Source organism: Amycolatopsis suaedae, from assembly GCF_004214935.1.
In the GTDB taxonomy this organism is placed as follows: Bacteria; Actinomycetota; Actinomycetes; order Mycobacteriales; family Pseudonocardiaceae; genus Amycolatopsis; species Amycolatopsis suaedae.
This window is the reverse complement of the sequence record NZ_SFCC01000001.1, coordinates 568,866-625,074: the sequence shown is the minus strand read 5'-3', so window position 1 is coordinate 625,074 and position 56,209 is coordinate 568,866. Positions and strand designations below refer to the sequence as shown.

Below are 56,209 nucleotides of genomic sequence, written 5' to 3'. Positions count from 1 at the left end.
CCCAGCCCCGTCGCCCAGTCGGCGAGGATCTCTTCGAGCAGGTGCTGCCTGACGACGAAGTGGGCGGCGGCACCGGACGGCGGCGCGTCGTCGACCAGTGGCAGCCCGCCGAAATGCCCTCTGGCCCGGCCGCTCTTGAGCATCTGGACCAGCACGTCGACCTGATCGTGCCCACCTGCCGCGGCGAACTGGCCGAACAGCGCCGCCTGCGTTTCGGCCAGCGGCTCGGTCAGCCCACGCAGCCGCAGCAACTGCGTCGTGCGGTCGTTGAGCCCGCGCAACCCGAGGCTGCGCGTCCTGCGCTCGCCCCCTTCGGCCGCCTCCAGCACGAGGACGTCGGCCCCGCCCAGCCGCAACTCGCCTGCCAGCAGCAGCCCGGTCGGGCCGCCGCCCACGATCACCACATCCGTCACCCTGACCTCCTACAGCGTATATTTACACTGTACATATCGAAGAAGGGGAGCGAGATGCCTCGACGAGAGCCGTTGAACCGCGACAAGGTGCTCGACGCCGCCCTCGCGCTGGCCACCGCGGAAGGCCTGGACGGGCTGTCGATGCGCAAGCTCGCCAAGAGTCTCGGCGTCGAGGCGATGGCCCTGTACAACCACGTCGCCAACAAGGCCGACATCCTCGACGGGCTCGCCGACCGGGTGTTCGCCACCATCGACCGGCCCGACCCCGGCCTGCACTGGGCCGAACGGGTCCGGGCGACCGCACTGAGCCTGTACCGCGTCCTGCGGCACCACCCGGTGGTACCGCTGGCGCTGGTCACCGACCAGGCCAACCCCACGACGCTGCGGGCGATGCAGCCAATGGACGACCTCATCGGCGCGCTCTACGAAGCCGGTTTCGACGACGACGGCGTCCGCCAGACACTGGGCGCGCTGCACAGCCTCGTCTTCGGGTCGCTGTTGCTGACCACCGCCGGGTTCGCCCGCGAGCAGAGCAACCGGGCCGAACAGGAGCAGATGGAGCCCTACATCCGCCGGGTCAACCCCGCCACGCTGCCGAACTTCAGCCGGGTCCTGCCCGCGCTGTCGGCCGGCGACCCCGAGCAGGACTTCACCAGGGCACTCGACCTGCTGATCACCGGCCTCCTCGACGCCGCGCCGGCAGGGCGTCAAGGCTCGTGAAGGCCACCTCTATTACGTGTGACGTCAGGGTCCCGGCAAAGTCAGGTGGTCCGGAACGCGTCATTCGCGTTCCGGAAGACGAGACTCGCGTTCCTGAACACGAGACTCGCGGTGAATGGCCCGGTGGCACAGGTGGGTTCACGAGCTGGGACGCCGGGTCCGGATGGTGAGTGTCGTGTTCGGGAACGCGAATGACGTGTTCAGGAACGCGAAACTCGTGCTCCGGCCCGGGGCGGTCGCGCGAACGGTCCGTTCGGCCAGCCGAGGGCAGGCTGGTCTCGCTACCTGGGACCGGTGTGCCGGGCAGTGGGATCAGGTGGGCGGGAACGTGCAACTCGCGGGTCCGGAACGGTCGACTCGCGGGTCGGGAACGGAGGACTCGCGCGAACGGCCCGTTCCCGCGGGCGACCGGCACCACGTGAGAACCCCGATCCACATGGTGAGTTCTGCGCTCACGCACGCGAGTTCTGCATTCCGGCACGCAAGTTCTACATTCCGGTACACGAGTTCCACGCTCGAGACCAGCCACCTCGCCTGCCCGCGACCCGACTTTGCCGGGACCCTGACGTGAGACGTGGTGAAGGTGGCCTTCACGAGCTTCGGCTGAGCCTGGGTCAGCGGGCCGACAGCAGCGCGCGCAGGTGCTCGGGCAGGCGGGTGAACTCCTCGGCGTCGACCCGGTCCCGTAGCGCCGTGGCCAGTTCGGCCAGGCCGGTCGCCCGGGTGGTCGCAGCCGTGGCCTGTTCCACGGCCTGCCGCCGGGCCGACTCCGCCGCGCCCAGGTCGCGGTTGAGCTGGTTGATCGTCGAGTTGATCTCCACCATCGCCCGGCCGTGACCGGCGCGTTCCCGTTCGCCCTCCTCACGCAGCCGCCGCGACTCGGCGCGGGCGTCCGACAGTGCCCGCTCGTGCCTGGCCCGCGTGTCCTCGGTCTGCGCGCGGTGTTCCTCGGCCTGCGCGGTCAGCCGCTCCCGTAGCTCCCGCTCGACCGCCGTCGCGCGGGAGCGGTGCTCCTCGAGCTGCGCCCGCGCGGCCGCCAGCTCGGCGGTGGCCGAGGCCAGCGACCGGTCGAGTTCCGCGGCATGCGCCGCGACCGCCTCCGCGCGCGAGGTCGCCCGTGACAGCTCTTCCTGCAACGTGACCGCCCGGCCCTCCGCGCGCTGCCGGGCAGCGTCGGCCTCGGCGCGGGCACGCCGCTCGGCGTCGCGCTCCTTCTCCGCTTGCGCCCTGGCGGCCAGTGCCTTCTCGGCGACGCGCGTCGCTTCGTCCGCGTCCGCCTTCGCCGTGGCGGCGGCAGCGTCGGCCAGCCCTCGCAGCCGCCGCTGTTCCTCGGCGTCCGCGCGAGCACTGTCCCGGGCAGCCAGCGCGTCGGCCACGGTCGAGTCGAGCTGCCTGCCGACCGCGCTCAGCGACTCGGCCAACACCCGGGCCGGACCGAGCGCGGCATCCACCTGCCTGCCCAGCTCCGCCACCGCGCCGTCGTCGACCGGCTGCCCGTCCTCCCGCAGCGAGTCGACGTCCACCAGTGCCGCCTCGGCCTCCCGGCAGGTCAGGTTCCGGCTCCCCCAGGTCTTGCCGTCCTGACAGAACCGCGCCCGGTTCCCCCGGCCCGACACCGCCGGAAGCGCGGCACCGCATCGCCGGTAGCCACACACCCGCCCTGACTCGTCTTCCTGCACGTCAGGAGCCTATCATCACCAATTAACTATCTCAAATTCGAATTAAACCAGGCGATATCAGAACAGAGTCACGCTGCTGGGTTGTGATAACGTCCCATATCGTGGGTCAGGAACTGAAGCGGGCGTATCCCGTACTGCCGCAATCCGACGAACTGGGTCCGGCCGAACGGCTGGCGATGCTGGACGCGGCGGCCGGCGCCTACGTCGACTCCCAGCGGCCCGCGAACACCCTGCGTGCCTACGCCCAGGACTGGCGGGTCTGGCAGGACTACACCGTCGAAGCCGGAATCCCGCTGCTCGCGGCGACCCCCGGGGCGCTGACCGGGTTCGTCGTCTGGCTCGAACACGCCCAGGGCCGCCGCCCCGCCGCGCCGGCCACCATGGAACGGCGGCTCACCGGAGCCGTCGCCGGTCTGCGTCACCACGGCGTCCACGTCGACCCGGAAGCAACCCGCGCGGCGTGGCGGGCCATCAAGGGCTACCGGCAGCGGCTGGCCAAAGCGGGCGTCGACCGCGGCCGCGGCAAGGCCGCCATGGTCACCCTCGCCGACCTACGGGCGATGTCGGCGGCCTGCCCGGACACACCGGCAGGCCGCCGCGACCGCGCCATGCTGCTGATCGGCTTCCCCATCGCCGCCCGCTGCTCGGACCTGGCCCACCTGCTCGTCGGCGACATCACCGTGGTCGGCGACCGCGGCCTGGAGATCACCGTGCGGCACGGCAAGACCACCGGCGACATGGTCGTCCCCCGCCGCGACAACGCCGAGACCGACCCGGTCTGCGCCTGGCGGGCCTGGCTGGACAGCGCCGCGATCACCGGCGGCGCGGCGTTCCGGCGCGTCGACAGGCACGGCAACGTCTCCGCCGACGGGCTCTCCCCCGCGGGGGTCAACCAGATCCTCGCCCGCGCGGGCCGCCGCGCCGGCCTGCCCTACCCGGTGACCGGCCACTCCCTGCGATCCGGCTTCGCCACCGAGGCCCGCCGCGCCGGTGCCGACGACGTCGCCATCGCCGACCAGGGCCGCTGGGTACGCGGCAGCCGCGCGCTGTACGAGTACATCCGGCGGGTCGACCGCTGGGAGGACAACGCCGCGGGCGCACTCGACCTCTGACGGGCTTCTCCTACGCGCCCTGCCTGCGCACCATCTCGGTGATCCACACCGGCGCGTACGGCGAGGTGCAGTTCGGTGGCGTCGGGTAGTCCTTCAGCACCTGCAGGCGCTCACCGATGTCGAGCGCCCGGTCGCGGTGCTCGGCGTGCTCGATCCCGATGTGTGCCAGGCAGCTGTTCATGGCCCACTGCAGCTGGTCCGGAGCGTCCTTCATCTCGGCTTCGATGACGTCGAGCAGTTCCACCAGATCGAGGCCGTCGGGCTGCTTGGCCACACGGTCGGTGGTCAGTGCCCACCCGGCACTCGCCACCACCGGATCCGGATCGTTCGACCAGGCCAAGCGCACAGGTCGCGCGCCAGCTCCTGCTCGGCCAGCAACGCGGCCACCGTCGTCTCGGTCACCCGCAACACCGTAGCCCGGTCAGCGGCGCACCCGGTAGCACAGATGAAGCACCCGGTCGCCCTGGACCATCACGTGCGGATCCTCCAGCAGGTGCTGCGCGTCGACCGACCCGAAGTAGCGCTTGCCCGAACCGAACACGACCGGTACGACGTCCATGCGCACCTCGTCGACCAGCCCGGCGGCGAGTGCCTGACCACCGACATCGCCCGGGGCGACCTCGACGACGCGGTCACCCGCCAGCTCCCGCGCCTTGGCCACGGCCGCCTCGACGCCGTCGACGAAGTGAAACGGCGCGGCGGGGTCCCAGCCCTCGGGCGCCGGCCGGTGCGTCACCACGACCACGTGGTCGATCCCGCCCGGCGGCTTGCCGTCCCAGCCGTCGGTGATGTCGAAGACGTGGCGGCCGGCGATCGTCGCCCCGATCTGGTCCCAGTACGGCCGGGTGTGGTCGTAGGACGTCCGCGACACCTTCAACGCGCCGCTGTCGTCCAGCGGGACGTCACCGTTGGTCAACCAGTCGAACAACGGCCCGGGCTGGTCGTTCTCGTCCGCGACGAAGCCGTCCACCGACACCGAGCTGTACATGACCACCTTGCCCACGGGGTCCTCCTCCTGCTTCGAGGTGCCCCAAGCTAGCCGGTCATGAGCGGTCGCTCTTGTAAGAAATCAATCGGCGGGCAGCGGCCAGCCCTCCAGCGTGTGGCCGGGATGTTCACGCAGGAATCGCCGCCGGACTTCCAGGTACCGGGTCGGGGTGAGCCCGGTGAACGCCCGGAACTCGTGTCCGAAATGGGCCTGGTCGAAGTAGCCGCCGCCGCCGGCGAGGTCGCTCCAGTCGATCGGCCCGGTGGGGTCGATCCCGAACACGGTGGAGGTGAAGCGGTGAGTGCGGGCCATCCGCTTCGGCGTCACGCCGATGAGTTCCTTGAACCGCTGAGCCAGATGAGTGTTGCTGACCCCGGCGGCCACGCTCAGCTCGCCGATCGCCACCGTCCCGCCGGTCGCCGCGATGACGTTGCTCGTGTGGCGGACCAGGCCCAGGCCTGCGGTCTCGCGCAGCCGTCGCCTCAGCTCTTCTTCGAGCAGCGTCAGCATCGCGTTCGGTCCGTCCGCCGAGGCCAGCCGGTCACGCAGCCTGGCGACGGCGGGCCGGCCCCAGACCTGCTCGATCGTCACCGGCCGGTCACACAGCTCGGCCGCGGGCGCCGGCAGGAACGGCGCCAGCCCCCACGGCTTGACGTGCACGCCGACCGACCGGGTGGGCAGCGGGTAGCCGAACTCGTACGCGCGGGTGGGCATGGTGATCACGCAGCCGTCGGCGTACTCGGCCGCCTCGATCTCGGTGCCCGCGCGGATGCGGAACGGTGCCCCGAGGTTGACGATGAGCAACGCCGACGGCGCCGGCGGCAGCATCAGCCGGGCGTACGGCGGCGTGCCGGCCAGGTAGTAGAGATCGTCGATCAGCCCGTCCAGCGGTGGCCGCGGCACTCTCGACACGTACTCCACGCCCACAGCATCGCCGACGCGCGCCGGGGCGGTCCACCCACGCCGGGGACATCACGCTGGCGTCTTCAGCACCTCGGTCAGCGCCGCGACACTGTGTTCGCCGTGCCCCTCCTGGATCGCGCGCCGCAGCAGGTCGTGCAACGGTGCCAGCCAGGCCCCGTCCACACCGGCTTCCGTGGCGAACTCCCGTTCGGCCTCCATGCCCGCGGCGAAGATGCCGACGCTGGACATCGGCCTGCTGTAGTCGCCGCTGTCGATCTCGCCCGCGAACACCGGAAGCACCGAGGCGATCATCTCCAGCCACTTGACCGTGTACGGCACCAGCGTGCTCGCCTCCAGCCCGCGGGCCTGGACGGCGGCCGCTCCCTGGAAGAACCCAACGAGCGCGGGCAGCAGCGTGCCGCCGACCGCCATCTCGTAGAGCGCCGCCAGGTCCGGTTCGTCGCCGAGGTGGACGGTGTCGCCGCCGAGTGCCCGCAGCGCCGGTTCGACCTCGTCGAAGGCAGCACGATCGCCCCCGTAGTACAGCAACGTGTCCGGTAAGCCGACCGCCGCGGGCACGTTCTTGATCGCGCCGCCGAGGAAACGGATGCCGTGTTCGGCGGCCCAGGCGGCAGTACGCCGGGCCTCGGCGGGAGCGCCGCTGTTCAGGGTGACCAGGATGCGTCCGCCCAGTGCGGCCGCGGCGGGTTCGAGTGTCTTCATGGTGGCGTCGAACGTGGTCAGGCAGGTGATGACCAGTGGGCTCGCGGTGACCGCGTCGACGACCGTGGCCGAGGGGTGGGCGCCCCTGTCGGCCAGCGGTGTGGCACGCGCGGCGGTGCGGTTCCACACCGTGGTCGGGTGGCCCGCGTCGAGGAATGCCCCGGCCAGCGCGGCGCCCATCGAGCCCAGTCCGAGGACGGTGACCGGCATCTGCATGTGTGAACTCCAGTTCCAGTAAGGAAAGGTGATCACATGCTCCGAGGTGACGAACCTAAGTTCAAGTACCTACTATTTTGTCTGGTACCAACAAAAATGTATGTATAGGAGCCTGCCGATGCCGAAGACCCGGACCTTCACCTGCGGGCTCGACGCCGCCATCGCCGTCGTCGGCGGCAAGTGGAAGGGCCTGATCCTGTTCGCCCTGCAGGACGGCCCGCTGCGGTTCGGCGAGTTGCGCCGGGCCGTCCCCGGCATCAGCGAGCGGGTGCTGATCCTGCAGCTGCGCGAGATGGAGACCACCGGGTTGCTCGAGCGCGAGGTCTATCACCAGGTCCCACCCAAGGTGGAGTACTCGCTGACCGAGTTCGGCCGGTCGCTCAACACCGCGATGGCCGTGCTCGGCGAATGGGGCGAGGAGCACCTCGACCGGATCGAGGCCATCCCGTGGGACCGGCTCCGGTGAGCTGGTCGAGAATTGGCCTCACTATGAACGAGAACGACCGCGCCGCCAGGGCCGAACGGAACCTGGCCGAGCATGCCTGCCACCTGCACCGCCACCTCGCCGGCACCACCGTCACCGAGACCGACGACCTGCTGATCGCCGACAGCGGCCTGCACGACGACACGTTCAACATCGTCGCGGCGGCCCGGTTCACCGCTGACACCGCGGCGGACCGCGTCGCGCGGACGGTCGAGAAACTGCGGGCCACCGGCCGCCCGTTCTCCTGGTGGGTCGGCCCCGCCACCGCGCCGGACGACCTCGGCGCCACCCTGACCGCCGCCGGCCTTTCCGTGTCCGAGACCGAGGTCGGCATGTGGCGCGACCTCGGCGAGGTCCCGTCCGTGCCGCCCGTGGACGGGCTGGAGATCCGGCTGGCGACCAGCCCCGAGCAGCTCGCCGACTACGCCATGGTGCTGGCGGCGCTGTGGAACCCGCCCGCCGCCACCGTGCGCCAGTTCTTCGCGAATGCCGCCGAACGCGCGCTCGCGCCCGCCTGCCCGGCCCGTTACCTGGTCGGCTACGTGGACGGCAGGCCCGTCTGCACCGCCGAGGTGTTCCTGCACGCCGGCGTCGCGGGCATCTACAACATCGCCACGCTGGCCAGCGAACGCCGTCGCGGCTACGGCGGCGCCATCACGCTCGCCACCCTGCACACCGCGCGATCGGAGGGCTTCCGGACCGCCGTGCTGCAGGCCTCGGCGGACGGCGAGCCGGTCTACCGCCGGCTCGGGTTCGAGGCCTGCGGTGAGTTCAGCGAGTACGCCATCCGCTCCGAGACGAACTGATCGAGGATCTCGGCCACCGACTCCGGCGACCGGAAGAACCCGCCGTGGCTGCTGTCGACGGTGTGCACGGTGAACGGGTTGGCCGGGGACAGCGCGTCGGCGTCGGCGATGTAGCGGTCCTGCGCGGCCGGCGGCATCGACCGGTCCGCGCCGAGCCGGACGTAGGTGTGCGGCAGGCGGTCGAACACCTCCTTGCTCGCCCGCACGTCCCACGCCGGGTCGGTGTGCCAGAAGTAGTCGTCAGGCTGGGAGGCGTTGACGACCTGGAGGAACTGCTCGTCGGTCAGCTCGTCGCACATCGCCGCGCGCAGGGCGGCCCGCTGCCCGGCGTCAGCGCCGCGCCAGTTCACCCGGACGGCGCCGAGCCGGGCCGGGTCGGCGACCAGCAGCGGGGCCGTCGCGGGCAGCAGTTCGCTGGTCGACCATTCGGGCAGGGCCAGGTAGTCGCCGGGGGCACGGTCGACGGGGCACTGCGCGGCGATGTAGACCAGGCCGTCGAGCAGGTCGGCGGCCGCCGTCGCGGCCGCGGTGACCGGCAGGCCGCCGAAGCTGTGTCCGACCAGCACCACCGGCCCGTGCTCACGCACCCGCCGGATCAGCCCGGTCACGTGCTCGGCGAGGTCGGCCAGCGTGGTCCCGGCCAGCGGGGACGGCTCGGCGGCGAACGTTTCCAGGTCCTGCGTGTAGTAGGCCTCGGTGAAACCGGCCCCACGACCGGGCAGGTCGATCGCGAGTGTGCGGTGGCCACGCAGGGCGAGTTCCTGCTGCAGGGTGGACCAGGTGCGGGCGTTGCCACCGGAACCGTGGACTAGAACGAAGGTGATCACGACCCGATCATGCCGGGCGGGTGTCACCGCTGTGTCAGTCGCCGCTCTTGCCGAACAGCAGCTTCCACGGCAGCACGGCCGACTCGATCTGCACCTTGAGGCTCATCTTCGACACGCCGTCGGCGCGCTCCTCGAACCGGATGGGGGTCTCGGCGATGCGCATGCCCTGCTTGACGGTGCGGTGGTTCATCTCCACCTGGAACGCGTAGCCGTTGCTGCGGATGGAGGACACGTCGATGGCCCGCAGCGTCTTGGCGTGCCACGCCTTGAACCCGGCGGTCGCGTCCTTCACCTTCAGCCGCAGGATGGCGTTGACGTAGAAGTTCGCCCACGCCGACAGCGCCTTGCGGTGCCAGCTCCACTCGCCCGCGAGCGACCCACCGGACACGTAGCGTGACCCCAGTACGACGGCGGCGTCGGTCGTCTTCAGGATCTCCAGCATGGTCGGGATGGCACTGGCCGGGTGCGACAGGTCGGCGTCCATCTGGATCACCACGTCCGCGCCCTCGTCCAGCGCCCGGGAGATGCCTGCCACGTACGCCCTGCCCAGGCCGTCCTTCTCGGTGCGGTGCAGCACGCTGACCGGGATGGACGCCTCGGTGGCGAGCTTGTCGGCGACCTCGCCGGTGCCGTCGGGCGAGTTGTCGTCGACGACGAGTACGCCCAGGTTGGGTACGTCCAGCTCGGCCAGCATGCCGACGAGCGTGGGCAGGTTGTCCCGCTCGTTGTACGTCGGGACGACGACCGTGGTCTTCGGGATGTTCTCCCCCATGATCATTCCTCTGGGTCTCACTGCGGGCCGACACGAACCGTAGCGGACGGCGACGGGCGGCGGCGCGCCCCACGCCTGCGGCAGGATCGCGGGATGACCGAATTCACCGTCGAGCGTGCCCGAGCAGGTGATGAACGCGCACTGTTCGACCTGATCGCGACCGCGCTGCACCGGCCCGCGCCCCACGACGACCTGTGGGAACGCTGCGATCCATCCGTCTACAGCCTCGACCGCAAGTTCGCCGCCTACACGCCCGACGGCGAGCCGCTCGGTTTCACCGGATCGTTCCGCTCCGACCTGGCCGTTCCCGGCGGAGCGCTGGTCCCGGCCGCGGCGGTCGACGGCGTCGCCGTCCGCGCCGACTCCACCCGCCGCGGCATCCTGACCGGGCTGATGGACCGCCAGCTGCGCGACTGTGCCGACCGCGGCGAGGTGGCGGCCATGCTGCACGCCAGCGAGGCGACCATCTACGGCCGGTTCGGCTACGGCGTGGCGGTCAAGGCGGCCGAGGTCGTCGTCGACTCGCGGCGGGCCCGGCTGCGGCCCGGCGTGCCGCTGTCCGGGTCGGTCCGCATGGTCGACCCGGAGCGTGACCCCGGCCTGCTGCCGCGCGCCTACCGCAGGGTCGGCCCGCACCGGCCCGGCATGATGACCCGCCCAGACGCCTGGTGGCAGCGTGGCAGGCACCTCGTGCTGGGCCGCGGCGGCCATCACGCCGCCGTCCACTTCGACGACGCCGGTGAGCCGGACGGGTTCGTGGTCTACAAGCCCGCCGCGAGCGATCACCACGGACACGTCAACTCGCTGTGGGTGCGGGAGCTGCACGGCGCCGACCTGGGCGTCCGGCTAAATCTGTGGCGGTTCCTGCTCTCGATCGACCTGATCGAGGACATCCACGCCGGCGGCAGGCCGGTGGACGAGCCGCTTGACCTCGTGCTGACCGATCCCCGGGCGTTCCGGATCACCGACGTCGAGGACTCGCTGTGGCTGCGGCTGGTTGACGTGCCCGCCGCGCTCGCCGCCCGGACCTACGGCGCGGCCGAGCCGGTGCTGGTCGGCGTGACCGACCGGCAGCTGCCCGCGAACTCCGGGTGCTACCGCGTCGGCCCGGACGGCGTCGAACGGGTCAGCGCCGACCCGGAGCTGGAGGTCGACGTCGAGACGCTGGCCATGCTGTACCTGGGCCACTGGCGGGCGAGCCTGCTCGGGCAGACCGGACGACTCGGGGCGAACCCGGACGTACTCGCCCGGGCGGACGTGCTGTTCACCACCGCGGAGCCGCCCTGGAACGGAACGGGCTTCTGACCACTGGCACGATTGCGGCATGAGCAAGCGCTTAGTGGCCATGGGGGACTCCTTCACCGAAGGGGTCGGCGACGACGACCCGCGCTACCCCAACGGTGTGCGTGGCTGGGCCGACCGCGTCGCCGAGCAGCTGGCCGCCGCCGAGCCCGGGTTGCGGTACGCCAACCTCGCCGTGCGCGGCAGGCTGCTGCGCCCGATCCTGGCCGAGCAGCTGGAGCCGGGGCTGGCACTGCGGCCGGATCTGGTCACCCTGTACGCGGGCGGCAACGACCTGATGCGGCCGAAGGTCGACATCGACGGGCTGATGGCCGACTACGAGACGGCCGTGGCCCGGATCGTGCGCACTGGCGCGACCGTGGTGCTGTTCACCGGCGTCGACGGCGTCGAGGACGCGTTGTTCCGCAAGATGCGTGGCCGGGTGGCCGTCTACAACGAGCACGTCCGGCTGATCGCCGCCCGGCACGGTGCGCGGCTGGTGGACATGTGGGCCATGCGGCAGCTACGGGACCGCCGGCTGTGGTCGCCGGACCGCCTGCACCTCAACGCGGCCGGGCACACCGAGGTGGCGATCGCGGTGCTCGACGCGCTGAGGGTGCCGCATGCGCTGACGGCGGCCGAGCTGGGACCGAAGCCGCTCGTCCCGCCGGCGCGACGCCGGGCCGACAACCTGCGCTGGGCCAGGGAGTTCGCGTTGCCCTGGCTGGGTCGCCGGCTGCGTGGCGAGTCCTCGGGCGATACGGTCTCGGCCAAGCGTCCGGAGCTGGCGCCGGTAGCGGGAGGGTGAGGCGTGTACGGGTTCATCGGTACCGGTGAGATCACCGCGGCCATCGTGACCGGCCTGAGTGCCGGGACCGCGCCCGACGTGTTTCTCTCACCTCGTGGCCGCGAGGTCAGCCGGGAGCTGGGGGCGCGGTTCCCCAACGTGCATGTCTGCGCCAGCAACCAGGAGGTGCTCGACAACGCGACGTCGGTCGTGATCGCCGTACGCCCGCCGATCGGCCAGGCGGTGCTGGAGGAACTGACGTTCCGGCCCGAGCACGTGGTGATCAGCGCCCTGGCCGGGGTGCGGGTGGACCAGCTGCGTGCGTGGACGGCCCCCGCGGGCCGGGTCGTGCGCTCCATTCCGCTGCCCTCGGCGGCGCGGGGGCAGAGCCTCACCGCGATGTTTCCCGACGATCCGGCGGCAAGGGAGCTGTACGAGCGCGTCGGCGGCGTCGTGGTTCCGCGCGAGGAGGAGACGCTGGAGGCGTTCAGCGCGGCGACCTCCACCTTCGCCGCGCACCTGGACTACCTGGCGACCATCGCCGACTGGCTGGCCGAGCGCGGCGCGGGCGCCGAGGCGGCGAGTGCCTACGTCACGCATGTGTTCGGGCAGCTCGGCATCCTGGTGTCGCAGCAGACCGACACCCTCGCCGCGTTGACCGGCAAGCACATGACGCCGGGCGGGATCAACGAGCAGTTCCTTGCCCGCCTGCGGGAGGCGGGCGTCCCCGACACCGTCCGATCGGGCCTGGACGGCATCCTGTCCCGCCTTCGCAGCTGACTCAACTGTGAGGGGCCGGTTCGAGCCGGGACTCCATCGCCTCCGCCAGGCGGGTCAGGGCCGCAACCACGCTGGCCCGGTCGTCGCCGAGGCCGTCCAGAAGGTGACCGTGAACGGCCAGCTCGCGGGGGAACAGGTCGTCGATGGTCCGCTCGCCCTCGGGGGTCAGGGTGACCAGCGCCGCCCGCCGGTCGGCGGGGTTGACCTCGCGGGCGATCAGGCCGCGCTTCTCCAGCCTGCCCAGCGCCTTGCTGACCCCGGCACGCGACATCCCCAGCCGTGACGCCAGCCGTGCGGCGGTGACGGGCGTGTCGGCGTAGCGCAGCGGGACGAGCAGCTCGACCTCGGCGACGGTGAGCGCCGCTCCGTCGTAGAGCGCCTCGACCGCGTGGTTGAGCACCCCGTTGACGCGCTTGACCAGCGCCACCACCTCCATCGGCGAGGTGTCCAGTTCGGGGTTGTGTTCGCGCCAGAGCTCACGCGTGCGTGCCTGCAGTGGGAGCATGCCAATCCAATTGTTAACCAGTGAACTACCTGTTACCTTTTCGAGCCTACCCGACCGGAAAGGATTCCGATGACCCACGACGTCCTCGTGATCGGCGGTGGCGCCGCCGGACTCAACGCCGCACTGGTGCTGGCCAGAGCCCGCCGCCGGGTGGCGGTGGTGGACGCGGGCGAACCCCGCAACGCGCCAGCCGGGCATCTGCACGGATTTCTGTCACGTGACGGAATGTCTCCCGCTGACCTGCTCGCCGCCGGACGCGACGAGGTGACCCGCTACGGCGGCGAACTGATCAACGACCGCGTCGACCGGCTCGACCACGGCTTCACCGCCTACCTCGCGGGCGGCGGCACGCTGACCGCCCGTGCCGTGCTGGTGGCCACCGGCCTGCGCGACGAACTGCCGGACATCCCGGGCGTTCGCCAGGGATGGGGCCACACCGTTCTGCACTGCCCGTACTGCCATGGCTGGGAAGTCCGCGATCAGCCGATCGGCGTCCTCGGCGGGGACAACCGGCCGTTCACCCTGCACCAGGCCTCGCTGGTCCGGCAGTGGTCCGGCGACGTCGTGTTCTTCCCGCACCGCATCGAACTGACCGGCGAGGAGCGGGACCGGCTCACCGCGCGCGGGGTCCGGATCGTCGACGGCGAGGTCGCCGCGGTCACCGGCACCGGCGTCCAGCTCGCCGGCGGTGACACGGTGCCCCGGGCCGCGGTGTTCGTCGGTCCGCGGTTCGTTCCGCGGGACGGCCTGCTCACCGGACTCGGCTGTGCCGTGGGCGACGACGGCTGGGTCAGCACCGGCCCGGGCGGGGCGACCAGCGTCGACGGCGTGTGGGCCGCGGGCAACGTGGTCAGCTCCCCCGCGCAGCTCGTCCAGGCCGCCGGTGCGGGTTCGGCCGCGGCCATCGCGATCAATCATCACCTGCTGGAGAGCGACATTCTCATCGCACGGTGATCGCCTTGCCGCCCGCTCACCCGGGTGCGAAGCTGCCCTATCGGGTGACGGGAGGTCGACCATGGTGCTCGGGCGCGACGAGGCGAACAGGACACTGGCGGCGAAGGACACCGAGAAGAGCACCCAGGTCCGCAGAGCCGCGATGGCCAGCGCCATCGGCACGACCATCGAGTGGTACGACTTCTTCCTGTACAACACGGCCGCGGCACTGATCTTCCCGCAGGTGTTCTTCCCCGAGTCCAGCAGCTACGCCGGTGCGATGCAGTCGTTCGCGACCTACGCGGTGGGCTTCGCGGCCCGCCCGATCGGCGCGGCGATCTTCGGCTACTGGGGTGACCGCATCGGCCGGAAGGCGACGTTGATCGTCACCCTGCTGCTGATGGGCATCGCCTCCGGCGTCGTCGGAATGCTGCCCGGCACCAGCACAATCGGCATCGCCGCTCCCCTGCTGCTGGTCACGCTGCGGCTGATCCAGGGCATCGCCATCGGCGGCGAGTGGAGCGGCTCGGTGCTGCTGGCCATGGAGTGGGGCGACCAGAAACGCCGGGGCCTGCTCGGCAGTTTCGCGCAGGTCGGTGTCCCGGTCGGGCTCGTGCTCGGCACCGGCGGTATGACGCTGCTGTCGGCGACGTTGTCCGAGGAGGCGTTCGACACCTGGGGCTGGCGGATTCCGTTCCTGGCAAGCCTGATCCTCGTCGGTGTCGGCCTGGTGATCCGGCTGCGGATCCTGGAGACGCCGATGTTCGCCGCCGTCGTCGCGCAGCAGCGCACCTCACGCAGCCCGGTCGTCGAGGTCGTCCGGCACCACTGGCGGGAGATCCTGCTGTCGGCCGGGCTGCGGTTCAGCGAGCAGATGCCGTTCTACCTGTTCACCAGCTACGTCCTGGTCTACGCGGTGGAGCAACGCGACCTCACCAAGACCTTCGTGCTCAACGCCGTGCTGGTCGCGGCCGCGCTCGAACTGGTCACGATCCCGCTGTTCTCCCAGCTGTCGGACCGGTTCGGGCGTAAGCGGATCTACCTGACCGGCGCCATCCTCACCGGCCTGCTGGCGTTCCCGTACTTCGCCGTGCTGGCCGAGGGCGGCGCAGCGTTGATCTTCGTCGCGGTGCTGCTGTCGATGGTCCCGCACGCCATGCAGTACGGCCCGCAGGCCGCGTTGATCGGCGAAAGCTTCCCGACCCATCTGCGGTACGGCGGCGCCGGCCTCGGCTACCAGCTGGCGTCGGTGTTCGCCGGTGGCCCGGCGCCACTGCTGGCCACCTGGCTGCTGCACACCACCGGGACGCCGTACTCGATCTCGGTGTACGTGGTGGTGGCAGCGGCCGTCACGGTGATCTGCGTGTGGTTGCTGCCGGACCGCTCGCGTGCCGACATCACCGACGACTCCGTCTACACCCGGCGCCGCCGGTAATCGTCAGCGCTGCGGCGGACCGCCGTAGGGGCCGGGGAACGGGCCGCTCTGCGGGCCACCCTGGGGCGGCGGCGGGAACGGTCCGCCGCCCTGCGGTCCGCCGTAGCCCGGTGCGGGCGGCGGGCCGGGAGGCAGCGGCTGCCCACCCGACGGCGGGCCCGCGGGCGGTGCCTGCGGGGGCTGGGGGGCCTGCTGCGGCGGGGCGGGCGGCTCGGCCCGCTCGGTGGGCTCGGGCTCCGGCGGAACGCTGGACGCGCCCGGCGGCGGGCCGTCGATCGGCGCGGGCTCGCTGTCGCCACGCAGCGCGGCCAGCGCGGACGGCGGCCGTTGCGCGGTCAGCGGGCTGGGCACCTCCTGCCGGGCGACCGCCTCGGCCGCGCGGACGGCTTCGGCGACCTTCGGGTCGGTCGAGGTGTCGAACCAGGCGGTGACCTCGTCGTCGTCGAGCACCGGCCGTTCGGCGTCGTCCTGCTTCGGCGGCTCGTAGCGGAACACGCCGTCCTCGCCGGGTGCGCCGAGCATGCGGGCGAAGCCCTCCAGCGCCTTGCCGTAGTCGCTGGGCACCAGCCAGACCTTGTTGGCGTCACCCTGCGCCATCTGCGGCAGCGTCTGCAGGTACTGGTAGGCCAGCACCTCGGGGGTCGGCCGGCCCGCCTTGATGGCAGCGAACACCTTCTCGATGGCCTTGGCCTGGCCCTGTGCCTGCAGGTAGCGGGCGGCTCGTTCACCCTGGGCCCGCAGGATGCGGGACTGCCGCTCCGCCTCGGCTTCCAGGATGGCGGCCTGCTTGGAACCCTCGGCGGACAGGATCTGGCTCTGCTTCTGACCCTCGGCGGTCTTGATCGCCGACTCCCGCTGACCTTCCGCGGTGAGGATCATCGCGCGCTTCTCCCGGTCGGCGCGCATCTGCTTCTCCATCGAGTCCTTAATGGACGGCGGAGGGTCGATCGCCTTCAGCTCGACACGGGCAACCCGGATACCCCAGCGGCCGGTGGCCTCGTCGAGCACGCCGCGCAGCTGGCCGTTGATCTGGTCGCGCGAGGTCAGGGTCTCTTCCAGGCTCATGCCACCGACCAGGTTACGCAGGGTGGTGGTGGTCAGCTGCTCGACACCGACGATGTAGTTCGAGATCTCGTAGACCGCGGCCCGCGAGTCGGTGACCTGGAAGTACACGACGGTGTCGATCGACACCGTCAGGTTGTCCTGGGTGATCACCGGCTGCGGCGGGAACGAGACGACCTGCTCGCGGAGGTCGATCCGGGCCCTGACCTTGTCCAGGAACGGCATCAGGAAGTTCAGACCGGGTGAGGCCACCGTCCGGAACCGGCCGAGCCGCTCGATCACCGCGGATTGTGCCTGCGGGACCACCATGATCGCCTTGGCGAGCGTGATGATCACAAGCAGGGCGATGAACGCGACAATGATTATCGCTGCGGTCGACAAAAGCCTCTCCCCTTCGATCAAGCCTGTTGTGGTGCACTCTAGTGGTTACGCCCGGTCACGGCTCGGCCGACACGACCGCTGTCGCTCCGGAGATCTCCACGACCGTCACCTTGGTGCCCGGTTCGAGCACCAGTCCCTCGGTCTGCGCCCTGGCCGACCAGACGTCCCCGGCGAGCTTCACTTGTCCACTTTGGACGTCCACAGTGGCGAGTACGACGGCGCTGGCGCCGACGAGCGCGTCGGTGTTGGTCTTGACGTCCGGACCGGAGAGGAACCGGCGCTTCAGTGCGGGCCGCACGAGCACCAGCAGGCCGACCGAGGCCACCGCGAAGACGGCGACGTCGATGTAGAGGTTCCCGGTGATCGCCTCGGCGCCGGCTCCGAAGAGCGCGCCGAGCCCGATCATGAGCAGCACGAAATCCCCGGAGAGGACCTCGGCCGCGATGAGCGCGATACCTGCGAGCAACCAGATGAGCGCCACCATGCGGGACATGATCTCAGATGGATCCGCTCCGCACCCAGCAGACGACTGGCTGTGACCTACGCGTGACCTGGCGGGGCCACGAAGTCGATCAGCCGTTCCACCGCGCCGATCAGCGGAGTTTCCACGTCGCGGTAACCGGACACGCCGGCGAGCACCCGCTGCCAGCCCTCGTAGGTCTCACCCCAGCCCAGCGCGTCGCAGACGCCCTGCTTCCAGTCGACGCCGCGGGGCACCGGCGGCCAGGCGGCGATGCCGACGGCGGCCGGTTTGACCGCTTCCCAGACGTCGACGTAGGGATGGCCGGTGACCAGCACGTTCGGGTCGCGGATGCTTTCGACGAGGCGGGATTCCTTGCTGCCGGGCACCAGGTGGTCCACCAGGACACCGAGCCTGCGTTGCGGGCCGGTGCGGAACTCGGCGATGCGGTCGGCCAGTACGTCGACGCCGTCGAGTGGTTCGACCACCACGCCCTCGACCCGCAGGTCGTGGCCCCACACGCGTTCGACCAGTTCGGCGTCGTGCTTGCCCTCGACCCAGATGCGCGAGTCACGGGCGGTGCGGGCACGCAGGCCCTCCACCTTCACTGATCCGGAGGCGGACAGCTTCGGGCCGCTTCGCTGCCTGGCCGGTGCCGGCACGAGGGTCACCGGTTTGCCTTCCAGCAGGAACGCGGCCGGCGCCAGCGGGAACACCCGGTGGCGGCCGTGGCGGTCTTCGAGCACGACGTTGCCGTACTCCAACCGGACCACCGCGCCGCAGAAGCCGCCGCCGGCGTCCTCCACGACCAGGCCCGGCTCGGCGGGGACCTCGGGGACGGCGCGCTTGCGTTTGCCGCTCAGGATGTCGTCGTAGGAGTGGGAGCGCACGGGCTGGACCCTACCGCCGTGACTCCCGGGAGCGTGGGAACCACGACGGCAGGGCCGGGTCTCAGTCGTCCTCGATGATGGAGAGGACGTTGCCTGCGGGGTCGGTGAACCAGGCGATCGTCGGCCCCATGCCGCGGTTGACGCCCTTGTCGTCCTGGTTCATGTGCTCGGAGTCGTAGCGCAGGAACGTCACGCCGCGCTCGATGAGCTGGTCGACGACGGCGTCCACGTCGTCCACCGGGAAGTTGAGCATGGTGTAGGTGGCCGGGGTGTGGTCCGGCTTGGTGTACATCAGGATCTCCCTGCCGCCACCGACGTGCAGGCTCATCAGGCCCCACTCCGCGTCGATGTCGGTGACCTTCAGCCCGAGGACCTCGGTGTAGAACTTCTTCGCGGCCTCGGCGTCGTTGACCGAGAAACCGTTGTAGGCCTTGCTGTTCTCCAACATGGTGCTGCTCCTTTACTTGTCGAACTCGATGACCTGCAGGTAGTTGCCGTCCGGGTCCCGCAGGGTGCTGAACACGCCGTGGTCGCGCCGGTCGAGCCGGACGACCCAGGTCACCCCCATCCGGTCGAGATGCTCGACCACGGCGCGGGCGTCGTCGACGTGGAAGTTGAGGATCACCCGCCCGGGGTGATCGTTGTGGGCCGGGACGTCGTCGCGGCCGTCGATCAGCAGGCCGCAGCCGCCGAAGTCCATCCAGCCGTACTCGTCCTCCTTCGGTGCGAACGCGCGGCGGTACCAGTCGCGCAGCCGGTCCGGGTCAGCGGTGCCCAGCATGATGCTGGCCAGCTGGTTCGGCATTGTCTTCTCCTTTCGTCGTGGTTTCGCGGAGCAGGACGGCGGCCGCCATCCCGAGAGCGGTGCAGGCGACGGCGCACAGCAGGGCGCCGAGGGACAGGCCTTCGGTGTAGGCCTGCCGTGCGGGTTCGACGAGGTGGGGGAACCGGTCGGCGGCGGCCAGGGCGGCGCCGAGTCCGTCGGTGATCTCGGCGGGGGCGTCGCCGGGAAGCGCGTCGCGGTAGACGACCGTCGACAGGCTGCCGAGTGCGGCGACACCCATGGCCAGGCTGAACTCCGTGCCGCTCTCCCACACCGAGGACGCCGAGCCCGCCTGTCGCGCCGGTACCGAGCCGACGACGATGCCCGCGCCGAGTGCGGCGGGAAGGCCGTTGCCCGCGCAGGCGATCGTCCAGCCGGTCACCAGCAGCGTCAGCCCGCCGATGTGGCCGACCTGGGTGACGACGAGGAACCCGGCGGCGGCGACGACCATGCCGCCGCCGAGGACGTAGCCGGGCCGGAACCACCTGGTCAGCATCGGGCCGGTCAGTGAGCTGGCGGTCATGGCGGCGACGGCGGGCAGCATCCACAGGGCGGCTTCGAGCGGGGTGAGTCCCTCGACCAGTTGCAGGAACTGGGTCATCAGCAGCGTCGACCCGGACAGGAACACCCCGCCGCAGACGAACAGCGCCAGCACGATGCTGAACGACCGGTTGGCGAACAGCCGCAGGTCCAGCAGCGGGGTGTCCAGGCGGCGCTGCCTGCGGACGAACGCCACGCCGAACCCGAGCCCGGCCAGTACCGACAGCAGCGGCACCGCGTCCGGGCCGTGCCGGGCGATCTCCTTGAGGCCGTGGATGAACGGCAGGATGGCCAGCAGGGACAGGCCGACGCTGGGCAGGTCCAGCGGCCCGTTCGCGGTGGTGTCGCGGTATTCGGGCAGGACGGCGGGGCCGACCAGGAGCAGCAGCACCATCACCGGGACGCCGAGCAGGAACACCGAGCCCCACCAGAAGGCTTCCAGCAGGGCGCCGCCGACGATCGGGCCCAGTGCGTTGCCGCCCATGAAGCAGCTCATCCACACCCCGACCGCCATGGCGCGTTGCCGGTCGTCCCGGAAAATCGTGCTGATCAGCGCCAGCGTCGACGGTCCGAGCGTGGCGCCCGCGATGCCCAGTGCCGCGCGGGCCAGGATCAGCATCTCCGCGCTGACGGCGAACGCGGCGACGGCGGAGGCCACGCCGAACGCGGCGGCGCCGATGAGCAGCAGCCGTCTGCGGCCGATGCGGTCGCCCAGCGAGCCCATGGTGACGAGGAATCCGGCGACCATGAAGCCGTAGATGTCGACGATCCACAGCTGTTCGGTACTGCTCGCGCCGAGGTCTGTGCTCAACGTGGGCAGCGCGAGGTACAGCACGCTGACGTCGAGCGCCAGCAGGAGCGTGGGCAGCGCCAGCACCGCCAGCCCGGTCCATTCCCGGCGTCCCGCCCGGACCTGAGGGTTCATCGGTGGCCTCCTCGGTTCGTCGTCTCAGCTGTCATGACGACGCGGGTCCGGGAAAGTCATCGGTGCCGCCGCGATCAGGCGCGGCGGGCGGACTCCAGCAGGCCGGCCGGGCGCTCGCCGCGGCGCAGGGCGGGCAGGGCGACCAGGATGGCCAGCGCACGCGACCAGCGCAGGAGGCGGTCCGGGTCGTACTCGGGCACCAGCCGGGTGACGGCCTCGACGCCCGCCTCCGGCGGTCCGCCTGCCAGGTACACCCAGTCCACCGCGTCGAACGTGGGGTCGCCGAGGCTGGGCCGGGGGTCGATGGCGACCGGGCCGCGGCCGGCGTCGAGCAGGTTGCCGGGGTGCAGGTCGCCGTGGACCAGACGGACCCGGGGCGGGTCCGCCGCCAGCCGCCACGCCGCGGCCCGGCCGCGGTCGAGCAGGTCCGCGGTCTCCGCCGGAACGCGTGGCGACGCCGCGGCACGGCGTCCTGCCAGGTCGAACATGAACTCCACCCGCTCGGTCAGCGGTTCGAAGCCGCCCGCTGGTGGCGGCGCGGAGTCGAGCTGGCGCAGCACCTCGGCGGCGCGGCCGAGTTCCCTCCACCGGGTGCCGGGGACGAGACCGTCCAGCAGGATCGCGCCGGCGTCCACGTCGGCGTCGAGCAGGTCGACCACCCGGTCGCAGCCGGCCCAGGCGTGCAGGGCCGCGGCCTCGGTGGCGGCGATGGCCGGGTCGGGGGTCAGCTTCAGCACGACCAGCCCGCCGGTCCGGTTCCGGCAGCGCAGTGTCCGGCCGGTGCCGCCGGGAACCGCCGACTCCACGGTCAGCGACCACCGCCGCAGCAGTGTCGCCACCAGATCAGGCAGCCGGTCGCACCAGTCGAGCACGCCGGGTCCGAACCGGTCGACCAGCCGCTGCCGTGCCGCGTCGTCGAGCAGGTTCACACCGGCACCCTCGCCCGGTACTGCTGCGGGCTCACGCCGTGTTCCCGTTTGAACGCCGTGCTCAACGCGAACGCGCTGCCGTAGCCGACCTGCCTGGCCACCGCGCCGAGCGTGACGTCGGGCTGGCGCAGCAGGTCGGCCGCCAGCGCCAGGCGCCAGCCGGTGAGGAACCGCATCGGCGACTCCCCGACCAGTTCGGTGAACCGCCGGGCCAGCGCGGCACGTGAGACGCCGACCTCGGCGGCGAGGTCGGCGACCGTCCACGGGCGGGCCGGATGGTGGTGCAGCCGCTTGAGCGCGGGGCCGACGACCGGGTCGCCCTGGGCGCGGTACCAGGCGGGGACCTCGGCATCCGGCCGCGCCATCCAGTTGCGCAGCACCGCGATCACCAGCAGGTCCAGCAGCCGGTCGAGGACGGCCTGCTGGCCCGGCTCGTCCTTGACGATCTCCTCGGTCAGCAGCCCGGCCAGCGGGTTGTCCCAAGCCGCCGCGCGTTGCACGACGACGGTGGGCAGGGCCGAGAGCAGCCTGCGCGGGACCTCGCCGTCGTTGGGGTAGGTGCCGGTGAGCAGCACCGTCCGCCCGTGCGGTCCGGAACCCCAGGTGCGTACGCCGAGGTCGCTGAGGGTGCGCAGCGGTTCGCCCCTGGTGTCGTGGCACTTGCCGCCGGGCAGGATCACCGCCTGCGGTTCGGTGGCCGGGTCGTCGGCGACGGTGTACGGCCGCGGGCCGCGCACGACGGCGACGTCCCCGGGGTCCAGCCGCTGCGGGGCCTCGTCGCCGGGCACGATCCAGGCCTCGCCGCGCACCGGGACGACGACGGTCAGCGGTGCCTCGTCGCGGATGCGCAGCGACCACGGCGGGTCGAGGATCGACCGCAGCAGGAACGCGCCGCGTGCCCGCGGTCCCTCCAGCAGCCCGGCCAGGACGTCCATGCCCATACCCTGCCGGGTGCTCAGAACAGGGGCCAGGGGATGGCGCGCCAGTCGTCGCCGGGCTCGGGGAACACCCGGGTGGTCAGCAGCTGCCGGGCCCGGTCGCCGACGGCCTTGATCTCGGCGCCGGTGAGGTGCTCGCCCAGCGCCTTGCCCAGCTCGCCGTCGAGCGCGGGGCCGACGCCCTGGAGCAGCTCCAGCTCGCGGTCCGGGATGGGGTCGCCGACCCAGCCCCACAGCACGGTCCGCAGCTTCGGGTCGGTGTGCAGGCAGATGCCGTGGTCGACGCCGTAGATCTGCCCGTCGGCGCCGGCCAGCACGTGGCCGCCCTTGCGGTCGGTGTTGTTCACGACGATGTCCAGCAGGGCCAGGCCGCGCACGCCGGGGTCGTCGACGTGGGCCAGCACGGCGGGTTCGCCGAGCCGGTCGTGTGCGTGCAGGACGACCCGCCAGTCGTCCGGGACGTCCTCCGGGGAGCGGATGGCGACCAGTTCGGTGTCCTCGGTCTCCACCCACAGCTGCACCATGCCCGGGCCGAACGGGCCGTCCCGCAGCACCGTGGGCGGCACCTTGCCCAGGCCGGTGGCCTCGGCGACGAGGTAGGTGGCGACCTCCCGCCCGGCCAGCGTCCCGTCGGGGAAGTCCCACAGCGGCCGCTCCCCCGCCACCGGCTTGTACACGGCGTTCGCGGTGACGCCGTCCAGTTCGACGGCGCAGAACAAGGTGACGTTGGAGGCGTCGACCAGCCGTCCTTCGACGTCGAGCCGCCCTCTGGTCACCAGTTCCAGGGCGGCCGTGGGGTCGATTCCGGCGGACACTAGTCCTCGAGGACGTCGACGTCGCGCCGGTAGCCGTTCTGCCGGGGGCAGATGTGGCCGGCCGGGTCCAGCGGCTCCCCGCACAGCGGGCACGGCTTGCGGCCGGCGTTGACGACGCGGTCGGCCCGTTCGGCGAAGGCCCGCGCGGCGGCCGGGGTCAGGAACACGCGGACGGCGTCCGGGCCCTCCTCGGTGTCGTCGAGCACGACGGTCTCGTCGACCTCGCCCTCGGTCACGGCCAGCAGTTCGATGACGACGGCGCTGCTCTCGGCGTCCCAGCCCAGGCCCATCGTGCCGACGCGGAACTCCTCCTCGACGGGCACGCTCAGCGGGTCGACGTCGACCAGGTCGTCCGGAGCGTGCTCGGGGACCTCGGCGCCGAAGCGGTTGGCGACCTCGTCCAGCAGTGAAGCCAGCCGTTCGGCCAGCACCGCGACCTGCTGTTTCTCGATCGTCACGCTGATGATGCGGACGTCCTCGGACGCTTGCAGGTAGAACGTGCGGTCGCCAGGTTCCCCGACGGTTCCCGCGACGAACCGGTCGGGCTGACGGAAGACGTGAATGACACGAGCCATGGCAGTGTCGACCCTAAGCCACGGGTCCATGATCGGCATCCGCCACCCCGCCTCAACCTGGTTAGGACTGGTTAAGCTCGCCCGATGCCGCAGATCGCTCCCTACGGAAGCTGGACATCGCCCATCAGCGCGGCCGACGTCGCCACGGCCGGGATCACGCCGCAGTGGCTGGACGTCGTCGACGGCGAACCGTGGTGGGTGGAGGCGCGGCCCGCCGAGGGCGGCCGGGTCGTGCTCGTGCGGGACGGCAAGGACGTGCTGGCGCCGCCGTGGAACGTCCGCAACCGGGTGCACGAGTACGGCGGCAGGCCGTGGACCCACACCGGGGACGCCGTGGTGTTCACCCACTGGGCCGACCAGCGCGTGTACGCGCTCGATCCGGCAGGCGGCGAGGTCCGCGCGCTGACCCCGGAGCCCGGTAAGCCACACGGGGTGCGCTACGGCGACCTGCGGCCGGGCCGGCCCGGCGAGGTGTGGGCGGTACGGGAGACCAGCACCGGCGAGCGGCGGGTCGACGTGCGCCGTGACCACGTCGCCATCCCGCTGGACGGCAGCGGGCCGGTGACGCTGGGCGCGAGCCACCACTTCCTGTCCGGGCCGCAGCTGTCCCCGGACGGCAGGCACGCCGCGTGGCTGGGCTGGGAGCACCCGGCCATGCCATGGGACGAGACCGAGCTGTGTGTCGCCGAGGTCGGTCCGGACGGCCGGTTCGGGCCGCACCGGGTGCTCGCGGGCGGGCCGGGGGTGTCGGTCTGCCAGCTGGAGTGGGACGGTCCCGGTCACCTGCTGGCGCTGCTCGACCCGGAGGGCTGGTGGAACCTGCACCGGGTGGCGCTGGACGCAACGGCGGTCAACCTGGCGCCGGTCACCGAGGAACTGGGCGGTCCGCTGTGGCGGCTGGGGGCGCGCTGGTTCGCCCCGCTCGGCGGCGGCCGCCACGCGGTGCTGCGGTCGGGCAGGCTCGCCGTGCTGGACGAGGCCACCGGCGCGGTCACCGACGTGGCGACCGAGCTGACCACCTGGTCGACGACCATCGCCGCCTACCGGGGCGGTGTCGCCGGGATCGCCGCGGGGCCACGCAGCGAACTCGCCGTCGTGTACGCCGACTTCGCCGGGGGCGGCGTCACCGAACTCGCGCCGCCTGCCGAACCGGCCGGGCTGGACCCGGCCTACCTGCCGGTGCCGGAGGTCCGCACGTTCACCACGGCGGACGGCGAGCCGGTGCCCGCCTTCCTCTACCCGCCGGCCAATCCGGACTTCACCGGCCCGGACGGGGAACGGCCGCCGTATCTGGTGCATGTGCACGGCGGGCCGACCAACCGCAACTTCCCGGTGCGCGACCTGGACTTCGCCTACTTCACCAGCCGGGGCATCGGCGTGGTCGCCGTCGACTACGGCGGTTCGGTGGGTTACGGCCGCCGGTTCCGCGAGCGGCTGCGGGAACAGTGGGGCGTGGTGGACGTCGGAGACTGCGTCGCGGTCGCCGAGCAGCTGGTGGCCGAGGGCGTGGCGGCGCCGTCGCGGCTGGCCATCCGCGGTGGCAGCGCGGGCGGCTACACCTCGGCCGCCGCGATCACCGGCACGGCGACGTTCGCGGCGGCGACGGTCAAGTTTCCGATCCTGGACCTGGCCGCGTGGACGGGCGAGGGCGGCGAGACACACGACTTCGAGTCGCAGTACCTGCACAGCCTGGTGGGACCGATCGAGCGGCATCCCGGCCGCTACCGGGACCGTTCCCCCATCCACCACGTGGACCGGCTCGACCGGCCGGTGCTGTTCCTGCAGGGCCTGGACGACGAGATCTGCCCGCCGGAGCAGGCGGACCGGTTCATCGCGGCGCTGACCGGCCGTGGCGTTCCGCACGCCTACCTCAGGTTTCCCGGCGAGCAGCACGGTTTCCGCAAGGCGACGACGGTGATCGCGGCGCTGGAGGCCGAGCTGTCTTTCTACGGCCAGGTGTTCGGGTTCGACCCGGCCGGGGTGCCGGTGCTGGAGCTGAGCCGGTGACCGGGCTGGTGCGGCCGCCGCGGCTGCGGCCGGGTGATCTGGTGGCCCTCGTCGCCCCGGCGGGGCCGGTTCCGCCGCGGCTGGTGGATCAGGCGTTGTCCACTGTGGACTCCTGGGGGCTGGAGAAGTGGGTGGGGCCGTGTGTGCGGGGGCGGCACCCCGGCTTCGGTTACCTGTCCGGCACCGACGCCGACCGAGCTGCCGAGTTCACCGAGGCGTGGCTGCGGCCGGAGGTGTCGGCGGTGCTGGCGGTCCGCGGCGGTTACGGCTGCCTGCGGATGATCGACCTGATCGACTGGGACGCGCTCGCGGCCTGCCCGCCGAAGATCCTCGGCGGGTCCAGTGACATCACCGTGCTGCACGAGGCGGTGGCCACCCGGCTGGGCCTGACCACGGTGTTCGCGCCGATGCTGAGCACCGACTTCTTCGACGACAAGGCCGCCGAGAACCTGCGGGCCACGCTGTTCGAGCCGGAGTCGACGCTGGTGCTCGCCACCGGCGAGGAACTGGTGCCGGGCACCGCGAAGGGGCCGACCGTGGGCGGCAACCTGAGCCTGCTGGCCGGCACGATCGGCGCGCCCGAGCACCGGCCCGCCGAGGGCGGCATCGCCGTGCTGGAGGACATCACCGAGGAGCCCTACCGGCTGGACCGGTTCCTCAGCCAGCTGCTGCGGTCGGGCTGGTTCGACGGCGTCGCCGGGATCGCGCTGGGAGCGTGGACCGACTGCGGCCCGCTGGACCGGGTGAAGGCGCTGATGGCGGACCGGCTGGCGCCGCTGGGTGTGCCGATCGGCTGGGACATGGGCTTCGGTCACCTGCCCGGCTCCCCCACTATCCCGCTCGGCGTGCCGGCGACGCTCGCCGGCGGGACGCTGCGCCTGGACGTACCCGCGCTGGCCCAGGTGTCGTGACTCGGCAGTCCGTCTCCACCCTCACGAGCGTCCGAACAGCGTGACCACGCTGTTCGGCGCATCCTGGCCGAAGAAGGTCTCGAGATTGTGCGCCGACTGGGCGGCGACCTCGCGGCTGCGGGGGAAAAGCCGCTTCTCGTAGGCGGCGAGCGCAGTCTCGACGTCGGAGTGCCCGGCCAGCTCACGCGCCAGGCCGGCGCCGTCGTACATGGCGAGGTTGGCACCTTCGCCCGCGAAGGGCGACATCAGGTGCGCGGCGTCGCCGACGAGCGTCACGCCCGGCACCCGGTCCCAGCTGAGCCCGGCAGGGAGCGCGTGGATCGGCCGGAGCCACGGCTCCGCGTCGCTGCCTGTCACGAACGCGGTAAGCAGCGGCGACCAGCCATCGAACTCGTGGGCGAGGCGGCGGAGACCGGCGGTCGGGTCCCCGAAGTCGATCGACCGCATCCACTCCTCGGGCTTGTTCAGCGCTACGTAACCGCGCACACCGCCGTCCGCGTCGCGGTGGACGATGATGCCCTGGCCCGGCGCGACCGCCATCAGTGTGCCGCTGCCGATCGTGGCCACGCTCGCCCGGTGGTCCCGGTCGCCCGAGGCGAGGGCGATCTCGACGAAGCAGGTGCCGCTGTAGCGCGGCTCGGCCTGGGTGAGCAGCGGCCGGACCTTCGACCAGGCGCCGTCCGCGCCGACGACGACGTCGGCGTGGACGGCAGAACCCGCCGTGAAGGTGAGGTCGAAGCCGCCCGCCGGGTGGTGCCGGAGCTCGGTGAGCTTGTGGCCCCACTGGATGGTCCCGGGGGCGAGCGAGTCGATGAGCAGGCGCCGGAGTTCGCCGCGATCCACCTCGGGGCGGGCCGAACGGGGGTCCGCGGGCCGGTCGAGCAGGATCGTGCCGTGGCGGTCGACGACGCGCTTGGCGTCCTCGCCTGGCCGGACCAGGGCGAGGAACTCGTCGTACAGGCCCGCCGCGCGGAGCGCGACCTGCCCGGTTTCTTCGTGGATGTCGAGCAGGCCGCCCTGGGCGCGTGCCGTAGCCGACGCCTCGGCCTCGTAGATCGTGGCGGCGACGCCGTGGGCTTGGAGCACCCGGGCGAGCGTCAGCCCACCCAGTCCGGCTCCGACGATGGTGACGGTCTTCTGCATGGTGCGCTCCTCGGTTGCGGTCGGCACCGGGAGCGGGCGGGACGCCCGATCTCGGCACGGAGCCGCTCACCGATCGGAACCGTCCTGCATCGATGTGTGCGCGATGTCCGGCGAGCAACGCCGCGGGACATCGTTTTTCGCGACACCACGAATCTAACCTGGCTTCGGATTCGGGGCAAACCCCCGGTTCAAGCTTTCTCCGCGGGTCAGTCTTCGACGATGACCAGGCCGGCGCTGGTGGCAAGCTGGGCCGCGACAGCCATGAGCTGCTGCGGGTCGATCTTGGCGCCCCGCAGGTTCAGCAGGCCACGGACCCGGTCAAGCGTGGATCCACGCAAGTCGCAGCCGTCGGCGACGGTTGCCTGGAAGTCGGCGCCGGTCAGGTCGCAGCCGGTGAACACGACCTTGGACAGGTCACCGGACAGCGACGCCTCCCGCAGCGAGCAGTCGTCGAGCACCAGCAGGCCGCGGACCCGCTTGACGTCGATCATCGCGTAGTCGAGCCGGCAGCCCTGCAGATAGACGTCACCGGCCAGGGCGAAGTCGCAGCGCCAGCCCACGCCCCGGCAGCGGAGGAACTCGACCCGCCGGGCGACCACCTCGGGCCAGGCCGCGTTGGACAGGTCGGTCGCCTCGAAGCGGCTGTCCTCCAGTTCCAGTTTCCCGAACCGGCTGCCGGCCAGCGACGTTCCGCCGACGATCACCTTGGCCAGCGTTCCCACCGCGTCGGGCACCTCGACGTCGGCGTGGTCGACCCGCGTGCCGTGCAGCTCGAACTCGTCGTCGAACGTCGCGGGGCCGGCGGGGAGGTCCTCGTCCAGATCGGGGCGGCGGACGCGCAGGCCCCTGTCCAGTGTGCGGGAAACCATGAGGCGCACCGTACCGGCGGCGGGGCAGACTGGGCCGCATGGGCAAGACCTACGAACGGATCACCGACCGGCTCCGCACGTTCATCGAGGAGCAGCCGGTGTTCTTCGTGGCGTCGGCCCCGCTGGCCGGCGACGGCCACGTCAACCTGTCGCCCAAGGGCCGGGCCGGGACGCTGGTCATCCTCGACGAGTACACGCTCGCCTACCTCGACTTCGGCGGCAGCCACGCGGAGACGATCGCCCACCTGCGGGAGAACGGCCGGATCACGCTGACGTGGTGTGCGTTCAGCGGTCCGCCGAAGGTGCTGCGGATCCACGGTTCCGGCGAGCCGGTGTTCCGGGACGATCCGCGGTTCACCGAGCTGCTGGCGCGGTTCGACCCGGCCGCCGACGGCGCCGGCCTGCGGGCGATCCTCCTCGTGCGTGCCGAGCGGATCAGTGACAGCTGCGGTTTCGCGGTGCCGTTCATGGACTTCCGTGCCGAGCGCACGACGCACGCCCAGTACTTCGGGCGTAAGTCCGACGAGCAGTTCCGGTCCTACTGCGAGGGCAAGGAGTTCAACACGGCCAGCATCGACGGCCTGCCCGCGTTGCCCGTTCCGATGCCGCCGCGTCCTCAGGCGTGAGCGGATCCGGCCACGGCCGGGGTGCAGGCGTCGTCGCAGCCGTCCAGCCGGCGCGGCCCCGCTCCCTGCTCGCCGAGGATGTCGTTGGGGTTGGCCAGTTTGCAGCGGTCGATCGACAGGCAGCCGCAGCCGACGCAGTCGGTGAAGTCGTCGCGTAGCTGCTGCAGGTCACGCATGCGTTGTTCCAGCCGGGCCCGCCAGCACTCGGAGATCTTCTGCCAGTCGGCGCGCGTGGGGGTCCGGTTGTCCGGCAGCAGCGCCAGGATCTCGGCGACCTCGGCGAGCGGAATGCCGACCCGGTGGGCGATGCGGATCAGCGCCACCCGCCGCAGGACGTCACGCCGGTAGCGGCGCTGGTTGCCTGCGGTGCGCCTGCTGTGGATCAGGTTCTGCCGTTCGTAGAAGTGCAGCGCGGACACAGCGACCCCGCTGCGGGCCGACACCTCACCGACCGTCAGCTCGTCCTGATCCCACCTGGGGTGCTTCACGCCATTTCACCTCACCTGACGAGACGAGTTGACCTCAAGAATAGTTGAGGTTCTACGTTCGTGCCATGGACTCCACGACAACCTCACCTGACCAGGGCGAACACGTCCCGGTCAGGGCGGGCAGGCGGGAATGGCTCGGCTTGGCCGTGCTCGCCCTGCCCACGCTGCTGATCTCCATCGACATGACCGTGCTGCACCTGGCCACCCCGCACCTGAGCGCCGACCTGCGGCCCACCAGCACCCAGTTGCTGTGGATCACCGACATCTACGGGTTCCTCATCGCCGGCTTCCTGATCACCATGGGCAACGTCGGCGACCGGATCGGCAGGCGCAGGCTGCTGCTGATCGGCGCGGCCGCGTTCGGGGTGGCCTCGGTGCTGGCCGCGTTCTCCACCAGCGCCGAGATGCTCATCGCCGCGCGGGCCGGTCTGGGGCTGGCCGGGGCGACGCTGATGCCGTCGACGCTGTCGCTGATCCGCAACATGTTCCCGGATCCCCGGCAGCGCACCACGGCCATCGGCCTGTGGATGATGAGCTTCTCCATCGGCGCCACCGCGGGCCCGCTGGTCGGCGGCGTGCTGCTGGACTTCTTCTGGTGGGGCTCGGTGTTCCTGGCGGCCGTGCCGGTGATGGTGCTGCTGGTCGTGGTCGGCCCGGTGCTGCTGCCCGAGTACCGCAGCCCGGCGCCGGACCGTCTCGACCTGGTCAGCGCCGTGCTGTCGCTGGCCGCCGTGCTCACGTTGATCTACGGCCTCAAGGAGCTGGCCGCGGGTGACGCGGGAACCGTCACGCTGGGAGCCATCGCGGTCGGCGCTGGTCTCGGGGTGGTGTTCGTGCGCAGGCAACGGCGGCTGACCACGCCGATGCTGGACCTGGCCCTGTTCCGGCAGCGGGCGTTCAGTGCGTCGCTGGGCACGTTGACCCTGGTCATCCTCGTCGGGCCGGGGCTGGGCTTCCTGCTCGGCCAGTACCTGCAGCTCGTGCTGGGGATGAGCCCGCTGGAAGCCGGGCTGTGGTCGCTGCCGGCGTCGGCCGGGATCGTCGTCGGCCTGACGCTGGTGCCGCTGGTGCTGCGCCGGGTCCGGCACGGCCTGGTCACCGGGGTGGGCCTGGCCGCCGCCGCGGCCGGGGTGTTCCTGATGGTGTTCGCCGAAGGGCCCGCGGCACTGGGGCTGCTGGTGGCCGGTCAGACGCTGTTCTTCGTCGGCGCCTCACCGATGCTGGTCGTGGGCACCGACCTGATCGTCGGCTCGGTGCCGGTGGAGCGATCCGGCGCGGCGTCCGCGCTGTCGGAGACCGCGCAGGAGTTCGGTGCCGCGCTCGGGCTGGCCGTGCTGGGCAGTGTCGCGTCGGCCGTCTACCGGGCGCAGGTCACCGTTCCCGCCGACCTGCCCGCGCACCTGGCGGTCCCCGCCCGCGACACCCTCGGCGGCGCCACCGCCGCCGCCGCGCAGCTGCCCGGGCCCGCCGCGCAGGCCCTGCTGGGTCCCGCCCAGCAGGCGTTCACCTCGGGGCTGCAGACAGCGGCCGGTGTCGCCGCTGCCGTCCTCGTCGGTGCCGCCGCGCTGGCCGCCGTCCTGTTCCGTCGTCCGACCGTCAACCAGTAGAAGGAGAATCCCCATGAGCACCGACCGGTTCCGTCTCGCAGTGATCGTCGGCAGCGTCCGCGAGGGCAGGTTCGCCCCCGTGGTGTCGACCTGGTTCACCGACCAGGCCCAGCAGCGTGCCGACCTGACCGTCGACGTGGTCGATCTGGCGGAAATCCCGTTTCCCAGCAAGGAGTTCGCCGAGCGGATCGGCGCGGCCGACGCGTTCGTCGTCATCACGCCGGAGTACAACCACGGCTACCCCGGGCCGCTGAAGACCGCCATCGACTCGCTCGGCGCGCAGTGGCAGGCCAAGCCGGTCGGGTTCGTGTCCTACGGCGGGATCTCCGGCGGCCTGCGGTCGGTGGAGCAGCTGCGGATCGTCTTCGCCGAACTGCACGCCGTCACCATCCGCGAGACGGTCAGCTTCGCCTACGCGTGGGACCAGTTCACCGACGCAGGCCAGCCACGTCAGCCCGACGCCGTCAACGCCGCGGCCACCGCACTGCTGGACCAGCTGGCCTGGTGGGCCAAGGCACTGCGCAGCGCCCGCACCGCGCGGCCGTACGCCACCGTCTAGTGTCGCGGGCATGCGGCTGGGCACGGCGGAGGCGAGGAGCCGGTTCGCCGCGGCACGGGTGGCCCGGCTGGCCACCGCCGCGGCGGACGGCACCCCGCACCTCGTGCCGGTGACCTTCGCCGTCGACGGCGACACCGTGGTGTTCGCGGTGGACCACAAACCCAAGTCCACCGCGAACCTGCGGCGGCTGGCCAACATCGAGGCCAACCCCGCGGTCAGCTTCCTCGTCGACCACTACGACGAGGACTGGACCCGGCTGTGGTGGGTGCGGGCCGACGGCACCGCCGCCGTCGAGCCGGCCGGGCCGATGGACGCGCTGGTGGCGAAGTACCCGCAGTACGCCGACCGTCCGCCGGAGGGGCCCGTGGTGGTCACCGCGGTCAGTCGCTGGAGCGGCTGGGCTTTCGCCGCCACGCACTGACCAGGCCGAGCGGGTCGGGCCGCAGCAGCGACGCGGCCGCGTACACGCTGACCGCGAACACGCCCGCCATGAACCACCAGTCGTACATGGCCTGCTCGCCGGTCGGGTAGAAGACCAGCACCAGGAACACCGACACCCCGACGACCAGCGCCAGCTGGCGACGGGTCCAGGTGAACGCCGAGAACAACACGAAACCCCAGGTCAGATACCAGGGCAGGGTCGGAGGGGCCAGCAGCGACACCGCCAGCAACGCGGCGGCGGCCCTGGCGACCGCGCCGGTGCCGCCGTGGCGGGCCTGCCACCACTGCCAGACCAGGAACACGCCCAGTGCGACCCAGCCGACCATCCGCGCGGTGGTCACGAACGGTGACGACGGGACATCGATCACGACGTGGACCAGCGTGAAGAAGAACTCGCCGACACCGGAGGGGAAGTTCAGCCAGTTGGTGATCAGCTGCGGTGCGGACAGGGCGGCGAACCAGCCCAGGTTGAACGTCCCCAGCGACACCCAGGTGCCCGCCACGAACACGACGCCGAAGATGCCGAGCGCGGGGATGACGGCACGGAAGAACCGGGGCCACAGCTTGTCCCCGGGTAGCTGGTTGGCCCACATCCATACCAGGAACGGCAGCGCGATGCCGGCGGTCGGCTTGATCAGCATGCCGATGGTGACCAGGACGATCGACACCACCGGGTGACGTTCGAGCATGGCCAGCACGCCGATGGTGAGGAAGCCGAGCATCATCAGGTCGTTGTGCGGGCCGCCGATCAGGTGAATCACCGTCATCGGGCTGGCGACCGCCAGCCACAGCGTGATCGGCAGCTTGCCGCCGAGGTGCCGGACGAGCCGGGGCAGGGCCCACAGCATGCCGCCGAGGCCGATCAGCATGACCAGCCGGGTGACGATCACGCCGGCGATCGGGTTGTTGCCGGTGAGCGCGACGACGCCCTGGGAGATGGCCAGCCAGCCCGGGCCGTACGGCGCGGGGGTGGTCTGCCAGAGCAGGTGGACGTTGTGGACGATGTCGGGCAGGACGTCCAGCTCCGCCGGCCCGGTGCCGTACGGGTCGCGGCCGTACAGCAGCTGCGCGCCCTGGCCGAGGTAGGAGAAGACGTCGCGGGTGAACAGTGGCGGCGCGATCAGCAGCGGCACCGTCCAGCACGCGGAGGCGGCCAGGACCGGGCCGCTGCCGACCAGGCCGGCGATGACGTAGCGGCCCAGCCGTACCCACGCCCACACGACCAGGGCGAACCCGATGTAGAGCAGCGCGGTGGCCAGTGCCTTGCCGTGACCGTAGCGGATGAACGACAGCGGACCGTGACCGATGACGGGGTCGCGGATCAGGATGCCTGCCGCCCCCAGCGCGGCGAGCAGGATCAGGGTGCTGCCGACCGTGCCCAGCGCGATCGTCCGGTACGGGAACCGGGCCGGGGTGAGGAAACGCGTGTCCAGCCCGCCGGGCTCGGTTCGGTTCCCGGCCGGTGCGGTCTCGCCGGCGCCGCCGGCGGAGGATTCACGCTCAGCGGCGGGATCTGCAGTGGTCGCCATACTGGGAAGCGACATTACACACCGCGCTCGGCCGGTCCGTTCGCACGTGCGCTTCTAGCCGGGGGCGCCGACGGTTCCGCCGGGGAGGGCGGCCAGCAGGGTGCGCGTGTAGTCGTGTTGCGGGTCCAGCAGGACCTGCTCCACTGAGCCGACCTCGACCAGCTTGCCGCGGTACATCACGGCGACGCGGTCGGCGATGTTCCACGCCAGCCCGAGGTCGTGCGTGATCACCAGGCCGGCCAGGCCCAGCCGGCGACGCAGCCGCAGCAGCAGGCCGAGGATCTCGCCACGCACCGACGCGTCCAGCGAGGCGACCGGCTCGTCGGCCACCAGCACGCTCGGCTCCAGCGCCAGCGCGCCGGCGATCACCACGCGTTGCCGCTGCCCGCCGGACAGCTCGTGCGGCAGCCGCGGCATGAACTTCTCCGCCGGCCGCAACTCCGCGGCCTCCAGTGCCGCCGCGACGATGGCGCGCTCGTCACCGTCCATCCCGTGGATCCGCGGGCCCTCGGCCACCGCCTCGTAGACGCTGTGCCTCGGGTTCAGCGCGCTCGTCGGGTCCTGCAGCACCAGCTGCACCCGCCTGCGGTACGCCTTGAGTCCCTCGCTGGACCGCGGCATCGGCTCGCCGTCGAACAGCACCGTGCCCGACGTGGGTTTCTGCAGGCCGAGCAGCGTGCGGGCCAGCGTGGTCTTGCCCGAGCCCGACTGGCCGACCAGTGCGACGATCTCGTCGCGGCACACCTCCAGATCCACCCCGTCGACGGCGTGCACCCGCCCGCCGGTGCGGTCACGGAAGGTCACCCGCAGGTCCTTCGCCGACAGCAGCGGGCGCCGTTCACTGGACCGCTCGGGTTCCGGCGGCAGCGGCTCGCTGGTGGCGGGGGCGAACCGCGACACCGGGTCCCCCACCGTCGGGAACGCCGCCGCCAGCGCCTTGCTGTGCGCGTGCTCGGGCTCGGTCATGACCTGCCTGCCGGGGCCCTCCTCCACGATCTCCCCGTCGTACATGACGGCGATCCGCTCACACGTGGCGGCCAGCACCGACAGGTCGTGGCTGATCAGCATCAGGCCCAGCCGGTGCTCCCGGACCAGGTTGGACAGCAGGTCCAGCACCTGTGCCTGCACGATGACGTCCAGTGCCGTGGTCGGCTCGTCGGCGAGGATGAGCCGGGGCCGGCAGGCCAGTGCCATGGCGATCATGACCCGCTGTTTCTGCCCGCCGGACAGTTCGTGCGGGTAGGCCTGCGCCTTCGACGCGGGCAGGTCCACCTGCGCGAGCAGTTCCTCGACCCGGTCGCGGACCTGCGTGTCCGTTGGCTGCTCGCCGTCGGGGGCGTGCAGCCGGATGGGTTCGGCGATCTGCGTGCCGACGCGGCGGACCGGGTTGAGCGCGTGCATCGCGCCCTGGAACACCACGGCCGCCTCCGACCAGCGCACCGCGCGCAGCCTGCCCCACTTCATCGACGTGACGTCCTCGCCGTCGAGCAGGATGCCGCCACCGATCCTGGCGGACTTGGGCAGCAGCCGCAGCACGCTCATCGCCACCGTCGACTTGCCCGACCCCGACTCCCCCGCCAGGCCCAGCGTGCCGCCCGCGGGCAGCGACAGGCTCACCCCGCGCACGGCGGGCACCTCGCCGCCGGCGGTGGTGTAGGTGACCGTCAGGTCTTTGAGTTCCAGCAATGTCTCGGTCACGACCGGCCACCCTTCAGCCGCGGGTTGAGCACCGTCTCCAGCGCCCGTCCGACGAGCGTGAAGCACAGCACGACCACCACGATCGCGATGCCGGGCGGCAGCAGGTACCACCAGGCGTTGCCGGTGATGGCGCCCGACTGCAGCGCGGTGGCCAGCATCGAGCCCCAGGACACGACGCCGGGGTCACCGACGCCGAGGAACGACAGGGTGGACTCGGCGATGATCGAGCTGCCGACCACCAGTGTCGTGTTGGCCAGCACCAGCGGCATCACCGCGGGCAGCACATGCTTGCCCAGCACGTGCAGGTGCCCGCCGCCCAGCGCCCGTGCCCGTTCGATGTAGGGCCTGCTCTCGATGGTCAGCGTCTGTGCCCGGACCAGCCGTGCGGTCGTCGGCCACGACGTGATGCCGACGGCGAGCACGATGGTCGCCAGTCCCTGCGGCAGGACACTGCTCAGCGCGATGGCCAGCACCAGCGACGGCAGCGCGAGGAAGAAGTCGGTCACCGGCAGCAGCAGCCGCGACGTCCAGCCGCCGAAGTGCGCGGTAGCCATCCCGACCAGCGTGCCGATCAGCACCGACAGGATCGTGGCCGCGAACCCGACCAGCAGTGACGCCCGCGTGCCCCAGTAGGTCATCAGCAGCACCGACCGGCCGTCGACGTCGGTGCCGAGCAGGTACTCCCCGCTGGGTGCCTGCAGCGGCAGCCCTTCGGCCTTGGTGACGTCCAGCCCAGCCGGGTCGGTGATCAGCGGCGCCAGCAGGGCCAGCAGCACGATGACCGCCAGCACCACCAGGCCGATCACGCCACCGCGGTCGGTGGTGAACTCGTGCCACACCTTCGCCGCCGCGGCCTTGCGCCGCCGCCGCGCGATCGTGCGCGCGCTTTCCACTTCGGTCACTGGACACGCACCCTCGGGTCGATCACGCGGTAGAGCACCTCGGCGATCAGGTTCATCACGATCACCGAGCCGGCCAGCACCAGGAACACGCCTTGCAGCAGCGGGAGATCCGGTCCGCGCAGCGCCTCGTAGGTCAGCTGGCCCAGTCCCGGCCAGGAGAACACGGTCTCCACCGTCACCGTGCCGGACACGACCAGGCCGAACTGCAGGAAGATCAGCGTGACCGTGGGCAGCAGCGCGTTGGGCACCGCGTGCCGCCGCCGCACCAGGTCGTCCCGCAGTCCCTTGGCCCGCGCGGTGGTGAGGTAGTCGGCGTTCATCTCCTCCAGCAGCGACGACCGCATCACCAGCATGTACTGCGCGTAGATCACCACCAGCAACGTCACCGCCGGCAGCACCAGGTGGTGCGCGACGTCGAGCCCCTGCTCGATGAACCCGGGTCCGACGTCGGGTGAGGTCATGCCGCGGCTGGGGAACAGGCCCTGCGTGGCGATCAGCAGCAGCAGGCCGAGCCAGAACTGCGGAACCGACCACAGGGTCAGCGCCAGCCCCGTCTGGACCCGGTCGAACCGGCTGCCGTGCCGCCACGCCGCCCGGACACCGAGCCACAGCCCGAGCGCGATCGCCAGCAGCGTCGCGGTGCCGACCAGCAGCACCGTCGGCCACAGCCGCTCCAGGATCAGGTCGGCCACCGGCCGGTTGAAGAACACCGAATCCTGCAGGTCACCGCGGACCAGGTGGGACAGGTAGTCGACGAACTGCTCGTGCATCGGCTTGTCCACGCCGTACTTGATCCGCAGCTCGGCGATCTGCTCGGGGGTGACCGGCCGTTCCTTGGTCTTCGTGGCGATCGGGTCGCCGGGAATCATCCGGAACAGCAGGAACCCGAGCACCACCACGGCGAACAGGCTGAGCAGGGCACCGCCGATCTTGCCTGCCAGGAACCGGCCGGTCCCGGTTCCCCGGCGCCGCTCGTCCGGATCGGGCAGGTCGGCGCCGGGGGTGCCGGAGAGAACCTCGGTCACGCGTGTGGTGCTCCCTTATTCCTTGTCCTCGTCGGCCGTCTTGCCGCGCCGCGCCAGTGCGACGCCGCCGACGACCAGCGCGATCGCCACGACCGCACCGCCACCGATCCACACCCCGACCGGGATGCCGCCGCCGCTGTCGCCGCCCTGACCGGCCGGGGTCGCGCCGTAGAAGCCCCAGTAGCCGTTCTGCTCCATGATCGAGCCCTTGCCGGCCGGCTGCTTCGGGAAGTCGCTGAACCGGTCGCTGCGGTAGGCCTCGAGCACGTTCTTGTAGTCCAGCACCAGGCTGGGCGCCTGGTCGTAGTGCCGTGCCTGTGCCCGCTTCACTGCCTCGGCCCGCTGGCCCTGGTCCAGCAGCGCCGCCTGCTCGCCGTAGAGCCGGTCGTACTCGGGGTCGCAGAAGAACGACGCGGAGCTGGTGCTGCCCGCGCTGGCCGGCAGCAGGCCGCAGGTGTGCTTGGACAGGATGTAGTCGGGGTCGGGGTTGGTGCCCCAGCCGGAGATCGCCAGGTCGTAGGTGCCAGCCGAGGTGGACGCGTCGACCTCGTTGTCGGAGACCAGCTTCTTCTCCACCGCGATGCCGACCTCGCGCAGCCAGCCGGTGATGTACTCGGCGACCCGCTGGTCGTAGTCCCGGCTGGCGTGCCCGACCAGCCGCAGCTGCAGCCGTCCACCGGGGCCGGAGCGGACGCCGTCGGCACCCCTGGGGTAGCCGGCCTGGTCCAACGCGGCGTTGGCGGCGGCCAGGTCGAACGTGTACTTCTCGTTCGGGCCGGGCTCGTAGTGGTAGGTCTTGAACAGCGGCGGCACGATCCCGCCTGGTGCCTCGCCGAACCCGCCCAGCACCTTGTCGATGATGACCTGCGGGTCGATCGCCCTGGCGATGGCCTTGCGGACGCGGACGTCCTTGAGCGCGGCGTGACCGTCACCGATCGGCTGCCGCTGGGCGTTCTGCGCGCCGGGGTTGATCAGCAGCTCGTCGTAGCGGCGGCCCGCGGCGTTGTTGGTGGTGATGTTGGCCTGACCCTGCAGGGCGTTGAACTGGGTCGGGGTGAGCCGGTTGATCAGGTCGACCTCACCGTTGCGCAGGGCGCTGACCGCGGCGTCGGCGTTGTCGAAGCGCAGGAACTGCAGCTCGTCGACCTTGGACTTGCCACGCCAGTAGTCCGGGTTGGCCTTGAGCCGGACCAGCTCGTTGACCCGGTACTCGGTGATGATGAACGGGCCCGAGCCGACGCCGACCTTGGCGATCGTGTCGGTTTCCGGCGCCGCGATGTCCTTGACCGGGCCCCAGATGTGCTCGGGCACGATCGGCACGTCCAGCGCGGTCATGCTGGCCTGCGGCTTCTTCAGCTTGATGGTCAGCGTCTTCGGGTCGGTGGCGGTGACCGTCTCGAAGTTCTCCACGAAGTTGCCGTTGGCCTCGGCCGCCGCGTCGTCGTTCATGATCTTGTTGAACGTGAACGCGGCGTCGTTGGCGGTCAGCGGCTTGCCGTCCGACCACTTCATGTCCCGGATGGTGAAGGTCCAGGTCAGGCCGTCCGCCGAGGGCTGCCACTTCTCCGCGACACCCGGGGTGGGGGTGGCGTCCTCGGCCGAGGGCAGCGACAGGAACTCCCAGGACAGGCGGCCGATCATCGACGAGGAGGCGAAGCTGGCCAGGAAGGGGTTCAGGTGGTCGATGTCCTGGACGAGCGCCACACGCAGCACCGTGGGCTGCTGCTCCTGGGCCTGCGCGGGCGCGGCCACGAACGGGCCTGCCGCCAGCATCGCGCTCACGCCGATCGCCGCAGCTCTGCGGCCTGCCCGCCAACGGCTCAAACGCACCATGGTTCCCCAATCAATCGTCCACCAGCTGACACCGTCCCGAACCCCCGAAAGCCGAAAAGTAACCACTTGTGACGACCCGGTGTCAACGATTGCCCTACGTTAATGCCAAGCCGTAACTTAGCCCGCTACGGTGTGGCCCATGCGGATCATGATCTCGGCGGACATGGAGGGCGCCACCGGCGTCACCTGGACCGACGACGTGGTGCCGGGAACCGAGCAGTGGCAACGGTTCCGGACCCTGTTCACCGGTGACGTCAACGCGGCGGTCGCCGGTCTGCACGACGGCGGCGCCACCGACGTCCTGGTGAACGAGGCCCACTCCTCACAGCGCAACCTGCTGCTCGAACAGCTGGATCCGCGGGCCCGGATGCTCACCGGGCGTCACAAGCCGCTGTCGATGATGCAGGGCATCGACTCCGGTCCCGCCGGCGTGGTGTTCCTCGGCTACCACGCCGGGGCGGGCGCCGACGGCGTCCTGTCGCACACCTACCTGGAAAACCAGATCACCGGCGTGTGGCTGGACGGGGTCGCGGCCAGCGAGGGCAGGCTCAACGCGGCGCTGGCCGCCGAGTACGGCGTCCCGGTGCTGCTGGTCACCGGCGACGACAAGACCTGCGAGGACGCCGCCGACTACGCCCCCGGCGCCGAACTGGTGGCGGTCAAGGAGTGCGTCAGCCGTTACGCCGCGATCTGCCTGCCCCCCTCGCGGGCGGCCGAGCTGCTGACCAGCGCCGCGGCCAGGGCGATGACGCGAGCCGGTGCCGTCGAGCCCGCGCCGGGCGCGCACCGGATCGAGGTGGAGTTCGACGCCAGCCACCTCGCCCAGGCCGCCGCGGTCATCCCCACGGTCGACCAGGTCGGGGTCCGGCGGGTCGGGTTCGACGCGCCCAACATGACCGAGGCGATGAAGGCGTTCAAGGTGGTCACGGCGATCGCGGCGGGAGCGGTGCAGGGGAAATATGGCTGATCAGACGGACGTCGTCGAGCTGTGCTCGACGCTGGTGCGGTTCGACACCACCAACCGGGGCAACGGTGACGCCGTCGGCGAGCGGAAGGCTGCCGAGTACGTCGCGGGCCTGCTCACCGACGCGGGACTGGCGCCGCGGATCTTCGAGCTGGAGCCGGGCCGGTCCAATGTGGTCGCCCGCTGGCCCGGGTCGGACCCCACCCTGCCCGCGCTGCTCGTCCAGGGCCACCTGGACGTGGTCCCGGCCGACGCGGCCGACTGGACGCTGCCGCCGTTCTCCGGGGAGGTCCAGGACGGATTCCTCTGGGGCAGGGGCACCGTCGACATGAAGGACTTCTGCGCGATGGTGCTGGCCATCGTCGCCGATTTCGCCCGCACCGGCAGGCGGCCGCGCCGGGATGTGGTCCTGGCGTTCGTCGCCGACGAGGAGGACCGCGGGGACCTGGGCGCGCACTGGCTGGTGGCCGAGCACCCGGAGCTGTTCGACGGCTGCGTGGCCGCGATCAGCGAGTCCGGCGGCTACACCTACCACGTTCCCGCCGCCGACGGCACGATGGTGCGGCTCTACCCGGTGGGCACGGCCGAGCGGGGCACCGCCCACCTCAAGCTCACCGCACGCGGGCGCGCCGGTCACGGTTCGCGCCGCAACGAGGAGAACGCCGTCACGCGGCTGGTGCGGGCGCTGACCCGCATCGCCGACCACCGCTGGCCGGTGGTGCTGACGCCGACCGTGCAGGCGTTCCTGGAGCGGACCGGCAAGGCGCTCGGGGTGCACGTGGACCTGTCCGATGTGGACGGCACGCTGGCCCGGCTGGGTCCCGCGGCGGGCCTGGTGGAGTCCACCGTCCGCAACAGCACCACCCCCACCATGCTCGACGCCGGCTACAAGGTGAACGTCATCCCGAGCGTGGCGACCGCGCAGATCGACACCCGGACACTGCCCGGAACCCAGGACGAGCTGTTGTCCGAGGTGGACCGTCTGCTGGGGCCGGACGTCGAACGGGAGTTCGTGGCCAACCAGCCCGCGGTGCAGGCCGAGGTCGACTCGCCGTGGTTCGACGCGATGGCGGCGGCGCTGCGTGCGGAGGACCCGGAGGCGGTGGTGGTGCCGTACTGCATGGGCGGCGGCACCGACGCCAAGGCGTTCGCCAAGCTGGGCATCCAGTGCTACGGCTTCGCTCCCCTGCTGCTCCCGCGCGGGTTTCCGTACCGGGCGATGGCCCACGGCGTGGACGAGCGGGTGCCGGTGGAAGGCCTGCGCTTCGGACAGCGGGTGCTGGAGCGGTTCCTGCTCGGCTGACAGTCGTTGCGCGAAACGGCATTTTATGCCCTGCCGCGGAGGCGGCTAGCGTCGGATTCATGGAATGGAGCTTTCGGCCTGCCGAGGAACTGTCGGCGGCGTTGCGTGCCGGCGAAGTGACCTCGGTGGAACTGACCGATGCGGCAATTGCCCGAATCGAGCGCGACGACAAGGCGATCAACGCCATCTGCGTGCCGGACTTCGACCGTGCGCGGGACGCCGCGCAGGAGGCCGACCGGGCACGTGCCCGCGGTGAGGCTGCTCCGCTGCTCGGGATTCCGGTGACCGTCAAGGAGTCCTACAACATGGCTGGGCTGCCAACGACCTGGGGCATGCCCCAACATCGGGACTATGTGCCTGCCGCGGACGCGGTACAGGTGTCGCGGCTCAAAACCGCTGGCGCGGTGGTGCTGGGTAAGACCAACGTGCCCGTGGGGCTGCAGGACATCCAGAGTTTCAACGAGATCTACGGCACCACCAACAATCCGTGGGATCACGATCGCACGTCGGGTGGGTCCTCCGGCGGATCGGCGGCGGCCCTGGCGTCGGGATTCGGTGCGTTGTCCATCGGCTCCGACCTCGCCGGTTCGCTACGCACCCCCGCGCATTTCTGCGGCATCTACGCGCACAAGCCGACGCTCGGACTGGTGCCGACCCGCGGCATGGTCGTGCCGCCGTCGCCCGCACTGCCGGTCGACCTCGACCTGGCCGTCGCCGGTCCGATGGCGCGCACCGCCCGCGACCTCACGCTTCTGCTCGACGTCATGGCCGGGCCGGACCCGCTGACGCACGGCAAGGCGTACCGGTTGACGCTGCCGCCCGCGCGCCACGATCGGCTCGGCGACTTCCGGGTCCTGGTCCTCGACGAGCATCCGCTCCTCCCGACCGGGTCCGCTGTGCGGGCGGGCGTGAACAGGGTGGCAGGCGCCCTTGCCGACGCCGGCGCCCGCGTCGAGCGGCACAGTCGGCTGCTGCCCGACCTGGCCGAGGTCGCGACGCTCTACATGCAGTTGCTGTTCTCGGGTTTCGTCGCGCGCTTCCCCGTCGAAGCGTACGAGCAGCTGCGGACTCGCGCCGCCGGACTGAGCGCGGAGGACCAGAGCCTTGACGCGGCGCGGCTGCGCGCGATGGTGTTCAGCCACCGTGACTGGCTCAAGGTGGACAGCCAGCGCGAGCTCTACCGCCACCGCTGGCGGCAGTTCTTCACCGAGTTCGACGTCGTGGTGTGCCCGATCACGCCGACCCCCGCGTTTCCCCACGACCACACCCCCAGTCCGCTGGAACGCCGGATCGACATCGACGGTGCCGAGCACCCGTACTTCGACCAGCTCGTCTGGGCGGGCCTGGCCACCATGCCCGGCCTGCCCGCCACCGCCGTACCGGCGGGCCGGTCCCCCGAGGGCCTGCCGATGGGCGTGCAGCTCATCGGCCCGATGTTCGAGGACCGTACCCCGCTGCGGCTGGCCGAGCTGCTCGAGCGGACGATCGGCGGTTTCCAGGCGCCGGAATAGGGACCCGCGCCCGGGTTAGGCGCTACCTCCTGATCGGACAGCCGCCACAACCGGGTACCAGGCTCAGCGAACACGCCACCATTCTAAACGAACACGTGTTCGAAACAAGTTCGTGCCTGTCGAAAACAGAGTTGCGCGGCGAATAGGCTGGGGAGATGGACGCAGCCGAGATCATCAGCCGAGCCGCCGGCTACCTGAACCCCACCGAGCGCGGTGACCGGACGTCCGGAGGCGTGGCCACGGCGTTGCTCACCAAGGACGGCACGCTCTTCTACGGGGTCTGCATCGACACCATCTCCGGCATGGGCTTCTGCGCCGAACACGCCGCCGCCGCGGCGATGCTCACGGCGGGACAGTCCGAGGTCGCCATGGTCGTGGCCGTGACGCGGGACGACGACGGGCTCAGTGTGCTTCCGCCGTGCGGGCGGTGCCGGGAGTTCCTGTACCAGATCGACGACCGCAACCTGGACGCTCAGGTCGTTCTGGGACCGGACACTGTCGCGACCCTCGCGGACCTGCTGCCCGAACGGCAGGCGCGGCCGGTCCCAAGCACGTGAAGGCCACCTTCACCACGTCTCACGTGATGAAGGTGGCCTTCACGGCCGCCGTATCAGGTGACGGTCAGGTAGACCTTGGCTCCCTTGCCTTTGCCGAGGTTGAAGTCGAACTTCCTGGCCTCGCCGAAACCGCAGGCCGACTTCCTCTTCGTGGTGCTGCTGTTCATGTTCTTGGCCTTCACCCGGGCGCACTTGCCGTCGAGTGCCGTGTCCTTGACGTAGCCGCGGACGTAAACCTTGCCGCCCTCACAGGTGATGTCCCACTCGGCGTAGCCGCCCCGTACCCGCACTTCGTTGCCGGTGTCCGGGCAGGCCCCCAGTACGCCCGGCGTTCCGGCCTCCCCGCTGTCGGCCGCGGCCGTCCCCGCCGTAGCGCCGAACGCCAGCGCGACTCCGGCGACCGCGGACATGACGATGTGCTTTGTTCGCATGAGTTTCCCCCTCTGTCGAACTCTGTCGAAATGACTGAGGAGGCCAGCATCACAGGTGCGGGAGAGGGTCACCACGCCTTTTCATCGTGCCGAAAACCTCGGTGAACCACTCGCGGCCCAGCAGCAGTCCGAACACCGGCGGCGGCACCCGCACCAGCGCCCGCATCACGGCGGCCGAGCGGCCGTTGCCCTCCAGGGGCGTTCGGTGTCGTGCCAGCGCGGCCTGTTTGACCGCGGCGAACCTGCGCACGTTGAAGCTGTGCGTGATCTCCGAACGTGCGCTGAACAACGTGACCAGTGCGTCGGGGTCGTGCCGGAACGGGATGCGCAGCAGCCGGACGATCCGGACCATCCGCACGATCACGTCCCGCGGGATGGTCGCCTCCAGCAACCGCGGCGTGCCGGCCAGCTCCGCGGCGCGCCGGGCCACGTGGTGGACCCGCACGTGGTCGCGGTGACCGTAGCCGCCGTTGGCGTCGTAGCCCAGCAGTACGTCGGCACGTTCCTCCTGCAGCACTGCGGCCAGCCGGCGCGCGGCGTCGTCGATGCTCGCGCGCATGAACCGCGGCCGGTCCGGCGGGTCCGGGTAGAGCACTGCGCCGTGGCCGGAGTCGGCGTACCCGAGGTGTACCACCCGGTGCACGCCCAGTTCCCCCGCACTGGCCCGCAGTTCGTCCAGCCTGCCCGGGTGGCTCTCCCCCATCACGCCGTCCGTCGCGGTCACCACGACGACCCGGTGCCCACCGGCGGCGGCGCGGGCCAGCGTGCCGCCGGTGAGCAGGACCTCGTCGTCAGGATGGGCATGGAATGCGACGATCGTGGACATCCGCCCATCCTGGCGACGAGGTCGTGATGTCGCCGTCAGCGCAGGCCGTGCCTGCGTGCCACCCGCGCCGGGTCAGTCGGTGAGGGCGGCGAGGATGGCGGTGATGTGCTTCTCCGCCTCGGCCTTCTCGACGCCGAGGTCGCTGAGCGTGCCCGTGCCGTCCTCCTGCTCCAGCAGGCCGAGCAGGATGTGCTCGGTGCCGACGTAGTTGTGGCCCAGCCGCAGCGCTTCCCGGAACGTCAGCTCCAGCGCCTTCTTCGCTGCGGCGTCGAACGGGATCAACGCGGGCAGGTCGTCGCCGGCCTCGGGAAGGGTGACGGCCTCGGCCACGGCCGCCGGTGTCACGTCCAGCTTGCCGAGCGCGACGGTGGCAACCGACTTCGGGTCGTCGACGAGGGCGAGCAGGAGGTGGCCGGGCACGATCTCCCTGCTGCCGCCCGCCCTGGCGCGTTCCTGCGCGCTGACCACGACCTGCCGGGCACGCGCGGTGAAGCGGCTGAAGTCGTTCTCCTTGGAGGTGAACCGCTTCTGCGCGGCCTGCTTGCTGACGCCCATGCTGTGGCCGATGTCGGTCCACGACGCGCCGGAACGGCGGGCCTGGTCGACGAAGTGGCCGATCAGATGATCGGCGAGTTCGTCGAGGTGGTCGGCCAGCAGCACGGCGTTGGACAGCTGGTCGAGCACGTCGTCGTTGGTCTTCTTGATGCCCTGGATCAGATCGTCGAGTCGTACCGGATTCGTCATGCGTCAACCGTAGGTTGACGCTCCCCGTGTCGTCAACTTCAGGTTGACGATTCGCGGGCCGTCTTCTCCAGCTTCGTCCGGTAGCCCGCCCACCACGCCGGATCGTGGGTGGCCAGGTTGTCGTTGCCCTGCTGCATGCCGGCCGTGCCGTCGATCAGCTCCCGGACGATGTCGGCGTGCCCGGCGTGCCGGTGCGTCTCGGCGATCATGTGCACCAGGATCTGGTGCAGCGTCACGTCGCGGCGACTCTCCGGCCAGTGCGGGACCAGGCCGGACGACTCCAGCGACAGCGACCCGATCGTCGCGTCGGAGTGCTCCCACACCCTGCGGTACAGGCCGACGATGTCCGCCCGCGACTCCTCCGCCGTCGCCCACATGTCGTCGTTGAGCTCCGCGCCCTCCGACAGCCACCGGAACTCCTCGGGGAACGGCCGCCCGAACACCACGCCGAAGTAGCCGATCTCGCAGCCGGCCACGTGCTTGACCAGGCCGAGCAGGTTGGTGCCGGTCGGGGTCAGCGGCCGTCGGACGTCGTACTCGGACAGGCCGTCCAGCTTCCACAGCAGCGCGTCCCGCGCGGTCTGGAGATAGCGGTGCAGCGCTGCCTTGGGGTCGTAACCACTCATCGGAGCAGTCTCGCTTGTCCGATTCGAGCCAGGATTGCCGACCCGGTCTTGACATCGATGTCACACCGTCGTTGTCTCTTCCTCACCCCTGCGGTCCCACACGAGCCTGGAGCAAAGATGCCCCACAGAGGTCGAGCACCGGCCTGCACCCTGCTGTCCGCCGCCGTCGTCGCCGGACTGGTCACGGTGCCGCCCGCCGCGGCAGCCGCCCCCGACCAGCCCGCGCCCGCGTTCTACTCCTCCTTCGAACCCGCCGATCCGCAGCCCACCTGGTCCGACACCGTCGACACCGACGCGTCCGGCAAGCCCAGGACCCAGGGCGTCGACGGCGCCAACGGCACCGACATCCCCGGCGACGTCCGCGGCAAGCTGACCGAGGTCACCGCCAGCGGCGAGAACACCGGCGCAGGCGAGGTCGCCCCGAACCTCGCTGACGGCAAACCCGAGTCGAAGTGGCTGGCCCACACCCCGACCGGCTGGGTGCGGTACGCCTTCACCGAGCCGGTCGAGGTGACCCGCTACGGCGTCACCTCCGCCAACGACCACGCCGAACGCGACCCCAAGGACTGGACCCTGTCCGGCTCGGCCGACGGCACCACCTGGACCCAGCTCGACCGCCGCACCGGCGAGACGTTCGACGGACGGTTCCAGGCCAAGGAATTCCGCCTGGCCGCACCGGCCACGTTCAAGTACTTCAAGCTCGACATCACCGCCAACAACGGCGGCCCCGCCCTGCAGGCCTCGGAGTTCCTGCTGGCCAACGAACAGCCGACCCCGCCGCCGCTGCCCAACATGCGTAGCTTCGCCGACGGCGGACCCGTCGGCGGCTACACCAACAAGCCCCGCGCCGGCTACAGCGGCCTGCGGGCGTTCCGCTACTCCGGCACCCACACCGCCGAGGGCCGCGGCTACTCGTACAACAAGATCTTCGACGTCGACATCCCGGTCACCGACACCACCGAGCTGTCCTACAAGGTGTTCCCCGAACTGGTCGCCGACGACCTGCGCTACCCCAGCACCCACGTCGCGCTCGACCTGGCGTTCACCGACGGCACCCACCTGTCCGACCTCGGGGCCACCGACCAGTACGGCTTCGCCCTGTCCCCCGCAGGCCAGGGAGCCGCGAAGTCGCTGTCGGTCAACCAGTGGAACCTGATCCGCGCCGGAGTCGGCACCGTCGCCAAGGGCAAGACGATCGACCGCATCGTCGTCGGCTACGACAACCCGGACGGCCCGGCCCCGCTGCGGGGCTGGATCGACGACGTCCGCGTCGGCGCCGCACCGGTCGTGCAAGCCGGCAGGCCGTCCGACCACGTGCTCACCACCCGCGGCACGCACGCCAACGGAACCTTCTCCCGCGGCAACAACTTCCCGGCCACCGCGGTCCCGCACGGGTTCAACTTCTGGACCCCGATGACCGACGCCGGCTCGACCAGGTGGCTGTACAACTACCACTCCGGCAACAACGCCGAGAACAAGCCGACCCTGCAGGCGTTCGGCATCAGCCACGAACCGAGCCCGTGGATGGGTGACCGGCAGACCTTCCAGGTCATGCCCTCGGCGGCCACCGGCGTGCCCGACGGCAACCGCGAAGCCCGCGAACTGGCCTTCTCCCACGACAACGAAATCGCCAAGGCCCACCACTACGGCGTGAAGTTCGACAACGGTGTCGGCACCGACCTGGCGCCCACCGACCACGCCGCGCTGTTCCGGTTCACCTTCCCCGGCGACGACGCCAGCCTGATCTTCGACAACGTCACCAACGAAGGCGGCCTCACCATCGACCGCGCCGCCGGAACCGTCAGCGGCTACTCCGACGTGCGCAGCGACCTGTCCGTCGGCGCAGGCCGGATGTTCGTCTACGCCACCTTCGACGACCCGATGACCGCCGACGGCAGGCTGCCCGGCGAGGGCAGGGACAACGTCCGCGGCTACGCCCGGTTCGACGCCGGCGCCGACCGCGCCGTGACCATGCGCATCGCCACCTCGCTGATCAGCGTCGAGCAGGCCAAGCGCAACCTGGAGCAGGAGATCGCACCCGACGCCACGCTGGAGTCGGTGCGGGCCGCCGCGCAGGAGGCGTGGGACCGCAAGCTCGGCGTCATCGAGGTCGAAGGCGCCAGCGCCGACCAGCTCACCACGCTCTACTCCAACCTGTACCGGCTGTTCCTCTACCCGAACTCCGGGTTCGAGAACACCGGCACCCCGCAGGCGCCGAAGTACCGCTACGCCAGCCCGGTCGCCCCCAAGGCAGGCCAGGACACCCCGACGCACACCGGCTCCAAGCTCGTCGACGGCGAGATCTACGTCAACAACGGCTTCTGGGACACCTACCGCACCACCTGGCCCGCCTACGCGCTGTTCACCCCGCAGCTGGCAGGCAAGATGGTCGACGGGTTCGTCCAGCAGTACCGCGACGGCGGCTGGATCTCCCGCTGGTCCTCCCCCGGCTACGCCAACCTGATGACCGGGACCAGCTCCGACGTCGCCTTCGCCGACGCCTACCTCAAGGGCATCCGCAACTTCGACGTCAAGGCCGCCTACGACGCGGCGCTGAAGAACGCCTCGGTGACACCGCCCGACCAGAGCGTGGGCCGCAAGGGCCTGGACACGTCGATCTTCCTCGGCTACACCTCCACCGCCACCGGTGAGGGCATGTCGTGGGGCATCGAGGGCTACGTCAACGACTTCGGCATCGCCACCATGTCGCGCAAGCTCTACGAGGAGGCGGCGCCCGGCGACCCGCGCAAGGAGGAGTACCGCACCAACGCCGAGTACTTCGGCAACCGGGCGCAGAACTACGTCAACACCTTCGACAAGCAGGTCGGCTTCTTCCAGGGCCGCAACCCCGACGGTTCCTGGCGGGTGGCGCCGGACAAGTACGAACCCCGCGAGTGGGGACACGACTACACCGAGACCAACGCCTGGAACATGGCCTTCACCGTGCCGCACGACGGGCAGGGCCTGGCCAACCTCTACGGCGGCAGGGACAAACTCGCCGGCAAGCTCGACGAGTTCTTCGCCACCCCGGAGGAGGCGAAGCTGCACGGCTCCTACCCCGGCGTGATCCACGAGATGCGCGAGGCCCGCGACGTGCGGATGGGCCAGTACGGCCACTCCAACCAGCCCTCGCACCACATCCCGTACATGTACAACTACGCCGGCCAGCCGTCGAAGACCCAGGAGAAGGTCCGCGAGGTCCTGTCCCGGCTCTACCTGGGCAGCGAACTCGGCCAGGGCTACGCCGGTGACGAGGACAACGGCGAGATGTCGGCGTGGTGGCTGTTCAGCGCGCTCGGCTTCTACCCGCTGCAGATGGGCCGCCCGGACTACGCCGTCGGCTCCCCGCTGTTCACCAAGGCCACCGTGCACCTGGAGAACGGCAAGAAGCTGGTGATCAACGCGCCCAAGAACAACGCCCGCAACGTCTACGTGCAGGGACTGAAGGTCAACGGCAAGGCGTGGACCTCCACCTCGCTGCCGCACGACGTCCTGGCGGACGGGGCGACGCTCGACTTCGACCTGGGCCCGCAGCCGTCGAAGTGGGGCACCGGAGCCGACGACGTGCCGGAATCGCCCACGCAGGGCGACGCCGTGCCCGCCCCGCTGCGTGACCTCACCGGACCGGGCAAGGGCACCGCCACCGGCAGCGCCGACCCGGCCGCGGCGCTGGACGACAACTCCCGCACCGAGGCCACGCTGAGCTGGCTGCAGTACCGGTTCGACCAGCCCCGCGACGCGGTCACCCACTACACGGTGACCTCGCCGAAGGGACCGGGCGGACCGTCATCGTGGGTGCTCAAGGGCTCCTACGACGGCACGAACTGGGCGGTCGTCGACGAACGGAAGAACGAGCAGTTCGCCTGGCGACAGCACACCAGGGCGTTCAGCGCGGCCCACCCGGCGCGCTACAGCCAGTACCGGCTGGAGTTCACCGGACCGGCCGCGACCGCCGAGGTCGAACTGCTCGGCAAACCGGCACCGGCCTGCACCACGACGATCCGCGGCGAGCACACCGGCCCGCTCGTGGTCGGCAGCGGCGTGACCTGCCTGGACGGCGCGACCGTGCGTGGCCCGGTGACCGTGTCGGCTGGGGCGTCCCTGGTGGCCGAGGGCGCCACCGTCGAGGGGCCGCTGTCCGCGGCGTCGGCCGGATCGGTGCAGCTGGCCCGCACCACGGTGACCGGCCCGGTGTCGATCACCGGCAGCACCGGCGCGGTCGCGGTCGAGGCCGGCACGGTCCGCGGGCCGCTGCAGCTGACCGGCAACCGGGGACCGACTCTGCTGGCGGGCACCACGGTCGACGGCCCGGTCGGCTGTAACCGCAACACCCCGGTGCCGGTCAACAACACGCTGGCCAACCACCTGCGTGGCCCGGTCGTCGGGCAGTGCGCCGGGCTCTAGCCGAGGCTCAAGGCACGTGAAGGCCACCTTCACTACGTCTCACGTGGTGAAGGTGGCCTTCACGTGCCTTCAGGGGTGGGGAGATAACGTAGCGGCCATGTCCGCCGAGCCTGTGCCGACCGAGTTCTTCTCCTCCTTCGAGGAAGGCGACCCGCAACCGGGCACCGGCGACAGACTGCGCGTCCACCTCGGCAGCGGCCCCGTCAACGCACCCGCGGCCAAGGCCCGCGCCGGCTTCACCGGCCTGCGCGCCCTGCACTACGGCACCGAGGTCACCGGCCCCGCCCGCACCGGCCTGTTCCAGGTGGACCTCACCCTCACCGAGCACAGTGAACTGTCCTATGTGGTCCTGCCGGCCTCCGACGACGGACCCACCTGGCGCAGCACCCACGTCGCCGTCGACCTGGAATTCGCCGACGGCGGGAGGCTCTCCGACCTCGACGTCACCGACCAGTACGGCTTCCCACTGACCGCAGCGGGACAGGGCGAGTCGAAACGCCTCTACCTCGACCAGTGGAACCTCGTGCGCTGCCACCTCGGCATCGCCGCCGGCCGCCGGGTGACGGCGATCCTGCTGACCACCGACCTGCCCGAGGGCGACGGCGAGGCCACCGGCTGGCTCGACGACGTCCGCATCGGACCCCGCACCCCGGCCGGACCCGCCGACGCGGTCGACCGGGTCAGGACCACCCGCGGCACCCACTCCAGCGGCCGGTTCTCCCGCGGCAACACCTTCCCCGCCACCGCCGTACCCCACGGGTTCAACTTCTGGACCCCGGTCACCGACGCCTCGGCCACCAACTGGCTGTACTCCTACCACCAGCACAACAACGCCGCGAACCGCCCGGCGCTGCAGGCGTTCGCCGTCAGCCACCAGCCCAGCCCGTGGATGGGCGACCGGCACACCTTCCAGCTCATGCCCGGCACCGGCCCGGTGGTCGCCGACCGCGCCGCCCGCGCCCTGCCGTTCGGCCACGACGCCGAGACCGACCGGCCACACCACTACCGGGTCCGCTTCGACAACGGCCTCGTCGCCGAGGTCGCCCCTGCCGACCACGCCGCCGTCTTCCGGTTCACCTTCCCCGAGGACACCGACCGCGGCTGGGTCCTGTTCGACAACGCCCGCAACCGCGGCGGCCTGCGCTGCGACGCGTCCGGCCTGGTCACCGGCCACACCTGGGTGCGAAGCAGGCTGTCCGCCGGCGCGCGTCGGATGTACGTCTACGGCCGCTTCGACCGCGCCGCGACCTCCGCCGCCCGGCTGCGCACCCCGCCCTGGCGCACCGTCACCGGCCACCTCACGTTCGACACCAGCACCGAACGCACCCTCACCCTGCGCATCGCCACCTCGCTGATCAGCCTGCGCCAGGCCCAGGACAACCTCGAACAGGAAATCCCGGACGGCACCGGATTCGACGAGGTCCGCGACCGCGCCCGCCAGGCCTGGCAGGACGTACTCGGCACCGTCGACGTCGACGGCGGCACCGACGACCAGCTCACCACCCTGTACTCCAACCTGTACCGGCTGTTCCTCTACCCCAACTCCGCCCACGAGACCGTCGGCACCACCGTGCGTCACGCCAGCCCCGTCATCCCCACCCGCCGCCCGTCCACCCGCCGCCGCACCGGCGCCAAGGTCGCCGACGGGCCGATGACGGTGAACAACGGCTTCTGGGACACCTACCGCACCACCTGGCCCGCCTACGCCCTGCTCACCCCGGACACCGCGGGCAGGCTGATCGAAGGCTTCGTCCAGCAGTACCGCGACGGCGGCTGGATCTCCCGCTGGTCCTCCCCCGGCTACGCCGACCTGATGACCGGCACCAGCTCCGACGTCGCCTTCGCCGACGCCTACCTGCGCGGCGTCCGCGGCTTCGACGTCGCCACCGCCTACCAGGCCGCCCTGCGCAACGCCACCGTGACACCGCCACACAAAGCCGTCGGCCGCAAGGGCCTGGACACCGCGATCTTCCGCGGCTACACCTCCACCGCCACCGGCGAGGGCCTGTCCTGGGGCCTGGAGGGCTGCGTCAACGACTTCGGCATGGCCAATCTGGCCGAAGCCCTGCGCGACGAGACCGACTCCGGCGACCCCATGCACGGCGAGTACACCGCCCACGCCCGCTACTTCCACAACCGCGCCCTGCACTACGTCCACCACTTCGACCGGCGCAGCGGCTTCTTCGTCGGCCGCAACCCCGACGGCACCTGGCGCGCCGAGCCCGGCCACTACGACCCCACCGCCTGGGGCGGCGACTACACCGAGACCAACGGCTGGAACACCGCCTTCTCCGCACCCCACGACGGTGCCGGGCTGGCCGCACTGCACGGCGGCCGCAAACACCTGGCGACCGCGCTGGACACGTTCTTCGACACCCCGGAGACCGGCGCGCACCGCGGGTCCTACAGCGGGATCATCCACGAGATGACCGAGGCCCGCGACGTGCGGATGGGCCAGTACGGCCACTCCAACCAGCCCTCACACCACATCCCGTGGATGTACCTGCACGCCGGCGCGCCCGCCAAGGCCCAGCGCATCGTCCGCGAGGTGCTGACCCGGCTCTACCTGGGCAGCGAACTCGGCCAGGGCTACCCCGGCGACGAGGACAACGGCGAGATGTCGGCCTGGTGGCTCTTCGCCGCCATCGGCCTCTACCCGCTGGCCGTCGGCAGCCCGCACTACGTCCTCGGCGCCCCGCTGTTCCCCCGCGTCACCATCCGGCTGCCCGGCGACAAGCAGCTGGTGATCAACGCACCCAGCGCCGCGGCCAAGCCCTACGTGCACGGCCTGCGGGTCAACGGCACCCCGCACACCGGCACGACCATCGGCCACGACGTCCTCGCCGCGGGCGCCGTCCTCGACTTCGAACTCGGCACCGAACCCTCCGACTGGGGCACCGACGAGGCCGACCTGCCGCCGTCGCTCACCGCCCACGGCCAGCTGCCCCAGCCGCTGACCGACCTGACCGGCCACGGCCGCAGCCAGGACAACGACCCGGCCCACCTCTTCGACGACACCACCAGAACCCAGGTCAACTTCCGCTCGCCGACACCGATCGTCGAGTTCACAGTGGACGGTCCGGTCCGCCCGGTCGAGATGTACACGCTCACCTCCGGCCTCGGCCCCGGTGACCCGGTGTCCTGGGTGATCGAGGGCTCCGACGACGGCACCTCCTGGCAGCCGCTCGACGAACGCACCGGGCAGACGTTCCCGTGGCGACGCCAGACCCGCCCGTTCCTGCTGCCCGAACCCGCCGCGCACCGGCACTACCGGCTGCGGATCACCGGCGGCACCCGCAACGCCATCAGCCTGGCCCAGTGGGAGCTGCTGGCCCGCCAGGACGGCGCCTCGTGACCGCACTACGGGACCGGCTGGTGGCCTCCGACCCCGGCCTGATCCGGCTCCGCCTCGGCGCCACCGCCCTGCTCGGCATCGTCGTCGCCGTGGCCGCACTGGCCCCGTTCGGCCTGCCGCTGACCGTGCTGATGGTCGGCGCCATCGCCGCGATGCTGTCCGCGTTCACCGTCAACGACCCCACCCCCGGCGCGCAGGCCGTCACGCTGGTGCTGGTGTTCGTCGCGGGCGGCCTCGCGCTCACCGTCGCCAGCCTCGGCTCCGCGGTACCGCCGCTGGACAGCATCGTGTTCGTCCTGCTGATCTTCGTCGCCGTGTTCGCCCAGCGCTGGGGCAGCAGGGGGATAGCGCTCGGGTCGGCCACGTTCTTCCTGTTCTTCTTCGCCATGTTCCTGCAGACCCACCTGACGCAGGTGCCCACCCTGCTGGTGGCACTCGCCGTCGGCGTCGCGGCCAACGCCCTGATCCGGTTCGCCGTGCTGCCCCGGCGCCCCGCCGCCGAACTGCTGCGGGTACGCCGCGCCTTCCGCGCCCGGCTGGCCGCCGTCGTCCGCGCCGCGCAGGGCTACCTGGAGTCCGCGGGCAGCGACCGCGCCAACCGGCAGCTCCGCCGCGCCGCCAACCGCATGCACGAATGCGTGCTGATGATCGAGGACACCGCCCCGGACGTCATCGACGAGGCGGCGGCCGACACCCTGCGCCGCCGCGCCATCGAGGTCGAACTGGCCGTCGAGTGGTTCACCATCACCGTCCGCCGCACCTGCGTCGCCGACCTCGACGCCGAGAACCTGGCCGACCTGATCGGCTGGCTGCGACGCCTGGGCGCCCTCATCGAACGCGACCCCCGCGAACTGCCGGTGATCAGCGAGACCGGCGAGTTCAGCGAGATGCTGGTCCGCGGCAGCAAGCTCGGCGGCGACACCCAGCCCGGAGACCAGCTCCGCCGCGCCATCGCCCAGCTCGCGCTCGCCGACGTCAACGCCCAGCGCGTCGCCGAGCACACCGGCGAACCCGAGGAGACCGACAAGCCCGAGCCGGAGCCCAAGCCGTGGTTCGACAACACCACCCGCTCCGCGATCCAGGCCGTCGTCGGCGGCGGTCTCGCCGTCATCGGCGGCGAGCTGGTGTCCTCCCAGCGCTGGTACTGGGCCGTGCTGACCGTGTTCGTCGTCTTCCTCGGCACCGCATCCGCGGGTGCCACCGTCGTCAAAGGCATGCGCAGGCTCGCCGGCACCCTGGTCGGCCTGTTCGGCGGTGTCCTCGCCGCGCTGCTGGTCGCGGGCAACACGCCGGCCACCCTGGTGCTGCTCCTGCTGTGCGTGTTCGGCATGGTCTACACCGCCCGCGTGTCCCAGGTCGTGATGGCGTTCTTCATCACCTCCATGCTCGGCCTGCTCTACAGCCTGCTCGGCACGTTCAGCCTCGAGGTCCTCTGGATCCGGCTGGCCGAGACCGCCGTCGGCGCCGCGGCCGGCATGATCGCCGCCCTGCTGGTCCTGCCCATCCGCACGCAGGCCGCGCTGCGCGAGGACGTCAACACACTGCTGGAGGACCTGCGCGAGTTCACCGACCGCGCCCGCGGCCTGCTCACCGGCACCGAGAACGTCGACATCGTCGAGCTGTCCCGCAACCTCGACCGCGACGTCGACAAGGTGCGGACCACCATCGAACCGCTCACCCACCCCACCAACGTCAGCTCCGCGCGTCGCGACCACGGCTGGCACGTCCTGGGCACCTGTGAGGCCATCGGCTTCCGTGCCCGGCACGTCGCGGCCAGGGCCCAGCCCGGGCTGTTCGCCGGGGATGACGCGTTCACCGCCACCATGGACCGGCTCCGCGGCTCCATCGACGACCTGCTCACCGAGGTCCGCTCGACCCACCCCACCGGCGTCCCGGCCGACCGGCCCGAGTCCACCGGTCCACCCGCTGAGAAGACCAGCGACCCGGTCCGCCGCTCCCTGTTGTCCAGCCTCGACCAGCTCGACGCCGAGTTGGCGGGTCTCGGCAGGGCGTTCGGCCGGACGTGAGGTGACACACCGCAACGAACCGCGCCGGGCCGGATAGGCTCGCGGGCACACAGCCACAGTCGTCTGCAGGAGAGAACGCAATGACCCAAGCACCCGTCAACGTCACCGTCACCGGCGCGGC

At 71.2% G+C, this 56,209-nt stretch carries 53 protein-coding genes and 1 pseudogene (2 of these 54 only partly in view); 23 read left to right on the top strand and 31 right to left on the bottom strand.

The features are described 5' to 3' along the window. Nucleotides 1-413: the beginning of an FAD-dependent monooxygenase gene (locus EWH70_RS02915; protein WP_130473599.1), read on the bottom strand. The gene continues 1,090 nt to the left of window position 1, outside the view; the window shows 413 of its 1,503 coding nt (coding positions 1-413); it begins with the start codon at nt 411-413; its stop codon lies off the left edge, out of view. 54 nt (nt 414-467) lie between these two features. Between EWH70_RS02915 and EWH70_RS02910 the strand changes: the two genes are divergently transcribed. After that, nucleotides 468-1,133 carry a TetR/AcrR family transcriptional regulator C-terminal domain-containing protein gene (locus EWH70_RS02910; protein WP_130473598.1) on the top strand — a complete coding sequence of 222 codons (666 nt, stop codon included), beginning with the start codon at nt 468-470 and terminating at the stop codon, nt 1,131-1,133. Nucleotides 1,134-1,747: 614 nt separating this feature from the next. Here EWH70_RS02910 and EWH70_RS02905 read toward each other — a convergent pair. Continuing rightward, complete coding sequence (locus EWH70_RS02905) at nt 1,748-2,812, bottom strand: coiled-coil domain-containing protein (RefSeq protein ID WP_130473597.1); 1,065 nt, start codon at nt 2,810-2,812, stop codon at nt 1,748-1,750. Nucleotides 2,813-2,913: 101 nt separating this feature from the next. Here EWH70_RS02905 and EWH70_RS02900 point away from each other — a divergent pair, with 101 nt between their 5' ends. Further along, nucleotides 2,914-3,924, top strand: coding sequence for a site-specific integrase (locus EWH70_RS02900; RefSeq protein ID WP_240686756.1), 1,011 nt, complete (start codon nt 2,914-2,916; stop codon nt 3,922-3,924). A gap of 10 nt (nt 3,925-3,934) precedes the next feature. Here EWH70_RS02900 and EWH70_RS02895 read toward each other — a convergent pair. The 4 genes and pseudogenes from EWH70_RS02895 to EWH70_RS02880 form a co-directional block, all read right to left on the bottom strand. Further along, nucleotides 3,935-4,279: pseudogene (locus tag EWH70_RS02895) on the bottom strand (DNA alkylation repair protein); the annotation flags it as partial. 66 nt (nt 4,280-4,345) lie between these two features. Next, nucleotides 4,346-4,927 (bottom strand): dihydrofolate reductase family protein, encoded by a 582-nt coding sequence (locus EWH70_RS02890; RefSeq protein ID WP_130473596.1) that lies wholly within the window; start codon nt 4,925-4,927, stop codon nt 4,346-4,348. A 66-nt stretch (nt 4,928-4,993) separates the two neighbouring features. Then, nucleotides 4,994-5,815, bottom strand: a complete 822-nt coding sequence (locus tag EWH70_RS02885) for an AraC family transcriptional regulator (protein WP_205669015.1) — start codon at nt 5,813-5,815, stop codon at nt 4,994-4,996. Nucleotides 5,816-5,884: 69 nt separating this feature from the next. Beyond that, entirely contained in the window at nt 5,885-6,754 is an 870-nt protein-coding gene (locus EWH70_RS02880) for an NAD(P)-dependent oxidoreductase (protein ID WP_130473594.1), read from the bottom strand. 118 nt (nt 6,755-6,872) lie between these two features. On the opposite strand from EWH70_RS02880, the gene EWH70_RS02875 reads away from it, so the two are divergent. Beyond that, complete coding sequence (locus EWH70_RS02875) at nt 6,873-7,220, top strand: winged helix-turn-helix transcriptional regulator (RefSeq protein ID WP_130473593.1); 348 nt, start codon at nt 6,873-6,875, stop codon at nt 7,218-7,220. Between the two features lie 23 nt (nt 7,221-7,243). Further along, nucleotides 7,244-8,044: a GNAT family N-acetyltransferase gene (locus EWH70_RS02870; protein ID WP_130473592.1), complete on the top strand. Its 801-nt coding sequence runs from the start codon at nt 7,244-7,246 to the stop codon at nt 8,042-8,044. Here the strand turns inward: EWH70_RS02870 and EWH70_RS02865 are convergent. Both EWH70_RS02865 and EWH70_RS02860 read right to left on the bottom strand, forming a co-directional pair. Continuing rightward, nucleotides 7,975-8,871 carry an alpha/beta hydrolase gene (locus EWH70_RS02865; protein WP_240686755.1) on the bottom strand — a complete coding sequence of 299 codons (897 nt, stop codon included), beginning with the start codon at nt 8,869-8,871 and terminating at the stop codon, nt 7,975-7,977. The two genes, EWH70_RS02870 and EWH70_RS02865, sit on opposite strands and share 70 nt — an antisense overlap. 34 nt (nt 8,872-8,905) lie before the next feature. Continuing rightward, complete coding sequence (locus EWH70_RS02860) at nt 8,906-9,643, bottom strand: polyprenol monophosphomannose synthase (protein WP_130473590.1); 738 nt, start codon at nt 9,641-9,643, stop codon at nt 8,906-8,908. A 93-nt stretch (nt 9,644-9,736) separates the two neighbouring features. On the opposite strand from EWH70_RS02860, the gene EWH70_RS02855 reads away from it, so the two are divergent. From EWH70_RS02855 to EWH70_RS02845, 3 genes are read left to right on the top strand one after another with little or no spacing between them, the layout of a single operon-like run. Continuing rightward, a complete protein-coding gene (locus EWH70_RS02855) occupies nt 9,737-10,948 on the top strand; it encodes a GNAT family N-acetyltransferase (RefSeq protein ID WP_130473589.1) in 1,212 nt (403 codons plus the stop codon). A gap of 19 nt (nt 10,949-10,967) precedes the next feature. Beyond that, nucleotides 10,968-11,732 (top strand): SGNH/GDSL hydrolase family protein, encoded by a 765-nt coding sequence (locus EWH70_RS02850; protein WP_205669003.1) that lies wholly within the window; start codon nt 10,968-10,970, stop codon nt 11,730-11,732. A 3-nt stretch (nt 11,733-11,735) separates the two neighbouring features. Beyond that, the gene (locus EWH70_RS02845) at nt 11,736-12,491 is read left to right on the top strand and encodes an NAD(P)-binding domain-containing protein (RefSeq protein ID WP_130473588.1); all 756 of its coding nucleotides are present in this window, start codon (nt 11,736-11,738) and stop codon (nt 12,489-12,491) included. A 1-nt stretch (nt 12,492) separates the two neighbouring features. On the opposite strand, the gene EWH70_RS02840 is transcribed toward EWH70_RS02845, so the two are convergent. Continuing rightward, nucleotides 12,493-12,996 carry a MarR family winged helix-turn-helix transcriptional regulator gene (locus EWH70_RS02840; protein ID WP_130473587.1) on the bottom strand — a complete coding sequence of 168 codons (504 nt, stop codon included), beginning with the start codon at nt 12,994-12,996 and terminating at the stop codon, nt 12,493-12,495. Between the two features lie 69 nt (nt 12,997-13,065). Here EWH70_RS02840 and EWH70_RS02835 point away from each other — a divergent pair, with 69 nt between their 5' ends. Together EWH70_RS02835 and EWH70_RS02830 are read left to right on the top strand one after the other, a co-directional pair. After that, nucleotides 13,066-13,950 carry an NAD(P)/FAD-dependent oxidoreductase gene (locus EWH70_RS02835; protein WP_130473586.1) on the top strand — a complete coding sequence of 295 codons (885 nt, stop codon included), beginning with the start codon at nt 13,066-13,068 and terminating at the stop codon, nt 13,948-13,950. Nucleotides 13,951-14,011: 61 nt separating this feature from the next. Then, nucleotides 14,012-15,364 carry an MFS transporter gene (locus tag EWH70_RS02830; RefSeq protein ID WP_130473585.1) on the top strand — a complete coding sequence of 451 codons (1,353 nt, stop codon included), beginning with the start codon at nt 14,012-14,014 and terminating at the stop codon, nt 15,362-15,364. A gap of 3 nt (nt 15,365-15,367) precedes the next feature. On the opposite strand, the gene EWH70_RS02825 is transcribed toward EWH70_RS02830, so the two are convergent. The 10 genes from EWH70_RS02825 to EWH70_RS02780 all read right to left on the bottom strand — a co-directional run bounded on the left by EWH70_RS02825 (nt 15,368) and on the right by EWH70_RS02780 (nt 23,702). Then, on the bottom strand, nt 15,368-16,735 hold the full coding sequence (locus EWH70_RS02825) for an SPFH domain-containing protein (protein ID WP_130473715.1): 1,368 nt from the start codon (nt 16,733-16,735) through the stop codon (nt 15,368-15,370). A 127-nt stretch (nt 16,736-16,862) separates the two neighbouring features. After that, complete coding sequence (locus tag EWH70_RS02820; protein ID WP_130473584.1) at nt 16,863-17,291, bottom strand: NfeD family protein; 429 nt, start codon at nt 17,289-17,291, stop codon at nt 16,863-16,865. 56 nt (nt 17,292-17,347) lie between these two features. Further along, complete coding sequence (locus tag EWH70_RS02815; protein ID WP_130473583.1) at nt 17,348-18,157, bottom strand: DUF3097 domain-containing protein; 810 nt, start codon at nt 18,155-18,157, stop codon at nt 17,348-17,350. 61 nt (nt 18,158-18,218) lie between these two features. After that, on the bottom strand, nt 18,219-18,605 hold the full coding sequence (locus EWH70_RS02810; RefSeq protein WP_130473582.1) for a VOC family protein: 387 nt from the start codon (nt 18,603-18,605) through the stop codon (nt 18,219-18,221). Nucleotides 18,606-18,617: 12 nt separating this feature from the next. Beyond that, the gene (locus EWH70_RS02805; RefSeq protein WP_130473581.1) at nt 18,618-18,962 is read right to left on the bottom strand and encodes a VOC family protein; all 345 of its coding nucleotides are present in this window, start codon (nt 18,960-18,962) and stop codon (nt 18,618-18,620) included. Then, on the bottom strand, nt 18,922-20,445 hold the full coding sequence (locus EWH70_RS02800) for an MFS transporter (protein WP_130473580.1): 1,524 nt from the start codon (nt 20,443-20,445) through the stop codon (nt 18,922-18,924). The genes EWH70_RS02805 and EWH70_RS02800 overlap by 41 nt, the downstream gene beginning before the upstream one ends. Before the next feature lie 74 nt (nt 20,446-20,519). Next, nucleotides 20,520-21,374: an aminoglycoside phosphotransferase family protein gene (locus tag EWH70_RS02795; RefSeq protein WP_130473579.1), complete on the bottom strand. Its 855-nt coding sequence runs from the start codon at nt 21,372-21,374 to the stop codon at nt 20,520-20,522. Further along, the gene (locus EWH70_RS02790) at nt 21,371-22,309 is read right to left on the bottom strand and encodes an AraC family transcriptional regulator (RefSeq protein ID WP_130473578.1); all 939 of its coding nucleotides are present in this window, start codon (nt 22,307-22,309) and stop codon (nt 21,371-21,373) included. Before EWH70_RS02790 ends, EWH70_RS02795 begins: the two co-directional genes overlap by 4 nt. Nucleotides 22,310-22,329: 20 nt before the next feature. Next, complete coding sequence (locus EWH70_RS02785; protein WP_240686754.1) at nt 22,330-23,127, bottom strand: SCO1664 family protein; 798 nt, start codon at nt 23,125-23,127, stop codon at nt 22,330-22,332. Continuing rightward, nucleotides 23,127-23,702: a DUF3090 domain-containing protein gene (locus EWH70_RS02780; RefSeq protein WP_130473577.1), complete on the bottom strand. Its 576-nt coding sequence runs from the start codon at nt 23,700-23,702 to the stop codon at nt 23,127-23,129. The genes EWH70_RS02785 and EWH70_RS02780 overlap by 1 nt, the downstream gene beginning before the upstream one ends. 84 nt (nt 23,703-23,786) lie before the next feature. Here EWH70_RS02780 and EWH70_RS02775 point away from each other — a divergent pair, with 84 nt between their 5' ends. Next, nucleotides 23,787-25,709, top strand: coding sequence for an alpha/beta hydrolase family protein (locus EWH70_RS02775; RefSeq protein ID WP_130473576.1), 1,923 nt, complete (start codon nt 23,787-23,789; stop codon nt 25,707-25,709). 8 nt (nt 25,710-25,717) lie between these two features. After that, nucleotides 25,718-26,620 carry a S66 peptidase family protein gene (locus EWH70_RS02770; protein WP_130473713.1) on the top strand — a complete coding sequence of 301 codons (903 nt, stop codon included), beginning with the start codon at nt 25,718-25,720 and terminating at the stop codon, nt 26,618-26,620. Between the two features lie 21 nt (nt 26,621-26,641). Here EWH70_RS02770 and EWH70_RS02765 read toward each other — a convergent pair whose 3' ends face one another. Both EWH70_RS02765 and EWH70_RS02760 read right to left on the bottom strand, forming a co-directional pair. Next, nucleotides 26,642-27,763 carry an FAD-dependent oxidoreductase gene (locus EWH70_RS02765; RefSeq protein ID WP_130473575.1) on the bottom strand — a complete coding sequence of 374 codons (1,122 nt, stop codon included), beginning with the start codon at nt 27,761-27,763 and terminating at the stop codon, nt 26,642-26,644. 206 nt (nt 27,764-27,969) lie between these two features. After that, nucleotides 27,970-28,632: a pentapeptide repeat-containing protein gene (locus tag EWH70_RS02760; RefSeq protein WP_130473574.1), complete on the bottom strand. Its 663-nt coding sequence runs from the start codon at nt 28,630-28,632 to the stop codon at nt 27,970-27,972. A 38-nt stretch (nt 28,633-28,670) separates the two neighbouring features. Here EWH70_RS02760 and EWH70_RS02755 point away from each other — a divergent pair, with 38 nt between their 5' ends. Continuing rightward, entirely contained in the window at nt 28,671-29,258 is a 588-nt protein-coding gene (locus EWH70_RS02755; protein ID WP_130473573.1) for a pyridoxamine 5'-phosphate oxidase family protein, read from the top strand. On the opposite strand, the gene soxR is transcribed toward EWH70_RS02755, so the two are convergent. Then, nucleotides 29,249-29,746, bottom strand: coding sequence for a redox-sensitive transcriptional activator SoxR (soxR, locus tag EWH70_RS02750; protein WP_130473572.1), 498 nt, complete (start codon nt 29,744-29,746; stop codon nt 29,249-29,251). The genes EWH70_RS02755 and soxR overlap by 10 nt on opposite strands. A 65-nt stretch (nt 29,747-29,811) precedes the next feature. Here soxR and EWH70_RS02745 point away from each other — a divergent pair, with 65 nt between their 5' ends. The 3 genes from EWH70_RS02745 to EWH70_RS02735 are packed head-to-tail and all read left to right on the top strand — an operon-like array spanning nt 29,812 to nt 32,333. After that, nucleotides 29,812-31,353: an MFS transporter gene (locus EWH70_RS02745; protein WP_130473571.1), complete on the top strand. Its 1,542-nt coding sequence runs from the start codon at nt 29,812-29,814 to the stop codon at nt 31,351-31,353. Nucleotides 31,354-31,366: 13 nt separating this feature from the next. Continuing rightward, on the top strand, nt 31,367-31,912 hold the full coding sequence (locus EWH70_RS02740; protein WP_130473570.1) for an NADPH-dependent FMN reductase: 546 nt from the start codon (nt 31,367-31,369) through the stop codon (nt 31,910-31,912). 10 nt (nt 31,913-31,922) lie between these two features. After that, nucleotides 31,923-32,333, top strand: a complete 411-nt coding sequence (locus EWH70_RS02735; protein WP_130473569.1) for a TIGR03668 family PPOX class F420-dependent oxidoreductase — start codon at nt 31,923-31,925, stop codon at nt 32,331-32,333. On the opposite strand, the gene mptB is transcribed toward EWH70_RS02735, so the two are convergent. Genes mptB through EWH70_RS02710 form a run of 5 tightly spaced genes read right to left on the bottom strand, consistent with a single transcriptional unit; the run spans nt 32,293 to nt 39,280 of the window. Next, nucleotides 32,293-33,882 (bottom strand): polyprenol phosphomannose-dependent alpha 1,6 mannosyltransferase MptB, encoded by a 1,590-nt coding sequence (gene mptB / locus EWH70_RS02730; protein ID WP_130473568.1) that lies wholly within the window; start codon nt 33,880-33,882, stop codon nt 32,293-32,295. The genes EWH70_RS02735 and mptB overlap by 41 nt on opposite strands. A 54-nt stretch (nt 33,883-33,936) precedes the next feature. Continuing rightward, complete coding sequence (gene nikE, locus EWH70_RS02725; RefSeq protein ID WP_130473567.1) at nt 33,937-35,580, bottom strand: nickel ABC transporter ATP-binding protein NikE; 1,644 nt, start codon at nt 35,578-35,580, stop codon at nt 33,937-33,939. Then, nucleotides 35,577-36,482, bottom strand: a complete 906-nt coding sequence (locus EWH70_RS02720) for an ABC transporter permease (protein ID WP_130473566.1) — start codon at nt 36,480-36,482, stop codon at nt 35,577-35,579. The genes nikE and EWH70_RS02720 overlap by 4 nt, the downstream gene beginning before the upstream one ends. After that, nucleotides 36,479-37,507 carry an ABC transporter permease gene (locus EWH70_RS02715; protein ID WP_130473565.1) on the bottom strand — a complete coding sequence of 343 codons (1,029 nt, stop codon included), beginning with the start codon at nt 37,505-37,507 and terminating at the stop codon, nt 36,479-36,481. Before EWH70_RS02715 ends, EWH70_RS02720 begins: the two co-directional genes overlap by 4 nt. Before the next feature lie 15 nt (nt 37,508-37,522). Next, nucleotides 37,523-39,280, bottom strand: a complete 1,758-nt coding sequence (locus tag EWH70_RS02710) for an ABC transporter substrate-binding protein (protein ID WP_240686770.1) — start codon at nt 39,278-39,280, stop codon at nt 37,523-37,525. A 199-nt stretch (nt 39,281-39,479) separates the two neighbouring features. Here EWH70_RS02710 and EWH70_RS02705 point away from each other — a divergent pair, with 199 nt between their 5' ends. From EWH70_RS02705 to EWH70_RS02690, 4 genes are all read left to right on the top strand, one after another. After that, entirely contained in the window at nt 39,480-40,307 is an 828-nt protein-coding gene (locus EWH70_RS02705) for a M55 family metallopeptidase (protein WP_130473563.1), read from the top strand. Further along, entirely contained in the window at nt 40,300-41,607 is a 1,308-nt protein-coding gene (locus EWH70_RS02700; RefSeq protein WP_130473562.1) for a M20/M25/M40 family metallo-hydrolase, read from the top strand. Before EWH70_RS02705 ends, EWH70_RS02700 begins: the two co-directional genes overlap by 8 nt. Nucleotides 41,608-41,666: 59 nt before the next feature. Next, on the top strand, nt 41,667-43,118 hold the full coding sequence (locus EWH70_RS02695) for an amidase (RefSeq protein WP_130473561.1): 1,452 nt from the start codon (nt 41,667-41,669) through the stop codon (nt 43,116-43,118). Between the two features lie 155 nt (nt 43,119-43,273). Further along, nucleotides 43,274-43,675 carry a cytidine deaminase family protein gene (locus EWH70_RS02690; RefSeq protein WP_130473560.1) on the top strand — a complete coding sequence of 134 codons (402 nt, stop codon included), beginning with the start codon at nt 43,274-43,276 and terminating at the stop codon, nt 43,673-43,675. 53 nt (nt 43,676-43,728) lie between these two features. Here EWH70_RS02690 and EWH70_RS02685 read toward each other — a convergent pair whose 3' ends face one another. The 4 genes from EWH70_RS02685 to EWH70_RS02670 form a co-directional block, all read right to left on the bottom strand. Beyond that, entirely contained in the window at nt 43,729-44,106 is a 378-nt protein-coding gene (locus tag EWH70_RS02685) for a hypothetical protein (RefSeq protein WP_130473559.1), read from the bottom strand. Nucleotides 44,107-44,155: 49 nt separating this feature from the next. Then, nucleotides 44,156-44,932 (bottom strand): PIG-L deacetylase family protein, encoded by a 777-nt coding sequence (locus EWH70_RS02680; protein ID WP_130473558.1) that lies wholly within the window; start codon nt 44,930-44,932, stop codon nt 44,156-44,158. Between the two features lie 72 nt (nt 44,933-45,004). After that, entirely contained in the window at nt 45,005-45,676 is a 672-nt protein-coding gene (locus EWH70_RS02675; protein WP_130473557.1) for a Clp protease N-terminal domain-containing protein, read from the bottom strand. A 38-nt stretch (nt 45,677-45,714) separates the two neighbouring features. After that, the gene (locus EWH70_RS02670; RefSeq protein WP_130473556.1) at nt 45,715-46,302 is read right to left on the bottom strand and encodes a DinB family protein; all 588 of its coding nucleotides are present in this window, start codon (nt 46,300-46,302) and stop codon (nt 45,715-45,717) included. A gap of 117 nt (nt 46,303-46,419) precedes the next feature. Here EWH70_RS02670 and EWH70_RS02665 point away from each other — a divergent pair, with 117 nt between their 5' ends. From EWH70_RS02665 to EWH70_RS02650, 4 genes are all read left to right on the top strand, one after another. Then, a complete protein-coding gene (locus tag EWH70_RS02665) occupies nt 46,420-50,706 on the top strand; it encodes a GH92 family glycosyl hydrolase (RefSeq protein ID WP_130473555.1) in 4,287 nt (1,428 codons plus the stop codon). 97 nt (nt 50,707-50,803) lie between these two features. Then, nucleotides 50,804-54,061, top strand: coding sequence for a GH92 family glycosyl hydrolase (locus EWH70_RS02660; protein WP_130473554.1), 3,258 nt, complete (start codon nt 50,804-50,806; stop codon nt 54,059-54,061). Continuing rightward, the gene (locus EWH70_RS02655) at nt 54,058-56,088 is read left to right on the top strand and encodes an FUSC family protein (protein WP_240686753.1); all 2,031 of its coding nucleotides are present in this window, start codon (nt 54,058-54,060) and stop codon (nt 56,086-56,088) included. The genes EWH70_RS02660 and EWH70_RS02655 overlap by 4 nt, the downstream gene beginning before the upstream one ends. A gap of 80 nt (nt 56,089-56,168) precedes the next feature. Beyond that, a protein-coding gene (locus EWH70_RS02650; RefSeq protein ID WP_130473553.1) for a malate dehydrogenase crosses the window boundary here: on the top strand, nt 56,169-56,209 show its 5' portion. The gene runs 949 nt beyond the window's last position; the window shows 41 of its 990 coding nt (coding positions 1-41); it begins with the start codon at nt 56,169-56,171; its stop codon lies beyond the right edge, outside the window.

What these genes read in the sequence shown, in the direction of transcription:
- EWH70_RS02760 (WP_130473574.1), bottom strand. Translation starts at nt 28,632, where the DNA reads ATGGTTTCCCGCACACTGGACAGGGGCCTGCGCGTCCGCCGCCCCGAT.
- mptB (WP_130473568.1), bottom strand. Translation starts at nt 33,882, where the DNA reads ATGGCGACCACTGCAGATCCCGCCGCTGAGCGTGAATCCTCCGCCGGC.
- EWH70_RS02685 (WP_130473559.1), bottom strand. Translation starts at nt 44,106, where the DNA reads ATGCGAACAAAGCACATCGTCATGTCCGCGGTCGCCGGAGTCGCGCTG.
- EWH70_RS02810 (WP_130473582.1), bottom strand. Translation starts at nt 18,605, where the DNA reads ATGTTGGAGAACAGCAAGGCCTACAACGGTTTCTCGGTCAACGACGCC.
- EWH70_RS02765 (WP_130473575.1), bottom strand. Translation starts at nt 27,763, where the DNA reads ATGCAGAAGACCGTCACCATCGTCGGAGCCGGACTGGGTGGGCTGACG.
- EWH70_RS02790 (WP_130473578.1), bottom strand. Translation starts at nt 22,309, where the DNA reads ATGGACGTCCTGGCCGGGCTGCTGGAGGGACCGCGGGCACGCGGCGCG.
- EWH70_RS02710 (WP_240686770.1), bottom strand. Translation starts at nt 39,280, where the DNA reads ATGCTGGCGGCAGGCCCGTTCGTGGCCGCGCCCGCGCAGGCCCAGGAG.
- EWH70_RS02675 (WP_130473557.1), bottom strand. Translation starts at nt 45,676, where the DNA reads ATGACGAATCCGGTACGACTCGACGATCTGATCCAGGGCATCAAGAAG.
- EWH70_RS02660 (WP_130473554.1), top strand. Translation starts at nt 50,804, where the DNA reads ATGTCCGCCGAGCCTGTGCCGACCGAGTTCTTCTCCTCCTTCGAGGAA.
- EWH70_RS02805 (WP_130473581.1), bottom strand. Translation starts at nt 18,962, where the DNA reads ATGCCGAACCAGCTGGCCAGCATCATGCTGGGCACCGCTGACCCGGAC.
- EWH70_RS02910 (WP_130473598.1), top strand. Translation starts at nt 468, where the DNA reads ATGCCTCGACGAGAGCCGTTGAACCGCGACAAGGTGCTCGACGCCGCC.
- EWH70_RS02735 (WP_130473569.1), top strand. Translation starts at nt 31,923, where the DNA reads ATGCGGCTGGGCACGGCGGAGGCGAGGAGCCGGTTCGCCGCGGCACGG.
- EWH70_RS02680 (WP_130473558.1), bottom strand. Translation starts at nt 44,932, where the DNA reads ATGTCCACGATCGTCGCATTCCATGCCCATCCTGACGACGAGGTCCTG.
- EWH70_RS02870 (WP_130473592.1), top strand. Translation starts at nt 7,244, where the DNA reads ATGAACGAGAACGACCGCGCCGCCAGGGCCGAACGGAACCTGGCCGAG.
- EWH70_RS02830 (WP_130473585.1), top strand. Translation starts at nt 14,012, where the DNA reads ATGGTGCTCGGGCGCGACGAGGCGAACAGGACACTGGCGGCGAAGGAC.
- EWH70_RS02875 (WP_130473593.1), top strand. Translation starts at nt 6,873, where the DNA reads ATGCCGAAGACCCGGACCTTCACCTGCGGGCTCGACGCCGCCATCGCC.
- EWH70_RS02775 (WP_130473576.1), top strand. Translation starts at nt 23,787, where the DNA reads ATGCCGCAGATCGCTCCCTACGGAAGCTGGACATCGCCCATCAGCGCG.
- EWH70_RS02745 (WP_130473571.1), top strand. Translation starts at nt 29,812, where the DNA reads ATGGACTCCACGACAACCTCACCTGACCAGGGCGAACACGTCCCGGTC.
- EWH70_RS02755 (WP_130473573.1), top strand. Translation starts at nt 28,671, where the DNA reads ATGGGCAAGACCTACGAACGGATCACCGACCGGCTCCGCACGTTCATC.
- EWH70_RS02700 (WP_130473562.1), top strand. Translation starts at nt 40,300, where the DNA reads ATGGCTGATCAGACGGACGTCGTCGAGCTGTGCTCGACGCTGGTGCGG.
- EWH70_RS02860 (WP_130473590.1), bottom strand. Translation starts at nt 9,643, where the DNA reads ATGGGGGAGAACATCCCGAAGACCACGGTCGTCGTCCCGACGTACAAC.
- EWH70_RS02800 (WP_130473580.1), bottom strand. Translation starts at nt 20,445, where the DNA reads ATGAACCCTCAGGTCCGGGCGGGACGCCGGGAATGGACCGGGCTGGCG.
- EWH70_RS02840 (WP_130473587.1), bottom strand. Translation starts at nt 12,996, where the DNA reads ATGCTCCCACTGCAGGCACGCACGCGTGAGCTCTGGCGCGAACACAAC.
- EWH70_RS02780 (WP_130473577.1), bottom strand. Translation starts at nt 23,702, where the DNA reads ATGGCTCGTGTCATTCACGTCTTCCGTCAGCCCGACCGGTTCGTCGCG.
- EWH70_RS02835 (WP_130473586.1), top strand. Translation starts at nt 13,066, where the DNA reads ATGACCCACGACGTCCTCGTGATCGGCGGTGGCGCCGCCGGACTCAAC.
- EWH70_RS02705 (WP_130473563.1), top strand. Translation starts at nt 39,480, where the DNA reads ATGCGGATCATGATCTCGGCGGACATGGAGGGCGCCACCGGCGTCACC.
- EWH70_RS02855 (WP_130473589.1), top strand. Translation starts at nt 9,737, where the DNA reads ATGACCGAATTCACCGTCGAGCGTGCCCGAGCAGGTGATGAACGCGCA.
- EWH70_RS02825 (WP_130473715.1), bottom strand. Translation starts at nt 16,735, where the DNA reads ATGGTGGTCCCGCAGGCACAATCCGCGGTGATCGAGCGGCTCGGCCGG.
- EWH70_RS02665 (WP_130473555.1), top strand. Translation starts at nt 46,420, where the DNA reads ATGCCCCACAGAGGTCGAGCACCGGCCTGCACCCTGCTGTCCGCCGCC.
- EWH70_RS02690 (WP_130473560.1), top strand. Translation starts at nt 43,274, where the DNA reads ATGGACGCAGCCGAGATCATCAGCCGAGCCGCCGGCTACCTGAACCCC.
- EWH70_RS02820 (WP_130473584.1), bottom strand. Translation starts at nt 17,291, where the DNA reads ATGGTGGCGCTCATCTGGTTGCTCGCAGGTATCGCGCTCATCGCGGCC.
- EWH70_RS02850 (WP_205669003.1), top strand. Translation starts at nt 10,968, where the DNA reads ATGAGCAAGCGCTTAGTGGCCATGGGGGACTCCTTCACCGAAGGGGTC.
- EWH70_RS02880 (WP_130473594.1), bottom strand. Translation starts at nt 6,754, where the DNA reads ATGCAGATGCCGGTCACCGTCCTCGGACTGGGCTCGATGGGCGCCGCG.
- EWH70_RS02740 (WP_130473570.1), top strand. Translation starts at nt 31,367, where the DNA reads ATGAGCACCGACCGGTTCCGTCTCGCAGTGATCGTCGGCAGCGTCCGC.
- EWH70_RS02695 (WP_130473561.1), top strand. Translation starts at nt 41,667, where the DNA reads ATGGAATGGAGCTTTCGGCCTGCCGAGGAACTGTCGGCGGCGTTGCGT.
- EWH70_RS02670 (WP_130473556.1), bottom strand. Translation starts at nt 46,302, where the DNA reads ATGAGTGGTTACGACCCCAAGGCAGCGCTGCACCGCTATCTCCAGACC.